Origin of the sequence: Agrobacterium sp. CCNWLW32 (genome assembly GCF_037083425.1) — a bacterium.
In the GTDB taxonomy this organism is placed as follows: domain Bacteria; phylum Pseudomonadota; class Alphaproteobacteria; order Rhizobiales; family Rhizobiaceae; genus Agrobacterium; species Agrobacterium radiobacter.
Window position 1 is genome coordinate 115,343 of record NZ_JBAOJM010000004.1, and the last position, 56,408, is coordinate 171,750.

The following is a 56,408-nucleotide window of genomic DNA, read 5'->3' on the forward strand; positions in this document are numbered from 1 at the left end:
AAACCGCGCACATTGGGCGAAACGGTTGGGAAACTACCATTGCCTTCGCCGGCATAAACGCCCGAAACCCGGTTGAAAACATCGCGCGTGTTGCGCACGCCGGCCGACTGGATCGCCTCACGGCCAACCACGCTGACGCTGGCAGGCGTTTCATAAACCCAGTCGGGCGTGCCCTGATAACCGGAGCCGGCAATGGAATTACGCCCGGTTTTGCCGGTCACGGTAATGGTTTCGAGAACCGTCGTCCCCTCCGTCCCCGAGAGATCGACGGTCGATTGCCCCGTGCCGATGATGACGGTTCTGCCGTTTCCGGTGATGCGGAAATTGACCCCCGTTCCCGCCAGCAACCGCGACAGCGCATCCCGTACCGTGAAACTGCCAGTGACGGCATTGGTGCGCACATTGCCGGCAGACGGGGTGGCAAGCGTGACCTGAAGGCCGGATTGACGCCCGAAAGCGCCCACGACGGAGGATAGTGACTGGGCGGGAATATTGAATGGCCGCGTTGCCCCCTGCTCACCACCGGGGCGCTGAGAATTTGCGGTGTCAGTCCCGGTCTGAGCAAAAATAGGCGCGGCGAATGAAACGGCGATCGCCGTTGTCGCCAGCAGCACGCCCCTGCGCGCCTGCTTTGCCGCTTTTTCCTCTGAACCGGTCTTGCATGTCTGGAGGCGCATATTGCTTTCGTCTTCCTGTCTTTCGCTCCGGATATATCTTGACCGGATTACTCAACAAAAAGACGATTGCCTCGTCGATTTTTTTCAGACTTTCGGGAGAAATTTTATAAATTACTGAAAATAAATATGATTTTTTGTTTCGAAGTGTTTCAGAAACGGGTGATGATGCGGGCGCTGCCGCCGATCGCATGCACCTTGCCCTTGTAGGGTTCCACGAGCGCCTCCAGCGCGCGATCCGGGTCGCGCAGATCGTAAAAACCCGTCACCCTCTGTTCGGCAAGCCGCTTGTCGGCCATCGTCAGCCATGCCGGATGGTAGCGCTGGATCTGCTCCACGACCGAGCCTATCGTCGCATCGACCACGTAGAGTTCACCGTTGCGCCAGCCGCCAATATCCTCGACGGAAACAGTCTCTTTGCGGATCGCGCCGGAAGCATCGATGATCAGCATCTCGCCCGGCACGAGCCGCGTTGACGGCGCATTGCGGAAGGACGCTTCCACGGAACCATGCGCCAGCGCCACTTGCGTCACTCCATCCGTCAGGTCGACGTCAAAAGCCGTGCCCAGCACCTGAACGGTCAGGCTTTTTGCCTTCACGACAAAGGGACGGGTTTTGTCCGGCACGACATCGAAAAAAGCTTCACCCTTCAGCACCGTCACATTGCGACGGCCATCCGTGAAATCCGTTGAAAGCGCGCTCGCCGCCGCAAGCTGCACCTTGCTGCCGTCTTCCAGCGTTATCGTGCGGTTTTCAGCGGTGGTGGTCTGATAATCAGCCTCCAGGCGAACGAAAAATGCTGGAACGAACAGCATCGCAAGACAGAGCGATGCTGCCGCTGCGGCCGCGCCGGCATAATGCCGCACGGACCAGCGCCGCCGCTGCGGCTTTGTCGCGGCCTCACCCGGCAGATGTGGCGCGTCTTCCCAGAGGCTCTTGAATTCCGGCTCTACCAGACCGAGGTTCCGCCACGTCTTGCATGTTCGTTCCCAGGCGAGACGGTTTGCGGGCGCAGCCGCCAGCCATTTTTCAAATTCCGCCTTCAGCCGCGGTTCGGCTGAGCCCGACTGCAAACGCAGCAGCCAGTCAGCCGCCTCTTCCGCCTTCCCGGCCGGCAGTTCAATTTTTTTCTCTGGATCAATGGTCATTGAACCGGGCCAGTTCCTTTTGGGGGGCGGAGGAGAAGCGTCGTCTTCTTCATTGCTATAAAGACGTTTGACGAAGAGTTTTTTTTCACAGGGCGGGACAATCAGGACAATTTACTTCATTTCTTTGGTAATCGCGGCAATGCTGCCCTTGATCAGACGGTGCGCGCTGGCCACGGACACGCCGAGGTGACGCGCAATCTCCTCCATATTGTAACCACCGAATCTGTGCATTTCCAATGCCACCCTTGCCTGAACCGGCAGGCCGGCCAAAATAGTCCGCATCTGCCGGACTTCGTCGCAGAAAAGCGCGTGCTCCTCCGGCGTACCACTGTCCTGCGGCATGCCCCAGAACGGCGTATCGTCCGGCCGTTCCCTCAGGTCCTGGCGGCTGCGCCTGATATTGTCGAGTGCAAGATTGCGAACGATGCGGAAAAGATAGGATTTGAGATTGGAAGGATTGCCGGAGGCCTCGGGAACGAATTTCAGGAATGCTTCCTGAACCACGTCCTCCGCATCCGCCCGCGACCCCAGAATGAGGGTGGCATATTTGATCAGGTCGACCCTATGCGCGACGTAAGCGTTATAACGCTTGTCATCTTCCCGTATGCCCATGTCTCAACCGAGAGAAATTTGAGGGATCGACCAAACCCGCCGTCCCCCGAATGGCCGCGCAGTTTTGCCGTTCAAAGCTCTAGCATCCAAACCGCGGCTCGAACAGATATTTCATGACTTTTATCATCAAGAATTTGTGCAGGCTGCGAATCCAAGCCCCCGTCGGCAAGCGGACCCGGCAACGGATGCGGCCGGGTCTTGACCTGTCAGATGGCCCCGTCGACGATGACCATGGGTCTGCCCTGCGAGCAGGGCTCGATACGGGCATCGATGCGATAGATATCGCGCAGCATTTCAGGGGTTATCACCGCTTCGGTACTGCCGCTCACCACCATTTCACCGCGCGCGATCACCATCGTATTTTCGCAATAACGAAGCGCATGGTTGAGGTCATGCAGGGCGATCAGCACGATCATGCCGGTCTTCTGCGCCAGATCGGTAACGAAGCCCAGAACTTCAATCTGCCGATGGAGATCGAGCGCGGAGGTAGGCTCATCCATCAACAGCACCTCCGGCTTGCGGGCCAGCGCCTGCGCCAGCGAAACAAGCTGCCGCTGGCCACCGGATAGCTCGCCGAGGCCGCGGAAAGCCAGATCGTGGATTTTCAGCGCCTTGAGAATGGCGTCGATCTCGAACAGCTCGTCATCGTGAACCCGCCAGCCGCCGCCCTGCTTGGCGGAAAGAAGCACGGATTCATAGACAGTCAGCACGGCGTTCGCACCGGTATCCTGCGGCATATAGCAGATGGCGCGGTTGCCACGCGCCGTGTCCGAGAGCTCGACCAGACCGGGACCAGAAATCAGGCTGGCGATGCGTTTGAAAAGCGTGGACTTGCCGGCGGCATTCGGGCCGATTACGGCCGTAACACTACCGCTTTCCAGCGTATCGATGCCGACCTTGGAGAGTACAGTGATGCGCCCATAGGCGGCGCCGACATCTCTCAGTGCGAGCGCTACCATGCGCGTCTCCTGTTGCCGAAAATAAGCGCGAAGAAGAAGGGTACGCCGACAAGCGCGGTGATGACACCGATCGGCAGGATGGCACCGGGAATGAGGATCTTGCTGATGACCGAGGTTGCCGACAGAAGCAGCGCGCCGCAGATCACCGAGCCGGGCAGGAAGAAACGCTGGTCTTCGCCAACAACCATGCGGGCGATGTGCGGACCGACCAGCCCGACGAAACCGATGGTGCCGACAAAAGAAACCGGAATGGCCGCCAGAAGGCTGACCGTCAGCATGGTCGTCAACCGCAGCCGCCGGACATTGATGCCCATGCTGGCCGCCTTGTCGTCACCCAGCCTCAGCGCCGTCAGCGCCCAGGCATTGCGCATGAACATCGGCACGGTGACGAGGAGGATGGCGGCCGTGATATAGACCTTGTCCCAGGTCGCCTTGGTCAGGCTGCCCATGGTCCAGAAAACCACGGCGGCAAGCGCCTGTTCAGACGCCAGATATTCAAGCAGCGACAGCGCCGCATTGAAAGTGAACACCAGCGCGATGCCGAGCAGCACGATGGTTTCAACCGTCACCCCGCGAAGCGTCGAGGCGAAATGGATGAAGAGGGCCGCGACCATGGCCATGATGAAAGCATTGATAGGCACCATGTAATGCACCGCGCCCGGAAAGATCGCCACGCCGCCAACCAGCGCCAGCGCCGCACCAAAACTTGCCGCGGCGGAAATGCCGAGCGTGAAGGGGCTGGCAAGCGGGTTAGACAGGATGGTCTGCATCTGTGCGCCCGCAACCGAAAGCGACGCGCCGACAGTGACTGCCATCAGTGCGATCGGCATGCGGATATCCCAGATCACCACCCGGAGCTGGTTTCCGACGGCAGCCGGATCGGCAATGGTCGCCAGAACCTCGGAGAGCGTGTAGCGCGCCGGGCCGAGCGCCATGTCGGCGGCCATGCTGAAACACAGGGCGATAAAAAGCCCGAAGAGGATGATGATCCTGCGCGCGGCAAGGGCGCGATATTGATCGCGCCCACTGATGCCAACCGCGCTTTCATTCAGCGAACTCATTGGTTCAAACCTTTTTCCAGCGAGGCGAAATAGCCCGGCTTGTAGGTGACGGGAAGGAATTTGCGGTGAAACTCCTCAAAATTCTTTTCGGGATCGAGATCGGCGAAGAGATCGGGATGGAACCACTTGGCGAATTGCTGGATCGGGAAGAACTCGTAAGGCGCGCCATAGAACTGATGCCAGACGGCGTGGACATTGCCTTCCTTCACGGCCTTCAGTTCAGGAAACGGCGTGCGCTTCATCAGGTTGGCGAGCCTATCGCGGGAAAGGGTCATATCCGCGCCGCGGCCGACAGGAACGAACTGGTTGATGTCGGATTCGGCCGCCCAGTTGGAGCCTGTGACGATGACATGGTCCGGATCGGCAACGACGAGCTGCTCTGGATTGAGATCGCCGAACGTCGTATTGATGATGCCGTCGGCAATATTGTGGCCGCCGGCAAGATCGACCATCGCACCGAAATTGACTGGCCCGAAAGTGCGGCAGCAATTGTTTTCGCCGGAAATGCCGGGCGCACGTTCGATGAAGACGTTCGGGCGCTTCAGGTCCTTGACGCTTGCTAGCCGATCGGTCACGCGGGCGATTTCAGCACGGCGGTAGGCAATGAATTCCCTCGCGCGCTCTTCGGCGCCAAACAGCTTGCCGAGAATCTCGACCGAGGCTTCGCTGTTCTTTTCAGGATCGATGCGGAAATCGAGATAGATGATCTTGATACCGGCGGCGGCGGCCTTTTCTTCGAAACCACTTTCCTTCGCGGACTTCTCCGCTTCCAGATTGAGGGTGATCACATCCGGCGAAAGGGTGATGGCGGTTTCCAGGCTGAAATCGCCCTGCGGCACATAACCGAAACGCAGCAGTTTCTCGATCTGCGGAAAACGCTCGACATAGGCGGCATAACTGTCGGGATCCTTCTTGAGAAGGTCGTCACGCCAGCCGACGATGGTATCAAAGGTCTGCTCGCCCTTGAGCGCCGCGATGACGTGCACCTGACGGGCTTCACCAACGATAACGCGCTTGGCTGGCAGGTCCAGCTCAACCTTGCGCCCGGTGACATCGGTGATTTCCCCGGCACGAGCCGTCACGGCGAGAAGGGAGAAGGCCAGCACCGCAAGATGCCTGAGAGCGTTGAGCCGCATGAGAAGTCCTCATTGAGTTCCAAAACAAAGCGATAAAGCCGCATGGCTGCGGCTTTATCCATCGGTCGGACGGCGCTCCCCTTCACCGTCCCTGTATTACTTGGCGTCCTTCAGCGAAACGAAGTAGCCGGGCTTGTAGTCGAGCGGCAGGAAGCGGGCATGCAGCTCCTTGAAGGTCGCCTCGGGGTCCAGATCCTTAAAGAGGTCGGGATGCAGCCACTTGGCGATTTCCTGAATGGCCACGAACTGGTAGGGATTGTTGTAGAACTGATGCCAGATGGCGTGGACATTGCCGTCCTTCACCGCCTGCACACCGGTGAAAGCCGGGCGCTTGGTCAGGTTTTCAAGCTTGCGATGCGCTTCCTTCAGATCCGCGCCATAACCGACGCCGACCCAGTTGCCGCCCGGCACATAACCGTTCCAGTTGCCGCCGGTGATGATGACCTGCTCCGGGTTGGAGGCGATGATCTGTTCCGGATTGACGTTGCCGAAGGTGCCGGGAATGATGTCCTTGGCCATGTTGATGCCGCCGGCAAGCTCCACCATCTTGCCGAAATTCTCGTTGCCGAAAGACATGCAGCAATCGTCGGAGTAACCGCCGGCGCGCTCCATGAACACGACAGGCTTCTTCGGATTGGCTTTTTCAAGCGTATCGGTGACCTTGGCGATGGAGTCGGCGCGGAACTTGATGAAGTCCTCGGCGATCTTTTCCTTGCCGGTCAGCTGGCCCATGAGGCGCATGCTCGGCTCGGTATTTTCCATCGGCTTTTCGCGGAAATCGACGTAAACCAGCGGAATGCCGACCTTGGCGAGCTTTTCGATATAGCCTGCTTCTTCGGTCGCCGTCTTGGCGTCGATATTCATCAGGATCACGTCAGGCTTCAGCGAAACGGCCTGCTCGATGTCGAAGGTGCCGTCCTTCATGCCGCCGAAAGTGGGCAGCTTGGCAACCTCGGGATATTTGGCGAGATAGGCGGCATAGGTTTCCGGATCAGCTTTCGCCAGATCGTCGCGCCAGCCAACGACGTGCTGGAAAGGGTTTTCCTTGTCGAGCGCAGCCAGGAAATAAATCTGGCGACCTTCGCCGAGGATGACGTGCGATACGGGCACATTGACCTCGACATCGCGGCCCGTCACATCCTTGACGGTGACCTTTTCGGCGAATGCCGGCCATGCGGCGGATACGAGAAGGCCAAGGGCAAGTGCCGCAGATTTGGCTGAGATGCGCATCGGATATTGCTCTCCAGTGTTGACTGGCGCGGCTGTATTATTTTCTGACTGTACTAGTCAACATTTATGTTTTAGAGCCATTCTTAACTGACCGGTACATGAGTTGAACACCGATGATCGATACCATCCAATACGGCAAAAACGACAGTCTGAGAGACGAAATCAAATCCTATTGGTCCGGCCGCGCCGCGACTTTCGACCTTTCGCCCGGGCATGAAATTTTCTCCGAAGACGAGCGTGCAGCCTGGCACGCGCTTATCCTGAAACATCTGGGCCGCGGAGAGGGCCGCAAGGCGCTTGATCTCGCCAGCGGCACCGGCGTCATCTCACACCTGATGGACGATCTCGGTTTTCAGGTTACCGGCATGGACTGGTCGGAAACGATGCTGGCCCTTGCCCGGGAAAAAGCGAAAAAACGTGGACGCAACATCCGCTTTTTCGTCGGCGATGCCGAAAACACCATGGAGCCGGATGAAAGCGCCGACGTCATCATCACCCGTCATCTGGTCTGGACGCTGGTGGACCCACAGGCGAGTTTTGCCGAATGGTTCCGTGTCTTGAAACCCGGCGGGCGGCTTCTGATCGTTGACGGCGATTTCGTGAATACCGGCTGGCGCGAAAAGCTGGTGAAGAAACTGGCGGCCAGCCTCGAAAACATCGGCCTCATTAAACCGGACCAGCCGCACAAGCCGGCGGACCCGGAAAATACCTTCAACAGCATCCTCTCGCGGGTCTATTTTTCGAAGGGCGCAAGGGCCGGCGATGTCGCGGCGCTGTTGCGCACGACCGGTTTCGAACCTGTCGCGATCGATCAGGAACTTCAGGCCATTCACCGCGCCCAGGCGAAAAACTTCAGCCTTCTAAAAGGCGTCCTGCGCGGGCTGCAGCATCGTTATGCGGTATGTGCGGTGAAGCCGGATGTTACTGGCAAAAGCTGAGGCGGCATCAACCGCCGCAGCTGGGCCTCCGACATCGCTTTATTTTTCCGCCTGCTCGAAAAGATCGTCGAACCGTGGTTTGGCGCGACCCGGCACGTCCACCGTCCTGTAGCTCTGCGGCAGGGTCGCATCGCCCACCTTGATCAGCATGACCATGCCCATGCCGTAATGCGGCGAGCATTTTATGCCGTAAAAGCCCGGCTTTTCGAACCCGGTCTCGAACTCGTCATTGATCCGGCTTTTGAACCCTTCGACACCTTCCGGAACCATGCCATCGATGGTCGCGGCATTGTGGCTCTTGTGAGTGGGCACAAAGCGTACGCGGTCGCCGGGCGCGATTTCGAGAAAATCGGGCTCGAATACCATCGGGCCCTTTTCGCCCCGGTTCAGCATTTTCACCTCGAAGGTCTCGGCTGAAGCCTGAAGCGGAAAGCCCGTGACCGTCACGGCAATTGCGGCAGCGGCGTAAAAGAGTCTGGTCTTTGCAGCGGCGTTTGCGAGCATCGTCAACATCATCATCGTGCCAATACTTTCCTTGGGTGCTCGGCCCGCCCATGGGCCGGCAGAAAACGAATATGGGAAAAGCCGCCCTCGTCCGTGGTGACGACACATTCGACTCCGAAAACCTCGGCTATTGTCGCCGGTGTCAGAACGTCCCGCGGCGGGCCGACCGCGATCATCTCACCCCGATGCATGATGGCGACGCGGTCGCAGAACATGGCGGCGTGATTGAGATCGTGCAGCGCCGCAACGACGGTCAGACCCTGCCGGCGCACCAGATCGAGCAGGCCGATCTGGTGGCCTATGTCAAGGTGATTGGTCGGTTCGTCCAGCAGCAGGATATGCGGCTCCTGCGTCAATGCGCGGGCAATGTGCAGGCGCTGGCGTTCGCCGCCGGAAAGATGATGCCAGTTGCGCTCCGCCTTGTCGGCCATGTCGACATTGGCAAGTGCCGCATCAACAATGGCGTCGTCATTCTGTGACCAAGCGGAAAGCGGCCCGAGATAGGGCGTGCGTCCAAGCTCCACGGCCTGCCGTGCGGTGATGCGCTCGGTGGTTTCAGCCTGTTGCTCCACGAAGGCAAGCCGGCGGGCAAGATCGCGGCGTCCCAGCGAGGCAAGCGGCTCCTCGCCAAGCGTAACGTGCCCCCGGCGTGGTTTGCGAATTCCCGCCAGCATGGAAAGCAGCGTGCTCTTGCCGGAACCATTCGGGCCGATGATGCCCAGAAACTCCCCGGAACCGACATTGAGCGAAACGCCGCGCACGATATCGATATTGCCGGCATGGAAATGCAGGCCGTGGGCGGATAACTTCATGACCGCGCCCTCTTTTGCCCCAGGATGAAGGCGAAGGCGGGCGCGCCGACCAGCGCGGTGATGACGCCGATGGGCAGCACCTGCCCCGGAATGACGATGCGCGAGAGAATATCCGCGACTATCATGAAAACCGCACCGGTCAGTGCCGTCACCGGCAGCAAGATGCCATGGCGAACGCCGACGAAGATGCGCGCGGCATGGGGAATGACGAGCCCGACGAAACCGATGGAGCCGACCAGCGACACCATCGCGGCCGTCATGATTGCCGAAACCGAGATCAGCACCGCATAGACCCACCGCACCGGGATACCGAGTGAAGCGGCGGCTTGACCGCCGAAGGCAAAGGCATCCAGCGCCCGGGCATACCAGAGACACACAGCAAGACCCGCAAGGCTGACCGGCAGCGCCAGCCAGACATCCGGCCAGCGCACGCCCGAGAGGTTGCCGAGCAGCCAGAACATAATGCCGCGCGCCTGTTCCGCATTGGCGGATTTGGTGACGATGAAAGAGGTCATGGCGTTGAACAGCTGCGACCCGGCCACCCCCGCCAGAATGATGGCGCTGTTGCCATGTCCCGCCCGCACCGCGAGAAGGCTGACCAGAGAAAAGGCCACAAAAGCACCGATGAGCGCGCCGGCCGGCATCGTCAGGAAACCCGCGCCAAAACCCAGAAGCGCGACAGCGACGGCACCGGTGGAGGCGCCGGCGGAAATGCCGAGAATATAGGGATCGGCAAGCGGGTTGCGCAGAAGCGATTGCAGCACCGCCCCGGCGAGCGCCAGCGAAGCCCCGCAGCAGGCGGCGACAACGGCGCGGCTGAGGCGATAACTCCAGACAATGCCCTCATCCAGCGGCTCCAACGGATAACCCGCATGGAAAACACGGTTGGCGATAGTTTTCGCCACGACGTCAAAGGGAATGGCGGTCTCGCCGATGGCCGCTCCGGCCATCAGCGCGACGAGCAGCAGGGCGAGCGCGGCGAAAGCCAGTCCCACCCTGCCGAAATGGACGGAAAGACTGTTCACTTGGCGAGGCCGGCAGCCGAAATCGCTTCAGCCAGCGTTTCGATGCCTTCAATGGTGCGAATGGTCGGGTTCATCGCCTGCGCATCCATTTCGAACACATGACCTTGCTTGACGGCGGGCATGATGCTGGCCACGGGATCGCTGGCGAGGAACTTCAGCTTGACGGCGACATCGTCAGCCGGGAAGCGACGGCGGTCCATCTTGCCGGCGACGATGACGGACGGATTTGCCTTGGCGATGGTTTCCCAGCCGACGGTCGGCCATTCCTCATCGCTTTCGATGACATTCTTTAAGCCCAGTGCGGACATGATGTAACCGGGCGCGCCGTTGCGGCCGGCCACATAGGGGTCGATATCCAGCTCGGCGCTGGAGAACCAGAAGACGGCGGAAAGCTTGCCATTTGCCGAGGCGATCTTGGTGCGGGCGGCTTCCTCACGCTTCTTCAGATCGGCAACGACTTCCTCGCCGCGATCCTGCACGTTGAAGATTTTGGCGAGATCGCGGATTTCCTGATAGATCAGATCCATGGTGAAGCCGGTGTTGCGCACGCCGTCGCCACCGCCGGAATTATCCTTGCCGATGCAATCGGCAGGCGAGGTATAGACGGGAATGCCGAGTTCGGCGAATTGCACCGGCGTTCCGACGACGCCTTCAGGGCCGATCTGCCACTGGAACTGCGTCGTCACGAGGTCAGGCCTCTTGCCGACAACCGCCTCAAAGCTCGGATCATTATCGGCCAGTCGCTCGACCTTGGCATTGGCCTCCTCGTAGCCCTTCAGAACCGGGCCGATCCACAGCGCCGTGCCGACCACCTTGTCAGCAACCCCGAGCAGATAAAGAACCTCGGTCGTGCTCTGGCCGACGGATACGGTGCGGGCGGGAGCCTGCTTGAAGGTGATCTCCTGACCGCAGCTGTTGATCGTCAGGGGGTAAGTGGTTTCGGCAGCGTTAGCGTTGGCAAGAGGCAAAACCGCAAACGCGGCGGCCAGAAAGCCGGCATGGACCGGCAGGCGTCTAGAACGAAACATGTGTTCTCCAGTCGAAAGTAAAACTTATTCCAGAGCAGCAGGCGTCAGAACGCGCAGCAACAGCGGGACGTCTTGTACGGAGAACGACGACGGGACGCAAACCAAATGTTATGAAATAACATTACAATCTCCTCCTCCGGGCTTCCCCGCCCGTAACGATGGTTCATATTTTGACGGCAGGTCTCCTGGCTCACGGATTTGCGTCACTCATCTGCCTTCCCGCATTCCAGAGAATACAGTGGCATGACGCCTTGAAGCGTCACTGGGATGAACGACAATCCGCTTACAGTTGCGGGGGCAGCCACGGCATTGGGCGAAAAAGATCGCCCGCACCATGTTCCCTATTAATCCCTTCGCCTTTCGGCTGCAGGAACCGTCGCTTTCTCACATAAGGGGCAACGGGCGGGGCGTCAATTGCGATAGTGCCGCACCTCAGCACAAAGACGGGCCAGCCAGGGCGAAAATCATTGCGGGACCAGAGCCGGCCGGTTGCGGCACGTTTTTCGACATGGTGGTCAGCGTTTCGATCACCACCAGGCCGGATTGCGTCAGAAAGTCGGTCAGAAGACCACTGTCACGCACGGCATCGAGACGGACGAGCTGATCGTCCAGATCGGAAAAATGCCGCCTGACCAGCGCAATGGCCTGCGTTTCCTCACCCGCAACGACCGGGCCGACAATATGGCCCCGTCCCGCTGCGCGCCGCAATGCAAAGGCCACGAGACGATCCGCCTCGAACAGGCCATAACCCTTATTTTCCCGCAGGAGACGCTGCAGGACGCGCTGGCGCGAGACACCGAAAGCCGCCTGATCCAGATCCGCAACAGCGGACAAATGGTCCTCCGAAAGCGGCTCGATCCTCTGTTTTCTTCCGAGCGTCGGCATCTCGGCAGGGCAGCGCGCCTTGCCGCGAAGGAGATGTACTTTTTCCGCATCTCCGGCAAAACCCAGCCGGGCAAAAAGCCGCCGCGACGCTTCCGTGGCGTTCAGCCGCAGTGCAGCGTCAGGGTAATCTGCCATGAGTTGCCCCACCAGCCACGGTGCAACGCCCTGCCCCTGCAAACGCGGGGAAACGATGACCATACCGACCGTCGCGAAACCTTCATCATAAGGAAACAGCATGGCGGTTGCGACAACGCGATCAATTTCGTCAAGCGCAGCAAGGCCGATGCCACATTGACGCAGGAAACACCATTCATTCGCGTGGTATCGCCATCCGACAGCCATGGAGAGGGCATGCAGATGATCGGCCTCCACATCGGCGATATCCACGGTTCGCAACTCGAAACTATCGACCTTGAGCAGCTCCATGACAAACGGCTCTCATTCCCTCCGGCGCGGAACCTTGATCCCGGCAGCCCAGCCCACGACATCCGAAGATAACCAGCCTTGCCGGCAGGAATTTTCCGAAAGCGCTGGAAAGACACAACAATCTACCGAAAACACCCCTATTTCAGCAGATAAACGCCGCCGGCCGCTCTAAGCTTTTCGACGTTGAAGCGGCGGAGACAGCCATGAACGCAATCGAAATTCTGGAGCGTCTTGTCGGCTTCCCATCGGTCGTCGGAACCGCCAATGGCGATATCGCCGGGTGGATCGCCGATTATCTGGATAGTCACGGCGCGAAAGTATCGCTGCTTGCCGGTCCCGAGGGCGACCGCGCCAATCTCTTCGCCAGCTTCGGGCCGACAGATACCAGCGGATACATCCTGTCCGGCCATATGGATGTGGTGCCTGCCGGTGAGCCGGAATGGTCCTCCGATCCCTTCACCCTGAGAGCGGAAGGCGAGCGTCTTTACGGACGCGGAACCACCGACATGAAGGGATTTCTGGCCACGGTTCTCGCCGCGGCACCGGCATTTTCGCGCATGGCGCTGAATCGCCCCATTCATATTGCCTTTTCCTATGACGAGGAGGCGGGCTGCCGCGGCGTCCCGCACCTCATTGCCCGATTGCCGGAACTATGCGCAAAACCGGCGGGCGCGATCATCGGCGAACCGAGCAATCTGCGTGCCGTGCGCGCCCACAAGGGCAAGGCCGCTGCACGCATCACCATTCGCGGCCGCTCCGGCCATTCCTCGCGGCCGGATCAGGGCGTGAACGCCATCCATTTGATCACCGGCATCATGGCGAAGGCTGTCGAGACCGCACAGGCCCTCACGCAGGGCCCCTTCGAGGCGACATTCGAGCCCCCCTATTCTTCCCTACAGATCGGCACGGTGAAAGGCGGACAGGCGATCAACATCATTCCCGATCTCTGCGCCATCGAACTGGAAGCACGAGCGATTGCCGGTGTGTCGCCGCTCGCCCTGCTCCAGCCGGTGCGTGACGGCGTCGAAGCGCTCGCCGCTGAGGGCATCGACATAGAATGGGCGCCGATGAGCGATTATCCGGCGCTGTCCCTCGCCGCCGATGCGCCGCTCGTGAAGCTTCTGGAAGAATTGACCGGCGCGCCCTGCATCGCCGCCGTCAGCTACGGCACGGAGGCCGGGCTCTTTCAGGCTGCCGGCATCGACGCCATCATCTGCGGCCCGGGCGATATCGGCCGCGCCCACAAGCCGGACGAATTCATAACGGCCGGCGAACTTTCGGCCTGCCAGTCAATGCTGGAAACACTGGCGAACCGCTGCACGGTTTAAACCTTCGGAACCACGGATATCAGATGACGTTTTTCTTCAATTCCGACGCGAAGCGCGGCGAGATTTTCCGGCAGGCCCTGGCCCGCGACCTGCCGGAGCTGCCCTTCTCGATGGATGCCGCCAGCGTTGATGCCGATACGGTTCGATATCTCATCACCTGGACCGTGCCTGATGATATCGGCCGCTACCGCAATCTCGAAATCCTGTTTTCCATCGGTGCGGGTGTCGATCAGTTCCACATCGATGCGGTCCCTGCGCATGTGAAGGTCGTGCGCATGGTGGATGAAGGCATCATCCGCATGATGCAGGAATATGTAAGCCTTGGCGTGCTGGCGCTTCACCGCAACCTGCCGGTCTATTTAAAACAGCAGCGCCAGCAACTCTGGAAGGCTTTGCCGCAACGTCAGGCGGAAGAGTGCCGCGTGGGCGTTCTCGGCCTCGGCATGCTGGGTGTTGCGGCGCTGGAGCGGCTGAAACCCTTCGGTTTTCCACTTTCCGGCTGGAGCCGTTCCCCGCGCGCGATCGACGGCGTCACCTGCCATCACGGCGAAGCCGGATTGGCCGCCATCCTCTCGACAAGCGATATTCTCGTCTGCCTGCTGCCGCTGACCGAAGAGACCGTGGGGCTTCTGAACGGCGAACGTCTGGCAATGCTTCCGGAAGGCGCTGGCCTCGTTCACGCCGGGCGCGGCAAACAACTCGACCACGACGCCCTCGTCGATGCGCTGGATAATGGCGGGCTCTCGGGCGCGGTGATCGACGTCACCGAACCCGAACCGCTGCCGGAAGAGCATCGTTTCTGGACCCATCCGAAAATTCTTCTGACGCCGCATATCGCCAGCGTCACCCAGCCGCATTCGGCAGCACGCACCGTTGTCGAAAACATCAAACGATACCAGTCCGGCCTCGAGCCGCTCGGCCTCGTCGACCGCAACCGCGGATATTGATCATACCGTTCCAGGAAAGGACACCCATGCCGCTTCTCAAGACCATCGACACCCATCCCGCCTTCGAACCGAAAGCTTCCAAGGCCCTGCCGGAACGCCTCATCTCCGGCGATCCGTCCTTCAAAACCTGGCCGCTGGACGAAGCCCGCAACGGCACCGTCCACACCGGCATCTGGGAAGCGACGCCGGGCGAAAGCCATTCGATCAAGGGCGAAACCTTCGAATTCTGCCATATCCTCGAAGGCGTCATCGAAATCACGCCGGAAGGCGGCGCACCGCTGCGTTATACGGCGGGCGACAGTTTCGTCATGAAGCCGGGCTTCGTCGGCGTATGGAAAACCATTGAAACCGTCCGCAAGATCTATGTTACGGTGAACGGATGAGCTGGGAACCGACCATTTTCGAAATTACCCGCGACGGCTACGTGATGAGCACCGATCCGACGCGTGTCGATTTCGATCTGGTCCATGGTTTTCTCGCCCGCGATTCCTACTGGGCGCAGGGAATGACCGCCGACCGGCTGAAGCGGGCGCTTTCGCATTCGCTGCCGGTTGGCGTCTACGCCCCCGATGGTTCCATGGCCGCCTTCGCCCGTCTGGTGACGGACTATGCCGTTTTCGGCTATCTGCGCGATGTCTTCACGGTGGAGGATCATCGCGGTCGCGGCCTTGCTTCCTGGATCGCCACCGAGATACGCAGGCATCCGGAGCTCTCAACGGTATCAAGCTGGATGCTCGCGACCCGCGACGCCCATGGCGTCTATGAAAAGGCCGGCTATCGCGCCGCACCGCATCCCGAATATTACATGACGGTGCCAAAACCCGGCGAAGGCTGATCAGCCTGACTTGCACGTCATGTCGGCCATCATCATAACCTGGAGCTATGACCCTTGCCCCATAAATGCTTGGCCCTTTTCCGGTCCCGATGACAGCATCATCAGGACTGGAAAAGGAGACGGAAGAGATGGGATATCGCATTGGCGTTGATGTGGGCGGGTCATTTACGGATTTTGCCGTGTTTGACGATGGGACCGGCTCGCTTTCCACCCTGAAGGTGTTTTCCCGCCCCGATGCGCCGGGAGAAGAAATCCTTCTCGCGCTCGATACGCTGAAAAAGCGCGACGGCATCGAAGCGAAGGACGTTTCCTATTTCACCCATGGAACCACCGTCGGTGTCAACACGGTGATCCAGCGCAACGGCCAGAACGTCGCCCTGTTCACCACGGAAAATTTCGAGGACGTGCTTGATGTTGCACGCCTGAAAATCCCGCAGATCCACAATCTCTATTCCGTGCGGCCGGAACCGCTCATCCCGCGTGAACGGGTTTTCGGCATAGCCGAACGCATGCTGGCGACCGGCGAGATAAAGCTCACGCCGAACGAAGAGAATGTGGCGAAGGCTGTCGCCGGAGCAATTGCAGCCGGTTGCGACGGCATCGTTCTCGCCTTCCTGCATTCCTACCGTAACCCCGAAAACGAACGGGCCGTGAAGGCGATGATCGAGCGCATCGCACCGCAATTGCCAGTGGTCTCCTCTGCCGAGACATGGCCGATCATCCGCGAATATGAGCGCACAGTCACCGCCGTCATCAGTGGTTATGTCCAGCCGCGCGTCGCACATTACCTCGATCGTTTTGAAACGGTGCTGCGCAGGCAAGGCATTGCCTGCCCGCTGCTCATCACCAAGACCAATGGCGGCGTCATGGGCATCGATCAGGCGCGGCGCGAATGTGTGCAGATGATCCTGTCGGGCACCGCCTCCGGCGTCATCGGCGCGGGTTATCTGGCGAAGGCCAGCGGCTTTGAGCGGGTGATGAGCCTGGACATTGGCGGCACCAGCGCCGATGTGGCCGTTATCCTTGATGGCGAGGCCCAATATGGGGTCGGTGAGCTGATCGGCGATTTCCAGATTCATGTTCCCTCCGTTTCCGTCAGTTCCGTTGGCCAGGGCGGCGGCTCGGTCGCGTGGGTGGATAGTCTCGGCCTGTTGCAGGTCGGACCGGAAAGTGCCGGTTCGACGCCGGGGCCTGCCTGTTACGGACGCGGCGGCGACCGCCCGACAATCACGGACGCCATGGCGGCCGCCAATCTCATCGGCCACATGCCGCTCGGTTATGGCGCAGTGACCGTCGATCACGCCGCAGCGCGCGCCGCCCTCTTGCCGCTTGCCGAAAAACTCGGCCTTTCCGTCGAGGCGCTCGCCGGCAACATCGTCGATATCGCCGTCTCGGGCATGTATGCGGAGGTGAACGCCCTGACCTCCCGCTTCGCCATCGACCCGCGCGAATTTCACCTCTTCGCTTTCGGCGGCGCGGGCGCGATGCTCGCCTGTTTCCTTGCCCGCGAACTGGATATGAAAGGTGTGGTGGTGCCGCCCACCCCCGGTGTCGTTTCCGCGCTCGGCGGCCTGATTGCCGATCTCAAGAATGATTTCATCCGCACCACCTATTGCGAGGTGGACGACAGGGCGGCCTCTGATCTCGCCCCCCTTCTCACCGAAATGCAGGAGACCGGCCGCAACTGGCTGAAGGAACAGGGTTTTAACGGTGATTGCGACATGCGGCTTTCCGCCGACATGCGCTATCGCGGCCAGTCCTACGAAATCGAAACCACGCTGCAGCCGGAATGGCTGGGCAGAGGTGACGCCGGCGCCATCAACAAGGCTTTCCACGAAGAACATGCCCGTCTTTATGGCCATTCCGATGAACGGGCGGCCGTACAGATGGTCAACCTCAGGCTCGTCGTTTCCGGCCGAACACCGAAGCCCCCTCTTCGGGAGACAGGCATGGCCACCGGTCCCGCTAAACCGCGCTTCCACGCGAAAGGCTGGTTTGGCGGCATGGAACACGACATGGCTATCTATCATCGTGCCGATCTGGCGGCCGGACACGATTTCGATGGTCCCGCCATCATCCTTCAGGACGACACCACCACCGTGGTGCCGCCCGACTTCTCCGTCCATGTGGACCATTTCGGCAATCTCGTCATTACCAAGAGGGAGTTTTGATCCATGGCCATCGATCGCCGCAACCTCAAGGTCCTTGCCAATTTCTGCTCTGCCGCCGCCGACGCCATGGCCTTCACGCTGATGCGCACCGCCCATTCCGCCTTCGTCAAGGAAACCGAGGATTTTTCCTGCCAGGTGGTGACGCGCGAGGGGCTTGCCTTCGCCAATCCCCGGCAATTCGGCGCGCCCTGGTATAGCGGCATCGATTACGCGCCGCTGATTTCCATGTTCGAGGAGTATGAAGACGGCGATATCTGCATCACCAACGATCCCTATAGCGGTTTCGTCGCCACCCACTCGCCGGATATCCACATCTGGAAACCGGTCTTCCACGAGGGCAAAATCGCCTGTTTCGCGGTCGGGCACATTCACAATACCGACGTCGGCGGCGCGGTTCCCGCCTCATTGTCCCGCTCGCTTTCCGAAATCGAGCAGGAAGGCCTGCGCATCCCGCCAGTCAAGCTCGTTCGCAAAGGCAGGCTCGATCCCTTCATCATCGACATGATGAAGGCCAATGTTCGCATGCCGGAACAGAATATCGGCGACCTCCACGCCCAGATCGCCTCCGTCAACATCGGCGAACGCAAGATGCAGGAGATCGTCGCCCGTTTCGGCTTTGACGATTTTCTGGACGGTGTGCGCCAGATTTTCGACTATGCGGAAGAGCAGACCCGGCAAATCCTCACCAGGGTTCCCGATGGCGATTACTTCTTTGCCGACTATGCCGACGAGGATTCCGTTGGCGGCCGGCCATGCCGCGTGGCGCTGACGCTGAAAATCCGCGGCGGCGAGGCGGTTCTCGACTATACCGGCAGCGATCCGCAGCTCGGCTCGTCGCTGAATATGCCGACCGGCGGTCGCGAGCGACATTCACTCGTCATGGTCGGCCTGACCTATGTGCTTTATACGCTCGATAACAGCCTGCTTCTGAACGCCGGGACCCTGCGCCCGGTACGGGCCGTGCTGCCGGAAGGCACGATCGTCAATTGTCAACGCCCGGCCGCTGTCGGCATGCGCTCACTCACCTGCGCCATGACCCAGATCGTCACCATCGGCGCTTTCGCAAAGGCCCTGCCCGAGCTTATTCCCGCTGCCTCCCCCGGCGGAAACGCCATCATGAACATCAAGACCAGCGACCGGAGCGGCCGCCCGGTCATGGCCTCCATCGGCCCGGTTGGCGGCGGTGGCGGCGGTACGCCCTTCTGCGACGGCAGCGACGGCGCCGGCGGCGCCACCGGCTTTCTGCGCAACACGCCGATCGAAATCAGCGAAGCGGAGGTGCCGATCCTCTTCCGTCGTTATGGGTTGCAACGCGATACCGGCGGGGCAGGCCATTTTCGCGGCGGGCTTTCGGCCATCATGGAGTTTGAAATATCCTCGCCGGAAACGGTGGTCACGGCACGCAACCGCAATCGCTCGCTGATGGCAAGCTGGGGCGTCAATGGTGCGGGCCCGGGGCTGATTTCCCGCTTTCTCCGCAATCCCGATACGGAGGGCGAAATCTCACTCGGCAATACCGATATCGTCCATTGCGGCCCGGGTGATGTCATTCGTGTCATCGGACCGGGAGCGGGCGGTTACGGCGACCCCTTCACCCGCCCGCAACAGGCCGTGCTTCGCGATGTGCGGCGTGGTGCGGTCTCGGCAGAAAATGCTGCAAGACACTACGGGGTCGCGCTCATCGGCGATGAGATCGATGAAGAAGCGACGGCCGCCCTGCGCTCCACACCGCGCCGAAAGACGTACGATATCATCAGTTATGGACCGGAGCGGCTCGCCTTCGAGGCGGTCTGGACCCGGGAACGTTATGACCTGTTGACTCAATTTCTGCAAAAATCGCCCGTGGGATGGCGTTTCTTCCTGAAACACCGGGTGTTTGAAGCAGTCGAAAACGAAGGCGACGATCCCCGGCCTCTTTGCGAGCGGATGGCCGGGATTTTCGACCGGATAAGTGCACGCTACGGCGTTTGACCGGCGGCCTGCCTTCGCCGCCGAAGATTGCGCTGTCTGCCGGTGGCAAAACAGGATTTTCATTCACCGCCCACGCCGCAGTCGGTCGATGCTGCTTGCCGTCAGGGATTAGCGTTGGGGCATATCCAGAAAGGATTCCACATGACGCTCAGCTTCGATCCAGACAGCTTGTCCCTGCCGATCGGCCACTTCATCGGCGACCGGCTGATTACGGCGGCAAACGGCATCGACATGCACCGCCCATCCGATGGCGTTGGATATGCCGGTTGTCCCAAGGCGGATGCAGCGCTGGTCGATGAAGCGGTGCAGACTGCCAAGGCTGCGTTGAAGAGCAGCAACTGGGGCGGCGTGCGCCCGCGTGAGCGTACAAAGGTCTTGCAGCGCTGGGCCGACCTGATCGAACAGGAAGCCGAGACGCTGGCAAAAATCGAGGCGCTCTCCTCGACGCGGCCCGTGGGCCAGCTGATCGCCGGCGATATCGCCGTCACCGCCGAGCAAATCCGTTTCTTTGCCGAATTCGCCGACAAAGAAGGCGGCGATCTGGTGCCGACCGACGATGCGAGCCTCGGCATGATCATGACCGAACCCTATGGTGTCGTCGGCGCCATCACGCCATGGAATTTCCCCGTCTCCATGGCGGGCTGGAAGCTCGGCCCGGCGCTTGCCGCCGGTAATGCCGTGGTGCTGAAACCCTCGGAAATGACGCCCTTCTCCAGCATTTTCATGGCACAGCTGGCGATCAAGGCCGGGCTCCCCGCCGGTCTCATAAATATCGTACTGGGTGACGGGCCTGTGACGGGCAATGCCATCACCGGGCACCCTGATATCTCCAAGGTCAGCTTCACCGGCTCCACAGCCGCGGGCGCCGCCATCATGGCCAATATCGCCCGCACCGGCATCAAGCCCATGACGCTGGAGCTCGGCGGCAAGAGCCCGCAACTGGTCTTTGCCGATGCCGATATCGAAAAAGCGGCGGCGGCCATTGCCGGCAATATTCTCTCCAATGCCGGGCAGGCCTGCGTGGCCGGTTCCCGCATCATCGTTGAAGAAAGTGCGGCAGATGCCCTTTCCGCCGCGATCATCGCCCGCATGAAGGCGGTGAAGCCCGGCCCGACATGGGACGAGACGACGCAATATTCGCCTATTATCTCCGAAGTGCAGCGAAAGCGCATCGACGGCATCGTTCAGGCCGCCGTCGCCCATGGCGGCGAATGCCTGACGGGCGGCGCGATCATGGATGGCCCCGGCTATTTCTATCAGCCGACGCTGATCGCCAATGTCGACCAGACCTCTCCTGCCGTCACCGAGGAAATCTTCGGCCCGGTGCTGACGCTGCAGTCCTTCCGGACGGAAGAAGAGGCTCTGGCGCTTTCCGATCATCCGACTTACGGTCTGGCGGCGGGTCTTTTCAGCCGTGATATCTCGCGTGTGATGCGCCTGTCACGCGCCATTCAGGCCGGAACGATCTGGGTCAACCGTTACGGCCGCTCCCGCGACCACATATTGCCGACAGGCGGTTACAAACGCTCCGGCATCGGCAAGGATCTCGGACGGGAGGCCTATCTCGCCAACCGCAAGAGCAAAAGCGTCCTGATTGGACTGTAACAGGGGAATTCTCTTGAAAACGCATCGCATCGCACTCATTCCCGGAGACGGCATCGGCAAAAGCGTAACTGATGCCGCCTGGCAAGTGCTCAACGCCGCCGCCCAAACCTCCGGTTTTGCACTTGAAGGCACGGAATTCCCCTGGTCCTGCGCCTTCTACAAGGAAACCGGCGCGATGATGCCGAAGGACGGTATCGAAACCCTGCGCGGCTTCGACGCCATTCTGCTCGGCGCAGTCGGCTGGCCGGCGGAAGTGCCGGACTCAGTCTCGCTGCACGGCCTGCTGCTGCCGATCCGCAAGGCCTTCGTGCAATATGCCAATATCCGCCCTCACCGGCTTCTGCCCGGCGTGCAGGGACCTTTGAAGGCCGATGGATTCGACATTCTCTGCATCCGCGAAAACACGGAAGGCGAATATTCCGGCGCGGGCGGCCGCGTGCATCAGGGCACCGATGATGAAGTTGCGGTCGAAACCTCGATCTTCACCCGCAAGGGCGTGGAACGTATCCTGCGTTTCGGCTTCGAGCAGGCGCAGAAGCGTCGCGGCAAGCTCGCTTCCATTACCAAGTCCAATGCCCAGAAATATTCGATGGTCTTCTGGGATGAGGTGACACACAAGCTCGCTGCCGAATATCCCGATGTCGAAGTTTCCAGCTATCACATCGACGCCATGGCGGCACGCATGGTGATGGCCCCGGAAAGCCTTGATGTCGTGGTCGCCTCCAACCTCTTCGGCGACATTTTGACCGATCTCGGCGCGGCCATTCAGGGCGGTCTTGGTTTTGCCGCTTCCGCCAATATCAACCCTGACCGCAGCGCGCCTTCCATGTTCGAGCCGGTGCATGGTTCGGCCCCCGATATCGCCCATCTCGGCATAGCCAACCCCATTGCCGCCATCTGGTCCGGCGCGATGATGCTCGAGCATCTCGGCGAAAAAGATGCAGCAGTGCGCATCATGACGGCGCTGGAAAAGGCGACCGGCCGGGGTATCGGCACGGTGCCGGGTAAGGACAAGACAGACGCCATCACCGCCGCGATTCTTGCGGCACTCGACTGATTTCGGAGAATTATGATGCAGGGCTTGAAGGACAAAGAACTCTTTCGCCAGACGGGCTTGATCGGCGGCGCATGGAAGACGGCAGCGTCGGGCAAGGCGGTCGATGTCATCGACCCCGCGACGCAGGCCGTGATCGGTACCGTTCCCGATATGGGGAGCGCGGAAACGCGCGCGGCCATCGAGGCCGCCAACGCCGCCTTCGGCCCGTGGAAGAAGAAGACCCATGCGGAGCGTGCGGCACTTCTCGAAAAATGGTTCGCGCTGATGATCGAGCATATAGACGATCTCGGCCTGATCCTGACCACGGAACAGGGCAAGCCGCTCGATGAGGCAAAGGGCGAAATCCGCTATGGCGCATCCTTCGTCAAATGGTTTGCGGAAGAGGCGCGGCGCATCGGCGGCGGCACCATTCCTTCGCCGACGCCGGACCGGCGCATCGTGGTGCTGAAGGAGGCTGTCGGCGTCTGCGGCATCATCACGCCATGGAACTTCCCGAACGCCATGATCACCCGCAAGGTCGCGCCCGCACTCGCAGCCGGCTGTACCGTGGTCATCAAGCCATCGGAATTCACACCCTATTCGGCTCTGGCGCTCGGCGTGCTCGCCGAACGGGCCGGCATTCCCGCAGGTGTCATCAACATCGTCACCGGCATGCCGACGGAAATCGGCAACGAAATCATGGCCAACGAGACGGTTCGCAAGATTTCCTTCACCGGCTCCACCCGCGTCGGTTCGCTTTTGATGCGTGGCGCCGCCGACAGCATAAAACGACTGTCGCTGGAACTGGGCGGCAATGCGCCCTTCATCGTTTTCGACGATGCCGATCTCGATCTCGCCATTGAAGGCGCCCTCATTTCGAAATTCCGCAATGGCGGCCAGACCTGCGTCTGCGCCAACCGCATTCTCGTCCAGTCTGGTGTTTACGACGCCTTCGCGAAAAAACTGGCGGATCGCGTCGATGCCATGCGGGTCGGCCCCGGCACGGAAGCGGGGGTCTCCATCGGCCCGATGATCAACGAGCCGGCCATCGCCAAGATCCGCGCCCATATCGACGACGCCGTTTCCAAGGGCGCGACGATCATCACCAAGCCGCGCAATCTGCCGGAAGGTCCGCAATATACGGCACCGGTGGTGCTGACGGACGCCACGACCGGCATGCTTCTGGCAAGCGAAGAGACCTTCGGGCCCGTCGCACCGCTCTTCCGCTTCGAGACGGAAGAAGAAGCACTCGCCATCGCCAATGGCACGCCCTTCGGCCTCGCCGCCTATTTCTATACCGAGAGCCTCAAGCGCGCCTGGCGTGTGGGCGAAGCGCTGGAATTCGGCATGGTCGGCCTCAATACCGGCCTCATCTCCACCGAAGTCGCCCCCTTCGGCGGCGTCAAGCAATCCGGCCTCGGCCGCGAGGGCGCGCAGGTCGGTATCGAGGAATATCTGGAGATCAAGACCTTCCATATCGGTGGGCTCGCTTGAGCCTTTTTCTCATCCCCGCCTAAAGGGCCGCTCTGCGGCCCTTCTTTTTTGAAGCGTGGGATTGAAAAAGCGGCAGCATTTACACGCCGTCACCCCGGACACAGTCCGGATTCAGTGCGATCAAGTCATTGATCGCAAGAAATTCTTTCACCGCGTTGTGGCTGGATGCCGGATCAAGTCCGGCATGACGGAAGAACTAACAGCCCTTCTACTGAATCTTATCCAGCATCTTATAATAGAATCCCACCAGCGGCAGGAACCAGGGCTTGCCGAAATGACCCGGCACCGCCGGCCAGTCCAGCCCCTTCAGCGGATTGTTGTCCGGCCGCCCGAGAATGGCGTCGGCCATGATCATGCCGAGATGGGTGGAAAGCTGCGCACCGTGGCCGGAATAGCCCATGGCGTACCAGACGCCGTCATGGAAACCTGCGCGCGGATAACGATCCTTGGTCATGTCAACCAGTCCGCCCCAGCAATAATCGATCGGCACATGGGCAAGCTGCGGGAAAATGCGATGCAGGCTTTCCGTCAGGATCGCACCGCTTTTGGAGTCCGAACGCTGATCCGAAGTTGCGGAAAAACGGGCGCGGCCACCAAAGATCAGCCGGTTGTCAGGCGAGAGCCGGAAATAATTGCCAATATTCATGGAGTTGACATAGGTGCGGTTGCCGGGAACCGAAGCCTTGATTTCGGCATCCGTCAGCGGCCGCGTGGCGATGATGAAACTGCCGACCGCGATGATGCGGCGGCGGAAATAACCGAAGCCGGAGGGTGTGTAAGCCCCGGTAGCAACAAGCACATTGTTGGCCGTGACCTTACCGCGGACGGTCTCCAGCTCATGGAGCTTGCCGTTCTGGATGTGTTTCGTCACCGCCGCTTTTTCGAAGATCACCGCGCCATGGCGGCTGGCGGCTTCGGCAAGGCCGGCCACATAGCGGCCCATATGCATCATCGCGCTCTTCTTCGAGAGCATGGCGCCATAAAAGGGCGAGCCGATTTCCGCCTCGAGATCAGCAGCCGACAAGAGAGCCGTATCGGGATCAACCTCGGCATGCAACGCCTCGAAATTCCTTGCCAGACCTTCGAAATGCTGCGGCTTGGAAGCGAGCTTCAGCTTGCCGGAACGGCGGAAATTGCAATCAATCCCCTCCTCCGCGATCAGTGCTTCCAGCGTGTCGACTGAATCGTCCAGCGCCTTGTAGAGGGCGATCGCGCGTTCCTTGCCCAGTTCCGCCTTGGCGGAGAGATAGGAATGGGCAAGGCCATTGTTGAGGTGCCCGCCATTGCGGCCAGAGGCGCCCCAACCGACCCGCTCCCCTTCGAGAACGACCACCCGCGCGCCCGCCTTGGCCAGCTGGCGCGCGGCCCCGAGACCGGTGAAGCCGCCGCCGATGACGGCGACATCATAATGACCTTCGACGGGACCTTGCGCGGCACCTGAAAATTGCGGCGCGGTATCGTGCCAATAGGAGACGAACTTCATGGTCCCGACCTTTCCTTACAATCCAACCACGCCTGCCAGGCCGGAAATATCTGATATCTCGACATAACCATAATAGGGATTGGCGGGCTCGTGGCCGCGATTGACCCAGACCTTGTTCTTGATGCCGAGATCGTGGGCCGACATCAGATCGTAACGGAACGAGGAGGAAACATGCAGCATATCTTCCGGACCGCAGCCGAGCATGTCAAACATATATTCGAAGGCCTTGAAACGCGGCTTGTAAGCCTGTGCCTGCTCGGCGGTATAGACCGCATGGAAGGGTGCGCCGAGCTTTTCGACATTCGACATGATCTGCGAATTCATGGCGTTGGACAGGATGACGAGGGGAATTTCCTTCGCAACCTTCGCGAGGCCGGCCGGAACATCGGCATGCGGCCCCCAGGTCGGAACGCGCTCGTAAACGAAGGTGGCATCTTCATCCTTGAAAGCGACACCATTGCGCTTGCAGCTGCGCGAAAGCGAATTGTGGACCACCTGAGCATAGGGCTTCCAGTCGCCCATGATCTCATCAAGACGGTAGGCCGCAAAATTCTTGATGAACTGCTGCATCTGCGCTTCATCCAGGCGATCGCCATAGAGATCACGGGCGGCCTCTGCCATCTGGAAATTGATCAGCGTGCCGTAGCAATCAAAGGAGATGTATTTCGGGCGGAAGATGGTCATATCGTCGTCATCCTTGCTTGGGGATCGGCCGTGCCGGAATGAATTGATCATAGAAAGCCTTTGCCCGGTCGGCGCACCGCAATTGCCATCAGCGGAAGCAGATTGTTGCGTATGCAGCCGCCAGTTTGGCAGAGAGTTGCGTTGAGCCCAACCGAAAGCCGCCGCCCGCCCTGGTTTTACGACCGGGTGCGGACAAGATGCGGCATAAGATGCGGCGGCGGATAAAAGCAACAGCGAAACATATCGAACCTTCCCATTTGTCGGGACAATCTTCTTCCGGCGTCAGTCTATCAATGAAGAGTAAGAAAAAACGGAGTTCCGGCATGCAGGCGAGCCTGATCGATATCCAAATGTTTCAACCGGACCACCTCGACGCGGCCGTTGAACTTTCCCGCCAGGCCGGCTGGCCGCACCGGAAGGAAGACTGGGCGCTGGTCCTTTCCCTGAGCAAGGGTTTTGTCGCCCTTGAGAACGGACGCGTCGTCGGCACCGCCATGGCGACGCTTCTCGGAGAAAGCTGCGCCACCGTCAATATGGTGATCGTGGATGAGAGCATGCGCGGCCGCGGCCTCGGGCGTCAACTGATGCAGGCGGCAATGGACGCAGCAGAAGACCGCGAATGCCGTCTGGTCGCCACGGCCGACGGCCTGCCGCTCTACGAAAAACTGGGCTTCGTCGCCTGCGGCGAGGTGCGTCAACATCAGGGAATTCCGGTGACGACCGACAGGCCAACCGGTGTCATCTGGGTCGAAACCATTGATCCGGCCGCGCTTGCGGCACTCGATGCGGAGGCTTTCGGCGCGGATCGCACGGCGCTCTTTGCAGCGCTTGCCGACAGGGCACGTTTCGCGATCGTTGAGAAACAGGGCGTCATCAAGGGTTTTGCCGCCCTTCGCACCTTCGGGCGCGGCGAGGTCATCGGCCCGGTCGTGGCGGAAAATGCTGAAATCGCTAGGGATTTGATCGCCTTTGGAGTTTCCGAGCGCCCCGGCGCATTCCTGCGCGTGGATACCACCGCCGATACCGGTCTTGGCCCCTGGCTTGCCGAACGTGGCCTTGCCCATGTCGGCGGCGGCATCGCCATGCGCCGGGCGAAGACGGAAACCTCTGCCGACAAAAAACTGAAAACATTCGCATTGACCAGCCAGGCACTGGGCTGAATCTGGAGAGACCCATGTTAAGCAATTCACTGATCGAACTGGACCGCGCCCATCTGGTGCACCCCGTCTCCTCCTTCCGCGGCCATGAGAAGCTTGGTGTGCGGGTGCTGAAATCGGCAAGCGGCGCCACGGTCACCGACATGACCGGTCACCAGCTCATCGACGGTTTTGCCGGCCTCTGGTGCGTCAATGCCGGTTACGGGCATGACAGCATCGTCGAAGCGGCAGCCAAACAGATGCGTGAGCTGCCCTATGCCACTGCCTATTTCGATATCGGCAGTGAACCGGCGATCCGGCTTGCTTCCGAACTCGCCGACCGCGCGCCGGGTGATCTCAACCATGTCTATTTCACGCTTGGCGGTTCCGATGCGGTGGACAGCACCATCCGCTTCATCCGCTATTACTGGCACGCGAAAGGCCAGCCGCAACGCGACCAGTTCATCTCCATCGAACAGGGTTATCACGGCTCCACTACCGCTGGGTCGGGTCTCACGGCGCTACCCGCTTTCCATGCGGGTTTCGGTGTGCCTTATGACTGGCAGCACAAAATTCCGTCGCACTACGCCTACCGCAATCCGGCCGGCAGCGATCCGGCCGCGATCGTTGCCTCCTCCCTGCAAATTCTCAAAGACAAGATCGAGGCCATCGGCCCGGACCGGGTCGCCGCATTTTATGCGGAACCCATTCAGGGCTCGGGCGGCGTTCTGGTGCCGCCGCCGGGCTGGATCAAGGCCATGCGCGACCTCTGCCGTTCCTACGGCATTCTCTTCGTCGCCGATGAGGTCATCACCGGCTTCGGCCGCACCGGACCGCTCTTTGCCTGCACCGACGAGGACATCGTGCCTGATTTCATCACGGCCGCAAAGGGTCTGACGTCAGGTTATGTGCCGATGGGCGCTGTCTTCATGGCGGATCACGTCTATGATACAATAGCTGACTTTGCCGGCGATGCCGCCGTGGGGCATGGATACACCTACTCCGCCCACCCTGTCAGCGCCGCCGTCGGTCTCGAAGTGCTGAAACTTTACGAGGGTGGACTGCTGGAAAACGGCCGCCGTGCCGGTCAAAGGCTGATGGCCGGCCTGGAAGGCCTGAAAAACCATCCGCTTGTTGGCGATGTGCGCGGCCGCGGCATGCTTGCCGCCATCGAACTTGTGACCGACAAGGACAAAAAGACGCCGCTGCCGGCTGCAGCGGCCCCTGCACGCAAGGTTTTCGACCGCGCCTGGGAAAACGGCCTGATCGTGCGCGCCTTTGCAAACGGCATTCTCGGTTACGCGCCGCCGCTCTGCTGCACCGATAGTGAGATCGACGCCATTATCGAGCGGACGCTGAAGACGCTCGACCAGACACTCGAAGACCCGGCCGTCAGGGCCGCCATGGCCTGAGCCGATAGAAGGGCAGCGTTGCGGCACCCTCTCGAAATGTCGCAACGCACCGCATATTCGCAATATTCTGCCGAAGAGCCGATCCATTTCGGCGTATCCGGCGTGCCGAAAGTGCCAAACTATTAATGCAAAAGGCACTAAACGCCATAAAAAAGGGCGTAATTACAAATGGGAACGGGGCAAGGATCCCGTCCGGGAACAGAATAATCTGCCGCAGCCTCCCCAAGAGGCCGAGGCGGCAAAGCGGAGACCGACATTGCCCAAAAAACTGAGCGACTTCAAATATATGAGCTTCGATGTGGTGGGAACTCTCATCGATTTCGAAGGTGGCCTGAAATCGACCCTGGCCGCAATCGGCGCGGAAAACGGCGTGGAGGTCGATGGTGAAAAGGCGCTCGCCCTTTATCGCGCAGCCCGTTACTCCGATGCGACCGACCTGTTTCCTGACGATCTCGTCCGCGTCTACCTGATCATCGCTCCGCAACTTGGACTGCCGGCGGAACGCGCTTTCGGCGAGCGCCTGCGCGACGCGGCAAAAAGCTGGAAAGGCTTTGAAGACAGCCGCGCCGCCATGGCCGAGCTTGCCAAGACGCATCGCCTCATCGCCATGACCAATGCCCAGCGCTGGGCCTTCGAATATTTCTCGAAGGAGCTCGGCAATCCCTTTCATGCGGCCTTCACGGCGGATGATACCGGCACGGAAAAACCCGATCCTGCCTTCTTCGAAAAGGTTTTCGCTTTTGTGGAGAGCGAAGGCGCATCGAAGGATGACATTCTCCATGTCGCGCAAAGCCAGTATCACGATATCGGCATTTCCCGGAAACTGGGCATGACCAATTGCTGGATCGAGCGGCGTCACGCCCAGAAGGGATATGGCGGCACCATCGAACCGGAAAACTTCACCGAGCCGGACTATCACTTTACCTCAATGGCCGGCCTTGCCGACGCCGCGAGGCAAGCGGGCGGTTAAGCCGCACCGCCAGTGGCGTGCCGCGAACTGGGATGCGGCATGCCTGAAATTTCTTCAGATGCATTTCAACAAATCATACAAAAGGGGAAGACCATGAGTGACAGGATTACAAACTGGACCCGCTCCGACGATGCCGCCGTTGAACAGGCGATCCGACGCGGCGCAACGCGGCGCGAGCTGCTTCACATGCTGCTGGCGGGTGGTGTCGCCCTTTCCGCCGGTTCGGCCATTCTCGGTCGCGCCTCAAATGCCGTGGCCGCAACGCCGGTCTCCGGCGGCACGCTAAAGGCCGCCGGCTGGTCCTCCTCCACCGCCGATACGCTCGATCCGGCGAAAGCCTCGCTTTCGACGGATTATGTTCGTTGCTGCGCGCTCTACAACCGTTTGAGCTTCCTCGATGTTTCCGGCACGCCGCAGCTGGAGCTGGCCGAAGCCATCGAAACGAAGGACGCCAAGACCTGGACGGTGAAGCTGCGTTCCGGCGTCACCTTCCATGACGGCAAGGCCCTGACCGCCGACGACGTGGTCTATTCGCTGAAGCGCCATCTCGATCCGGCCGTCGGCTCCAAGGTCGCCAAGATTGCCGCGCAGATGACCGGCTTCAAGGCTCTCGACAAGAGCACGGTCGAAATCACGCTGGCGAACGCGAATGCCGACCTGCCATCCATTCTGGCTCTGCACCATTTCATGATCGTTGCCGACGGCACCACGGATTTCTCCAAGGGCAACGGCACCGGCGCCTTCAAGCTCGAGAAATTCGAGCCAGGCGTCCGTTCGATCATGGCCAAGAACACCAATTACTGGAAGTCCGGCGGGCCGCACATCGACAGTTTCGAATTCATGGCGATTTCGGACGACAATGCCCGCGTCAACGCCCTTCTCTCGGGTGATATCCAGCTCGCGGCCTCCATCAACCCACGTGCGCTTCGCCTGCTCGACAAGCAGGAAGGTGTCGTTCTGTCCAAGACGACATCGGGGAACTACACCAACCTCAACATGCGTCTCGACCAGGCGCCCGGCAACAATGCCGATTTCATTGCCGGTATGAAGTCGATCGTCAATCGCGAGCAGATCGTCAAGGCGGCCCTGCGCGGCCTCGGTGAAGTCGGCAACGACCAGCCGGTTCCGCCGATGAACCCCTATCACAATCCGGATCTCAAGCCGAAAGCCTTCGATCCGGAGAAGGCGAAATTCCACTTCCAGAAGGCAGGCCTCATCGGCCAGTCCATTCCGGTCATCGCATCGGATGCAGCAAGCTCTTCGGTCGACATGGCGATGATCATCCAGGCTTCGGCCGCCGAAATCGGCGTGAAGCTGGATGTGCAGCGTGTTCCCTCCGACGGTTACTGGAGCAATTACTGGCTGAAGGCGCCGGTCCATTTCGGCAACATCAACCCGCGCCCGACGCCGGACATCCTGTTCTCGCTGCTCTATGCTTCAGACGCCCCGTGGAACGAAAGCCAGTACAAGTCGCCGAAATTCGACAAGCTGATGCTGGAAGCACGCGGCATGCTCGATATGGAGAAGCGCAAGCAGATCTACTTCGAACTGCAAACGATGATCGCCGACGAAGCCGGCACCATCATCCCCGCCTATATTTCGAATGTCGACGCCATCACCTCCAAGCTGAAGGGGCTGGAAGCCAATCCGCTCGGCGGCATGATGGGTTATTCCTTCGCGGAATACGTCTGGCTTGAAGCCTGATAGACCATGGGGCCGGGCGCGAAAATGCGCCCGGCACGTTTTCCGCAGGATGCGGGAAGCCTCCACAATCAGGCAGGTCGCAGGAGCATGTGAATGAACAGCCGGATATTGTCCCTTATCGCCAGGCGGCTGGTCGTCATGCTGACGACGCTGCTGATCGTGTCGTTTATCGTCTTTTCCGCCACCAGCCTGCTGCCCGGCGACACGGCGACGATCCTTCTCGGCCAGGCGGCAACGCCGGAGGCCGTGGCGGGCCTGCGGACCGCCATGCATCTCGATGATCCTGCCCTGCTGCGTTTCGTCCGATGGCTCTTCGGCCTGCTGCATGGCGAGCTCGGCACGTCCTATGCCAACAACATGGCGATTGCCGATCTTATCGGTCCACGCTTCGTCAACTCCATGAAGCTTGCCGGCATTACCACCATCATCGCCGTGCCGCTGGCGCTCACCCTCGGCATCAGCTCCGCCATGCTGCGCGGAACGCTTTATGACCGGGCCGTCACCGTGCTGACCATCGGTGTCATCTCGGTGCCGGAATTCATGATCGCCACACTCGCCGTGCTGCTTTTCGCCGTTTACCTGAAATGGCTGCCGGCGCTTTCGCTGGTCAGCGAGGTTCACACGCTTTTCGATGTACTGCGGGTCTATGCCATGCCGGTCATCACGCTGACCTTCGTCGTCTCAGCGCAGATGATCCGCATGAGCCGCGCCGCCGTCATCGAAACGCTGGATACGCCCTATGTCGAAATGGCGCTTTTGAAGGGCGCACCGCGCATGCGCATCGTGCTTCGCCATGCGCTTCCCAATGCGCTCGGCCCCATCGTCAATGCGGTGGCGCTGTCGCTTTCCTATCTCGTCGGCGGCGTCATCATCGTCGAGACGATCTTCAATTATCCTGGCATCGCCAAGCTGATGGTGGATGGCGTCGCGACGCGCGACCTGCCGCTGATCCAGAGCTGCGCGATGATCTTCTGCGTCGGTTATCTCCTCCTCATCACGACGGCTGACATTATCGCCATCATGTCCAATCCGAGGCTGCGCTGATGGCCGACAATATCAAAACAACTTCGGGGACTTCGCGTTTGGGTTACAAGATCAACGCAGTCGGCGTTTTCGGCTTTCTCATCATTTTTTCCTGGGCCATGGTCGCAATCTTGGCGCCCTATCTCATACCGCATCCAGTCGGTGAAATCGTCGATCTCGACTATTTCGGGCCGATGACATCAGATCTCTGGCTCGGTTCCGATTATCTCGGCCGTGACGTGTTTTCCCGCATTCTCATGGGCGCGCGTTTCACGGTCGGCATATCGCTCGCAGCCGTCACCATCGCCTGCACCTCCGGCGTCGTGCTCGGCATGTGCGCCGCCGTCATCGGCGGCTGGTTCGATGCGGCATTGAGCCGGTTTCTCGATGCGGTGAATTCCATTCCGAGCAAGCTTTTCGGCCTCGTCGTCGTCGCCGCCGTCGGCTCGTCCATTCCGGTGCTGATCATCACGCTCTCGGTCATCTATACGCCCGGCGCCTATCGTTTCGCCCGGGCGCTCGCCGTCAATGTCAACACCATGGATTTCGTCACCGTCGCCCGCGTGCGCGGCGAAAGCCTGCTTTATCTCATCGGTTCCGAAATCCTGCCGAACATCGTCCGTCCCGTGTTGGCCGATCTTGGCGTGCGCTTCGTCTTCATCGTGCTGCTGCTGTCGGGCCTCTCCTTCCTTGGCCTTGGCCTGCAGCCGCCGAATGCGGACTGGGGTGCGCTGGTGCGCGAAAACATCGGCGGCCTGCCGTTCGCGGCACCCGCCGTCATCTTCCCGTCCCTGGCGATTGCCAGCCTGACGATCAGCGTCAACCTGCTGATCGACAATCTGCCGCAGAAAATCCGCGACAGGAGTGAATAATGAGCAATCTCGTTGAAATCCGCGGACTGAAAGTCGAGGCCACCACCGATTCCGGCCGCCGCATCGACATCATCAAGGGTGTGGACATCGACATCGCCGATGGCGAGATCGTTGCGCTGATCGGCGAAAGCGGTTCCGGCAAGACCACCATTGCGCTGACGCTGATGGGCTATGCCCGCCCGGGCTGCCGCATTTCCAGCGGCAGCGTCAAGGTGGCGGGCCGCGACATGGTGCAGCTTTCCGAAGCCGAGCGAGCAACGATCCGCGGCACGAAGGTGACCTATGTGCCCCAAAGTGCGGCCGCCGCCTTTAACCCTGCGCAGAGGATCATCGACCAGGTGATCGAAGTCACCCGCATCCACCATCTGATGCCGCCGCAGGAGGCGCGGGTGCGGGCGGTAGAACTCTTCAAGGCCCTGTCGCTGCCCAACCCTGAGACCATCGGCGAGCGCTACCCGCATCAGGTGTCCGGCGGCCAGCTTCAGCGCCTGTCCGCCGCCATGGCGCTGATCGGCAACCCGAAGCTGGTGATCTTCGACGAGCCGACCACGGCGCTTGATGTCACGACCCAGATCGAGGTGCTGCGCGCCTTCAAATCGGCAATGCGCAAGGGCGGTATCGGCGGCGTTTATGTCTCGCATGATCTTGCCGTCGTCGCCCAGATAGCCGACCGGATCGTGGTGCTGAAAGGCGGCGAGGTGCAGGAAACCGGCACCACGGCGGATATCCTCGAAAATGCGCAGCATCCCTATACTAGGGAATTGCTGACGGCTTTTCACGACAAGGCACGCGTTGTCACACCCGTCAAACAGGAGCAGGCCACGCCCCTCCTGGATATAGAGGAGCTGATCGCCGGATATGGAACGAAGGGCGGAGACAAGATGCCGCTAGTGCGTGCGGTGGATTCCGTCAGTCTTTCAGTCTATCCCGGCCGCAATCTCGGCATTATCGGCGAATCCGGCTGCGGAAAATCGACACTTGCGCGCGCCATTGCCGGCATTCTGCCGGCGGCAAGCGGCCATGTGATCTTCGAAGGCAAGGAACTGGATGCCGATGCACGCCGACGGGCCGGCGATCAGCTTCGCCGCATGCAGATCGTGTTCCAATATGCGGACACGGCACTCAACCCGTCCAAACCCATCGAGGACATCCTCGGCCGGCCGCTGACCTTTTATCACGGTATGAAGGGCAAGGCGCGCGATGCTCGGATCGACCAGCTTCTCGATATGGTGAAGCTGCCGCGCTCGGTTCGCCATCGCCATCCTTCCGGCCTTTCCGGGGGGCAGAAGCAGCGTGTCAATTTCGCCCGGGCGCTTGCGGCCGAACCATCGCTCATCATCTGCGATGAAATCACCTCGGCGCTCGATACCGTGGTCGCGGCCGCGATCATCGATCTTCTCGGGGAACTGCAGCGGGAGCTGAACCTCTCCTACATCTTCATCAGCCATGATCTTTCGGTGGTGGAGACCATTTGTGACGAAATCGTCGTGATGTATGGCGGGCAGAAGGTAGAGCATCTGGAGACGGAAGCGCTCAAGTCGCCGACCCACCCCTATTCGAAACTGCTGTTCTCCTCGGTGCCGAAACTCGACCCGAAATGGCTCGACAATCTGCAGCAGGATGCGGAGCTGGTGCGGGCGTTTTCGAAGCGGTGAGAACGAGATAGTACGGCCCTGCAAAGGGCCGTTTCCCACACCTCAAAGCGGAAACAGGCTGGTCAGCGGCATATGCGACTTGATGATCGGTGATTTCAGCACCACGAAGCTGAAATATTTATCGATGCCGACATCCATATCGGTCAGTCGCTCCATGATCGACTGGTATTCGACGATGCCAGAGGTGACGAATTTCAGCAGGTAGTCGTAACCCCCGGAAACGAGGTGGCACTCCACCACCTGGTCGATCTTTTCGACAACGCCGAGGAAGCGGGCGAAATCGATCTGGCGGTGGTTCTTCAGCGTAATCTCGGTGAAAACAGTCAGCGTCTGGCCGAGCTTGTTGATGTTGATCTGCGCCGAATAACCCTCGATATAACCTTCCGCCTGCAGTTTCTTTACCCGCATCAGGCAAGGGCTGGGCGACAGATTGACAAGCTCCGCCAGCTCGACATTGGTGATGCGACCGTTTTTCTGCAGTTCATAGAGGATCTTGATATCGATCCGGTCAAGTTTCATCACGTGCGGAACCCCTTTTTTGTTTTTTGAACACGCGGCATAAAATTCTGGCGCGGTATCGGAAATCTTACCACATGGGTGCGCCCTGTCGACGTGGAGATGTTTTTTTGGTGCAGCATAAAGAGTTGCAGACGTGGCCACCAACAGCATGAGATTCCGGCAAGACGCCCAGTCTGGCAGCGTTTACACGCCAGCTGAGGTAAATTAGGACGAATATAAGGAGTCCGACCATGCCCGCCCCGCTGCAACAGATCACGACATCGCCGGAACTGCCGACATCTGCGGACGCCGTCATTATCGGCGGCGGCATCGTCGGTGTCTTCGCCGCCTATTACCTCGCCCGGCGCGGTCTGAAGGTGGCGCTGGTCGAAAAGGGCCTGATCGGGGCGGAGCAATCCAGCCGTAACTGGGGCTGGTGCCGCCAGCAGAACCGCGACGCCCGCGAATTGCCGATTTCCACCAAGAGCCTGGCATTATGGGAAGAGTTTGGTGCAGAGAGCGGCGAGGACACGGGCTTTCGGCGCTGCGGGCTGTTTTATCTGAGCGACAATGAAGCCGAGCTTGCCGGCTGGGCGCGCTGGCGCGATTTTGCCATTACCGCAGGCGTGACGACCCATATGCTGAGCGCCGATGAGGCGAGCGAACGCGGCCGATCTACGGGCAAACGCTGGAAGGGCGGTGTGTTTTCACCGACAGACGGTACGGCCGATCCTTCCATGGCGGCACCCGCCGTGGCGCGCGCCATCATCAAACTGGGCGGCACGGTGCATCAGAATTGCGCCGCGCGCGGCCTTGAGACGGAAGGCGGCCGTGTCAGCGCCGTTGTCACCGAAAAAGGCACGATCCGCACCAAAACCGCCATCATGTCCGGCGGGGCCTGGGCGTCGTCCTTTTGCCGCCAGCTCGGCATTCGTTTCCCGCAGGCCTCCGTCCGCTCCTCCATTCTATCCGTCACGCCCGGTGCGGAGGGGCTGCCGGATGCGCTGCACACCGCCGCCGTCTCGGCCACGAAGCGAAAAGACGGCGGTTATACTCTCGCCATCAGCGGGCTGGGCCGAATCGACCCGACGGCGCAGCAGATGCGGTTTGCCCGTGAATTTGTTCCGATGTTTCTCAAGCGCTGGCGAAGCCTGCGGCCAGGCGGGCTGGAAGGTCTTCGCGGCGGCCACGAGACGCTGAAACGCTGGCGGCTCGATGCGCCGACGCCGATGGAACGGGTTCGTATTCTCGATCCGAAACCCAATGCCGCCGCCATCCGCGAGACCCATGAAAGGGCACTGAAGCTTCTGCCGGCCCTCGGCAAAACCCGGATTTCCGCCGCCTGGGCGGGCTTCATCGACAGCACGCCTGATGGCGTGCCTGCCATTGGCGAAACCAGCGAATTGCCCGGCTTCATCCTCGCCGCCGGCTTCAGCGGCCACGGTTTCGGCATCGGACCGGGTGCCGGCCATCTGATCGCCGATATCGTGACGGGCTCGAACCCGATCGTCGATGCCGCCCCCTATCACCCCAGCCGCTTCCTCGATTCGTCCTGGGGCAAGGTCGCGGATTTCTGACCCTCCCTTAATGGGATGCGACAGACTCACCGCGATGGAACCGGCCGATGTGAAAATCCGCAATCGGCGTCGTAGTCTTCCCGGTTGCTATCAGCTCCGCCATCACGTCGCCAACACCCGGCCCGATCTGGAAACCGTGGCCGCTGAAGCCGAAGGCATAATAAAGGCCGGAGGTCGCAGCACTTCCCCCCATGACCGGCAGATCGTCGGCCATATAGCCTTCCACACCGGACCAGGTGCGGATCAGCCGGGCATGGCGCAAAGCGGGAGCCAGCCGCAGCAACTGGCGCAGCTGAGCATCAAGCCCGGCGGGATCATATTTCGCCCGGCGTTCGTCCAGCGCGGCGGCGCATCGTTTCACCCCGCCGAAAATGACGTTTCCGCGCGGGATTTGCCGCATATAAATGACCTCGCCGGGAATTTTGGTGGAGACGCCGACGACGGGGTGAATGAACCATGGCAAAGGTTCCGTCACGCCCATTTGCGGGCCGGCCACTTCCAGCGGCACCGCCTCTCCCAGGGCGCCGGCAAACCCGCCGCCCCATGCACCGTTGGCAACCAGCACCGAGGGCGCGCGATATTCCCCTTCCTCCGTCGTCACCTGAAAATCCTCGCCCGCCTTTTCGATGGCCAGAACTTCGCAATTTTCCACGATGGTTGCACCATCCCGCCGCGCCGCGCGGGCAAAGGCGGGCGCGACAAGGCGCGGATTGGCGTGACCATCATGCGGCGACCATGATCCCGCAACCGCCTCCGGTCCGATGAAGGGGAATTTCTGCCTGACAGCCTCGCGCGAGAGTATCTGCAATTCCAGACCATATTGCGTGGCATCGTCGCGGTATTTCTCGACCACGGCGATCTGTTCTTCCGCCCAGAGAAACCGGATATGGCCGACGGGCATGAATTCCACATCCGCACCGGTCAGTTGCGGGATCCGGCTCCAGATATCCCGCGATCTGTTGGCGAGCGGAAGCTGCCCGAGATAACGGCCCTGACGGCGGACATTGCCGAAATTGGTGCCGCTCGCCTGCTGGCCGACGAGGAAACGCTCCAGCAGAATGACGCTGACACCCCGATGCCGCAGGAAAAACGCCGTCGCGGTTCCAACAATGCCGCCGCCGACGATAATGACATCGGCCTCTGCAAGCGTGTTACGCATCATCGCCTCCCTTCACAATCGCCAGCGGCAGCGGTTTCACCGGCGCCTGCCCGCGCAGCCGTCCGGCCAATTCCACCGATATACCAGAGGCGGCGGCGACAATCTCCTGACCCGCCTGCCCGCAGAACCGGCCCTGACACCGGCCCATGCCAGCCCGCGAGAAAGCTTTCGAGCGGTTGACCTCCGTCGCACCCTTTTCGGTCACGCTTGCGCGCAACTCGCCCGCCGTCACCACCTCGCAGCGGCAGATAATCGTCTCGTCGGCAAGTGACCGCACCAACAGGTGCGGCCAAGGGAAGGCCCGGGCCATTCCCTGCGCAAAGCGGCTCGCGGCTTTCAGCGATTTCCGGCAGCGGCCGATCTCCGCACGGGATGGCTTCAAACCTTGATCCTCAAGAAGCGCGAGCGCGGCGAGCCGGCCGGAGGCTTCCGCACCATCTGCACCGAGAATACGCACGCCATCGCCTGCCAGATAGACATCAGGCACGGAACTGCGTCCCATATTGTCCACATCCGGAAGCCATTGCCGGATCAGCGGATCAAAGGAGAAGCGGCAACCGGCAAGGTCGGCAAGCTGGCTTTCCGCCCGCAGATGATAGCCCATGCCAATGGCATCGCAGGCGAGGCGTGTTTCCTCACCGGACGCATCCCGATAGCGAATGCCGGTCACGCCACTCTCAGCGTCGCCGATAATCTCTATCGGCATGATGCCCCGTTCGATCCTCACGCCGCCCGCAAGCAGCGCCGCGACAAGCCGCATGCCCTTGAGGAGCTGCATTGGTCGTGCCACCATCCCCGGCAGGCCCTTGATCTGCGTGAAGAATGATGTGGTATCCAGCACCGCCACAGGCGCCGCCCCTGCCTTCATATATTGATATGCCACAAGATAAAGCAGAGGCCCCGTGCCCATAAAAACCACCCGTCGCCCTATCGCGCAGGCCTGCGCCTTCAGGGATATCTGCGCCGCGCCAAGCGAAAAACAACCCGGCCTCGTCCAGCCCGGCAAGGGCATGATGCGGTCGGTCGCACCCGATGCGATGATGAGGGCATCGAAATCCAGAGCTTCGGATGTCTCTGCGCGCTGAATATGAATGCGATTGTCGCGAATTGCCCACGCCAGGGTCTGCGGGCGGTAATCGATATGGTCTGAAAGCCCGTCGAATGTGTCGTGCAGAGCCTTCGCCTTATCCGCTTCCGTGCCGTAAAGAGCGGTATATGAGCGCTTGAAATTCTGCGGCTGACGGCGATAGATCTGGCCGCCGCTGCGATCTCCCTCATCAATGACGACGGGGCGAAGCCCAGCCCGCACCAGCGTCTCGGCGGCACGCGTACCGGCGGGGCCGGCGCCCACGATCACGACGCGCAAATCTGCCATAACCCCTCCGGAACCTCGGTTCTGATATCCATGCCCGGGCGAACGGCGGTGGAACAGGCGCGCAGCCGCTCCCCTTCCCCGGTCCAGACCCAGCAATCCTGACAGGCGCCCATCAGACAGAACCCCGCGCGCTTGCCATCGGCGAATTCCGAAAGGCGGGCAAACCCGCGCGACAGCATCAGCGCCGTCAGCACCGTGTCTCCCTCCAGCGCCTCGACCGGCATGCCGTCGATCAGGACAGAGCAAACCGCGCGTCGCTCTTCGGCGATGCGCCTGAATCTGGCAAGCATCCGCGTTTCCTTTCCCAAAACCTTCGCAGGCACCTCTCCTGCACCGTCACAGATTTCCACGGCAGAAGGTTTCTCACCAATCGCAAATGGTCGCTTGAACAGAACCTTGGGTTATGGAAGAGATGACGCCGGAGGTTTCCATGAACGCCCGACAGCTTGAAATTTTCCGCGCCATCATGCGCGACGGCTCCGTGACAGCGGCTGCCAATTCGCTTGCCGTTTCCCAGCCCGGCGTCAGCAAGGTGTTGCACCATCTGGAAAGCCAGCTGGGTTACAAGCTGTTCGAGCGCATCGGCGGGCGGCTGGTGCCGACGATGGAAGCGCATCTGATCTACGAGGATGCCGACCGGGTTTTCCGTGAACTGGAAGTGCTGAAAAAACTGACGCGCACCATCGGCGAGCGCAAGCTTGGCCTTCTGCGCATCGGGGCCAGCCTGCCGGTCACCTATTCCGTGCTGCCTGAAGCATTGCTCGCTTTCCGGCAGACGCATCCGACCGTCAAAATCCACCTCAACGCCCTGCCCAAAAAGGAAATTGCCGAGCAGCTGCTGCTGGGAGACATCGATTTTGCGGTAACGCTGTCCACCATTCAGGCACCAACAGTGCGCAGTGAAATTCTTGCCTCCGTGCCTGTTGTGGCGGTGATGCGGCATGATGATGCCCTGGCCGAGATGATGACGGTGACGCCGCGCGACCTCGCCGGCAGACCGCTGATTTCCTACGGCAACCAGGCGGACGAGATCGGCCCGCAGCTGAACGAGGTCTTCGAACGCGACGGGCTTATGCGTGATGTCTCGGTGCAGGTCACCTCATCGGTCGGCGCTGTGCCGCTGGTGCGTGGCGGCATCGGCATCGCCCTTGTCGACGGCCTGGTGCGGTGGAACAGTTTCGAGGGAGTGACGGTGCGCCCGTTCATGCCTGAAGTGACGATGAATGTCGCCGTTTCCACCAACACGGCGCGGCCGCTCTCACGTTTCTTCAAACCCTTTGTTGGCGAATTGCGACAACTCTTTCGCGCCCTTCCCGCCCAGGGCTGACGGACAAAACAATACCCGCAAGGCCTGAGCCTGCGGGTATTGTCGTCCGCCGCATTTATTCGACCGGTCAGCTTTTTGGCAGGCCGGGTGGGTTGGTGCGCGATTCCGGCAGGGCTTCTTCCGATAGCTGCCAGCGATCCAGGATCTTCGCGTAAGCGCCGCTCTTGATCAGGTCGTTGGTGGCAAGCGTCAGTGCATCGGCCAGTCCCGAGCCCTTGCGGGTGGTGATGGCGACATCGGACCGTTCCGGCCAGCCGGCGGAGAGGGTTCCGACGCGCTTGATCGTCTTGTCGCGTGCGGCGATGAAAACCAGCTGCGCATGCGGCTGGACGATCACATCCGCCCTCCCCGCAGAAAGCGCCACAAACCGTGTGGCTTCATCATCGTAATATTGCAACTCGATCGGCTTCAACCCGGCGGCAACATTCTCGTCGCTCCATTTCAGCAGAATGCGCTCCTGATTGGTGCCAGCGCCGACGATGATCCTCAGGCCGGCCGCGTCCTTCGGCTCGCGGATGGCGGTTATACCGCTATCCGACTTGACGAAAAATCCGTGCAGGCCCTGACGATAGGTGGAGAAATCGAACTTTTCCTTGCGCTGTTCGGTCACACCGACATTCGAGATCACCGCATCGTATTTGCCGGAAGCAAGCCCCAGCGGCCAGTCCGCCCAGGCCACCGCCACCAATTCCAGATCGAGGCCGAGGCTGTCGGCCACCGCAAGCGCGTAATCAGGGTCTGCGCCGACCACAGTTTTTGCATCCGTCGCATAGGTCGCAAGCGGTGGCCCACCGGGTGCGACCGCGACGGTGAGTTTGCCCGGTGTGACGAATTTGAAATCCTTGGGAATAGCGGCAATAGCACCGGGGTCTTTTTCAACCCTGACGCGGCCTGGCTGGTCCGGCGACAGATCGAAGACATCCGTTGCAAAAGCCGGTGCGAAACCGGCAACGGACAGAAAAGCACCGAGCGTGGCCGTGGCGAGACGAGAGGTGAAAGTCATTGTGGTTTCCCGATAGAATGATTGCGGGACGGAGGTAGCGCGGGCGGGAGGATGCCCGCGCTACCGGCTGAGTGATGTCCCACCTTCAACTCAGCTTTTTGGCAAGCAAACCAGAACTCAGCTCTTCGGAAGGCCGGGCGGATTGGTGCGGGATTCGGTGATGGCTTCCGATCCAAGATTCCAGCGGGCGAGAACCTTGCCGTAATTGCCGTTCTTGATCTGGGCGTTCAGCGCGGCGGTGATGGCCTCGGCGATGCCCGCGTCCTTTTTCGAAGCGACGGCGATTTCCGCCGCCTCTGGCCAGCCGCCGGAGAAGGTGCCGACGAGCTTCGTCTTCTTCTGGCTTGCCGCCTGAAAGGCAGAGGTCGCGTTAGGGCCGAGATAGGCATCCGCGCGACCGGATTGCAGGGCAACGTCAAGCACGGCCTGATCGTCGTAATATTGCACCTCGGTATCGGCCAAACCCTTGGCCTTGTTGTCCTTGATCCATTTCAGCAGGATCTGCTCCTGATTGGTTGCCGCGCCGACGATCACCTTCAGCCCGGCGACATCCTCGGGCTTGCCGATTGACGTGACCTTGCTGTTATTGCCCACGTAAAAGCCGAGCAGATCGTTGCGATAGCTGGAAAAATCGAATTTTTCCTTGCGGGCTTCCGTAACCGTGATGTTGGAGGTGACGGCGTCGTATTTGCCGGAGGTGAGACCGAGCGGCCAGTCGGCCCAGGCGATGGGAACAAGTTGCAGCTCAAGGCCAAGGCTGTCGGCCACCAGCTGGGCGATATCCGGCTCCACGCCGATCGGCGTTTTGGTGTCGCTCGCATAATCCACCAGCGGCAGACGGAAGGGCACGGTCGCGACCGTCAGCTTTCCGTCGGCGATGAACTTGTGGCTGGCGGGCAGAAGCTTGATCGCCTCTTCCACCTTTTCGGCGCGCACCCGGCCTTTCTGTTCGGGCGACAGGTCCACTTCCTGCGCATGCGCAGCCGGAATGAGTGCGGCGGTGGCGGTGAAAAGACCGCCGGCGAGCAGGGACAATAATTTCGATGAAAATACCATGCGAGTGTTTCCTTTGTTGTTGATTAGAGAACTTTTGCGAGGAATTCGGCCGTGCGCGGGTGGTCCGGGTTGTTGAACACCTTTTCCGGCGTGCCCGTTTCCAGGATGCGGCCCTGCTCCATAAAGACGACCCTGTCGGAGACTTCGCGGGCAAAACCGATTTCATGGGTGACGATGATGAGGGTGACGCCGGAGCGGGAAAGCTCCTTGATGACGTCAAGCACCTCGTTGACGAGTTCAGGATCGAGAGCGGATGTCGGCTCGTCGAAGAGCAGCACCTTCGGCCGCAAGGCCAGCGCCCGGGCAATCGCCACGCGCTGCTGCTGCCCACCGGAAAGCTGGCGCGGATAGGCGCCGGCTTTTTCGGCAAGGCCGACACGGGCCAGAAGATCGCGTGCTTCGGCCTCGGCCTGCTCTTTCGATATGCCGCGAACCACGACCGGCGCTTCGGCGATGTTTTCAAGTGCGGTCAGATGCGGGAACAGGTTGAAGCTCTGGAACACCATGCCCACTTCGACGCGGCGTTTCAGGATTTCCCGTTCCTTCAGTTCGTAAAGCGTATCGCCCTTCTGACGATAACCGACCAGCTCGCCGTCTATGGCGATAAAGCCGTCATCGACACGCTCCAGATGGTTGATGGAACGAAGCAATGTGGACTTGCCGGAGCCGGACTGGCCAAGAATGGTGGTGACGCTGCCTGCCGGGATGGAAAGGCTGACGTCGTCCAGCACCTTCAGCGTTCCGAAGGATTTCGAGACACCGTGAATATTGACCGAACCGCCGCGATTTCCGAGCTGGAAACTTCCCGTCCTGACTGTGGCGGGGCGTTGGGACACGGCAACCGCAGGCGTCGCCGTCTCCACCGCTTCAGGCAAGGGCTTGCGCGGCAGGAAGGTGCGGTAGAGCGTGGCGAACAGCGAGGGCGGCGGATTGCGCAGCGCGCCGCGCGAGAAGTGCCGTTCGATATGGTGCTGCACGATGGAAAGCGCCGTCAGGATCACCAGATACCAGACGGTGGCGACCATCAGCAGCGGGATCACTTCCAGATTGCGGCGATAGATGATCTGGATCGTATAAAAAAGCTCCGGCAGGGCGAGGATATAGACCTGCGAGGTGCCCTTTGCGAGCAGAATGATCTCGTTGAAACCATTCGGCAGAATGGTGCGCATCGCCTGCGGCAGCACGATGCGTGAAAACTGTCTGCGCCGCGGCAGGCCGAGTGAGGCCGCAGCCTCAAGCTGGCCCTGTTCCACCGAAAGAATACCGCCGCGCACGATTTCCGATGAAAAGGCTGCGGCATGTAATGTCAGCCCCAGCACCGCAGCCGCAAAGGGCGTCATCAGCTGCGTGGTATTCCAGCTGAAGAAATTGATGCCGGTATAGGGCACGCCGATCGTCACGGTCTCGTAGAGATAACCGAGATTGTTGAGGATCAGCAAAAGCACGATCAGCGGAATGGAACGGAATATCCAGATATAGGTCCAGGAGATCGCGACAAGCAAAGGCGAACCTGAAACGCGCGCAAGCGCCAGAACCGTGCCGAGCACGAAACCGAGAAAAGCCCCGAGCACCGTCAGCAACAGCGTCCGGCCGAGCCCCACAAGCACCGGTTCGGCAAAGAACCATTCCGCAAACACGTTCCAGCCCCAGCGGGGATTGCCGAATACGGAGTGCAAAATGGCCGCGATGATGAGGACCGAGAGAACGGTGCCCGCCGTGCGCAGCGGATAACGGGCGGGAACGACGCGAAAATGCGCGTAACCGTCCTTGACCGGCTCACCCTTCTGTTCGTTCACCGCAACATGCGGAAAATCGGAGGCTATTGTCATCGGAGAAAGCCTTTCACGGATGAACCGGAGAGAGTTGCGGCCGGGCGGCCTGTACTGGCGCGCCATCCGGGATGGAGGCGGCAGTGTCGGAAAGCCATTTTTCGAAGGGCAGCGACCGGATCGTCTCGGGATCGGCCGCCGTGTCGAACAGGGCGCGATAGCCATTGGTGAGATAAAGGCCGACCGCTTCCGGCTGGCGGAAACCCGTGGTCAGATAAACGCGGGCGTAACCCTGCCGGATCGCCTGCTGCTCCAGTTCCTGAAGCACGATTTTCGCAAGCCCCTGCCGGCGGTGGGCCGAGTGGGTCCAGACGCGCTTGAATTCGGCCGTCTCGTGGTCGTAGCGCATGAAGGCGCCGCCGGCGATCGCCTTACCGTCACGCAAAAGCAGCAGGAAATTGCCCGATGGCGGGCTGAAGGCCTCCGGCGGATATTTGTTCAGCTCGGCCTTCGCCCCTTCCGCGTTGAAAAATGTGCCGTAACGGCTGTCATATTCAAACAGCAACTCCTCCAGAAGCGGCGTTGCGAGCGGATTCTTGACCGATGTGTAGAGAAAACTGTCGCTCATGTCCTTGTCCTAAATTTCGCGTCAGGAGAGGTATGCTTCCGCCAGACGCACCCAGAAGCGCGCTGCCGGTGCGATGATCGCGTCGTTGAAATCATAGTGGGGGCTGTGCAGCGGCGCGCTGTCGCCATTGCCGACGAAGAGATAGGAGCCGGGCCGCTCCTGCAGCATGAAGGCAAAATCCTCGCTCGCCGTGCGCGGCTGGAACGCTTCGGCAATCTGCGCGGACGGGAAATGCTTTTTGGCAACCTCACGGGCGAAGACCGTCTGCGGGGCGTGATTGATGACCGGCGGGAAACCACCGGAATAGGAGACATCGGCCCTTGCGCCGAAACTTTCCGCCTGCGCTCTGGCCAGCGCCGGAAGCCGCTCCTCCAGCCTGTCACGCACGGCGGGCGAAAAAGCCCGGGCGGTGATCTGCAGCTCGACGCTCTCGGGAATGACGTTGGAGGCGGTTCCGCCATGGATGGAGCCGACCGTCAGCACCGCCATCTCGCGCGGATCGACATTGCGCGAAACGATGCTTTGCAGGGCGGTGATGAAGCTTGCCGAGGCGAGAACCGGATCGACCGTCTCATGCGGCGCCGCCCCATGCCCGCCCCTGCCGATGATCTGCACCTTCGCCTTGTCGACGGAGGCCATGGCAGGACCTTCGACGAAGCCGAACTGCCCGGTTTCGACACCCGGCCAATTGTGCAGGCCGAAGACCGCATCGACCGGAAACCGCTCGAACAGCCCGTCCTTTATCATCGCCCTTGCACCCGCACCGATCTCCTCGGCCGGTTGGAAGATCAGTGTCAGCGTGCCGGAAAAATTCGATGTTTCGGCAAGATAACGGGCGGCTGAAAGCAGGATGGTGGTATGGCCATCATGACCGCAGGCATGCATGACGCCCGACGTCTGGCTGGCATAGGCAAGGCCGGTTTCCTCGATAATGGGCAGGGCGTCGATATCGGCGCGGATTCCGAGACGTTTTTCACCATGACCGCGCTTCAACGTGGCGACGACACCGTGACCACCGACACCCTCCGTCACCTCGTATCCGAAAGACAGGAGATAACGGGCAATGAGCGCCGCCGTACGCGTCTCCTTGAGCGAAAGCTCTGGATGCCGGTGGAGATCATGCCGGATGGCGATGCTCTCTTCGATGAAGGCAAGGATTCCCCGTTCGGCGTCGTCCTGCGGACGCGCGCCGTCAATGCGGATATTCATGGTTCTGTCTCCTGCGCGGGGCCTTTGCGCGCCGCGTCTTGAAATATGCGCCGGGCAGCGATTAACGCCGCCCGGCTGCAAGCTCAGGCGATGGCCTTGTCAGACGCGTTTTCGCCGCCGGCATAGACGCTTTCCCGGAAAGGCAGACCGAGATGATCACGCAATGTCGCGCCTTCCAGATGCGGATCGAAATAACCGCGCCGCTGCAGCACCGGAATGACGAGGCGGATGAAATCATCCAGTCCCTCGGCAATCACCGGAAAGCCCAGAATGAAGCCATCGGCCGCATCGTGTTCCACCCAGCGTATGATCTCGTCGGCCACCTTGTCCGGTGTGCCGATGAAGCCTTCACGCGGGGTCGCAGCCTCCAGCGCCGCCTCGCGCAGCGTCTGGTTCTTTTCCTTGGCCCGCCGCTTGATGCGGTCGGTCGTCGAGCGGAAACTGTTCTTGCCGATCTCGCCGAGTTCGGGGAAAGGCTCATCCAGCGGATAGGCGCTGAAATCATGATGATCGAAGAAGCGACCGAGATAGGCGAGCGCATCCTCGATAGTGATGAGGTTGCGGATGACGTCGTATTTCGCCTCCGCTTCCTCCTGCGTTTCGCCAACGATCGGGCCGATGCCGGGGAAAATCTTCACATCGGCAGCGGACCGGCCCTGCGCAACGGCGCTCTGCTTCACACGCTTGAGGAAGGTCTGGTTTTCCTCCAGCGAAGCGGAATTGGTGAAGACCGCATCCGCGTGTTTGCCAGCAAGACCGATGCCGGCATCGGACGAGCCTGCCTGGAACACCACCGGCTGACCCTGTGGAGAACGCTGGATGTTCAGCGGGCCTTCCACCTGGAAGAAGCGGCCCTTGTGGCCGAGCGTGTGGAGTTTGGCGCGGTCGAAAAACTGTCCCGTCTCGCGGTTACGCAGGAAAGCGTCATCGTCCCAGCTGTCCCACAGGCCCTTGATAACCTCGAGGTATTCGTCGGCGATCTCGTAACGCAGCGCATGTTCGGGGTGATTACGGCTGTAATTTTTCGCCGTGCCTTCGAGCGGTGTCGTCACGGCATTCCACCCGGCACGGCCGCCGCTCAAAAGATCGAGCGAGGCAAACTGGCGGGCAATGGTGAAGGGGTCGCTATAGGAGGTCGAAACGGTTCCCGCCAAACCGATCTTGGAGGTGACGGCGGCGAGCGCCGAAAGGATCGTCAGCGGCTCGAACCGGTTGAGGAAATGCGGAATGGACTTGTCGTTGATGTAAAGCCCATCCGCCACGAAGGCGAAGGCGATGCCGGCTGCTTCCGCCTTCAGCGCGTTCTTTCTGAAAAAGTCGAAATTGACGCTGGCATCAACAGGGCTTTTGGGGTGCCGCCAGGCATTCATGTGCCCGCCGGGACCTTGAAGCATGATGCCGAAACGGATTTTCTTTCTCGTCATGTCATTCCTCCTGAGAGAAAATTATGCCGCCCGGGAAAGGCGATGTGGGGCCAAGAGTTCGACCGAGGCAAGCCGCTGATCGGCCCCGACATGGGGCGGTTCGATGATGAATTCCTCGATGCCGTGCTCTTCGGAAAGCGCACGAAGCGCCTTGTGAATATCCTCCGGCCCGCCATGCAGGACGTTGGGCTTGCGCTCTTCGATGCGATAGTCGGCATCGCCGGACTGGCGGGCGAATTCCTCCGCCTGTTCGCGGCGGCCGAGGTTGAACGCCCTGCCGTCGCTGAGGAATACCCGGTAGATGCGTTGACCTTCGACCTGTCTCGCGGCATGGGCGGGATCGCTGGCTGCAAAAGCCGACAGTGCAAGGATCGGGGCAGCTCCACCGCTTTCCTCCCGGAAAGCCGAGAGGCTACGGCGAAGAACCTCCGCATCACCATTGAGGTGGCCGGCAAAGACGAAATTCCATCCCCTTGAAGCCGCAAGCCTTGCGCTTTCCGGGCTGGCGCCGAGCAGAAATCTCTCTGCCGCGACCGGCGGCGCAGGTGTTGCCTGTAGCCCTGCCTGTGCATGATCCTGCGGCGCAGCGCCCGATAAAAATGTGGTGAGTTCACCGAAGGCCGCTTCGAAATCCGGCTTGCGGCCGAGATCATGGGCCTGCTGCAAGGCCGACGTCGCAAGCGGCAACCCGCCCGGTGTCTTGCCGATGCCGAGATCGACCCGGCCGGGTGCAAGCGACGACAGGACGTTGAAAACCTCGGCAACCTTGTAAGGGCTATAGTGCTGCAGCATGACGCCGCCCGAGCCAACACGGATGCGGGAAGTCTTCGCCAGTATCCATGCAACCAGCGCCTCCGGCGCGGAACCGGCAAGCTCCGGCGAATTGTGATGTTCGGCCACCCAGAAACGGCGATAACCCAACTCTTCGGCGCGTTTGGCAAGATTGATCGTGTCGCGGAACGCGCTCGCGGCGTCCTCCCCCGTTGAAACCGGGCTCTTGTCCAGCAAACTGAGCGTATACATCATCACCTCGCGTCTTTGATGCATACTTTGTCTACCGATTTTATATTCTAATAAAGGATGATCGTTCCACGTTGCAGCACGATCAGAGAAAATATTGTTTTCAGTGATGTTTTCGAAAGCCCGTGCCGGCAAAACGGGGGACCTGGTCTCAAAAAGGCTGCAACAGGCCGCTTTCAGCACCAAACCCGGACGAAACGGGCTTGCGCCGGAATTCGCTAAAAACTACTTAGTAAGTAAGGAATAATACGGCCCGGCACTGTAAACTGTGCCGACTCTCTTTTCGGATCGTGCGATGTTGACCAAAAAAGGCAAATACGGATTAAAGGCTCTTGTCGATCTGGCGCGGTTGCCCCAGGGCGAGACCGCCTTCGTGACGGAGATTGCGACCCGCAACAACATCCCGAAAAAATTCCTGGACACTATTCTTCTGGAACTACGCAATAGCGGCATTCTGCGCTCCAAGAAGGGCCCGAATGGCGGTTATTCACTGTCGAAAATGCCATCCGAAATCATGATCGGGCAGGTTATCCGTACGCTGGATGGACCCTTGGCTCCCATCCGCTGCGCAAGTCGCACGGCCTTTGAAGCCTGTGACGACTGTGATGATCCCGAGACCTGTCAGGTCAGGGTTTCGATGACGGACGTGCGTGACGCCATCGCAACCATTCTGGACAATATGACGCTTGCGCAGTTCGTGGCAAAGGACGGGCAGGATGCCCGTTCTATTCCGGCCGGCGAATAGGATTTCGCACGGCCCTTCGTTCGGGTTCCACGACAGAGCGTCGCTTATTGCCTGCGCAGATCACTGTCCAGCGACGCGATCAGCCCGGCTTCGCTGACGCCTTCGACAAGACCGAGGCGCGCCATCAGGATTTCAAGCGTGATGGCATTGTTGCGGACCGAACGAAAGGTGACGTTCTCCGCCCCCACCTGCGCCGCATCGATATTGGCCGCAAGGCTTGTTATCTGCGCCTTCAGGAGTTCGATGGCGAGAAATATTTCACCTATCACGGGCCGCGCTGCGCCCTCGTCCGCCAGTCTGTCGATCAGCAGAACGGAAAGCTCACGCTGCTTCTGCCCCAGCGCCACCGCGGCTTTCAAAAGGGCGGAAACGGAAGCGGCCAGGTTTCCTACGCCCTGGGCAAGGAACACCACCTGATCGGCGCGCAAGAGACCCTCCCATGACGTATTGGGGCGATTGCGCAGGACGACAAGCAGGGGCTGTCCGGCCGTGTTGACAGCCGGCACAACGATCCAGTCCGCATCGACCTTGACCGACCCCGCAACTTCATCGGGCAGCCGCAGGGCGTAGTCGTCTTCCGTCACCACAACCGCCTGATCCAGATCAGCGGCAGATATTGCCAGCGCGAAGGTCTCGCCAAGATCAAGACGGGCGAAGAGCGCCTTGCGCTGGTCTTCGCTACCCGCGTTCCTGATGAATTCCAGGGCGGTGAAATGTTCAACGAGATCATGCGCCGCCCCCGCATCGGCTGCGGAAATGATGGCTAACGCCTGTGACAGAACGTCATTTGTGATATCCGCCCCGCCGAGTTCCGTTGGAACGGAAAGAGCAAGAAGACCGGAACGGGCGATCCGCGCATGAATTTGCCCGGGACTTTCAACGGCGCAGTTTTCGGCGATCGTCCGGGCAACGGTCAGCACATCGATATCCGCGCCGAGGCGTGGAGGAACGAAACGAAGTCTTTCGCCGAGAGGCGTGACGGATCCCATGCTCAACTCCCTCAAAGAATGACAAAGTGAAAGCGCCGAATGGCCGGCGCTCAGTCCAGAGAATGATAACGCCCGTTTTGATAGAGCAGCGAATGACCGGAGCCGATGCGGATCGCCTCCACCTTGCCGATGACGATGACATGACTGTGCCGTTCGATCGTTTCTTCGATGGTGCAATCGATCGCGGCAACCGCGTCTTCGAGGATGGGCGCGCCGCTCGACAGCCGTGTCCATTCAGCGCCGCGATACCGATCCGGGCCCTTCAGGCCACCGATGCCGGCAAACTGATTGGCAATGAACTGATGGTTCGCTCCGATGATGTTGACGGCAAGATGACCGAAACGCTGCACCACCGGCCACGTTGACGAGGAACGGTTGAGCGCTACCAGAATGCGCGGCGGATCGACCGACAAAGCGGTGGCCGAAGTCACGGTCGCTCCCGTTCGCTCGTCACCCTCACCCGCCGTAATCACGCTGACACCGCCGCCCAGCGTTCTCAACGCCGCCTTGAGGCTGTCGGCATCCGCCGACTTGCCGCCAACCGGGTCGCGGAGATTGATGAAGTGTTGATCCTTGGCCGCATATTGCAATGTCATCGGGTTGCTCCTGAAAACAGCTGAATTGTTCAATAGCTAGCAGCGATGGCGGGGGGTGAAATAGACATCGTTTTCCATATTGATAATATTCTATAGAAATAATGTCTTATATGCCGTTGCCTGATTTCATTGCGCCGCAAGGATGTCTGCCGAAACGGAAGAAGGCATAAGCCGCCTCCCGCCGATGAATCAGGATCCGGACACCAGCTTGACGTTACCGCCATGACCGCCGCCGCCGAAAACCTGTTTCGCGCCGAAAGAGGACCGTATCTGGTTACGGGGCCCACCGAGCCCGATTTCCGGAAACAGCAGTTCGGATAGCCGATAGGCTTCTTCCAGATGCGGATAACCCGAGGCGATGACGGTATCGATGCCCAGCGCCTGATATTCCCTGAGCCGCGCCGCCACCGTCTTCGGCGAACCGACCAGCGCCGTGCCTGCACCCGAACGGACAAGACCGATGCCCGCCCACAAATTCGGGGAGACTTCCAGCCGGTCGCGCCGGCCATTGTGCAGCGCCTGCATTCTCGCCTGCCCAACGGAATCCGAAGCCTTGGAGAAGACCTCCTGAGCGGATGCGATGGTTTCGTCGGAAAGCTTCGAGATCAGCCGGTCGGCATCGGCCCACGCTTCCTCGTCTGTTTCTCGAACGATGAAATGCAGCCGGATACCGAAGGTAACCTCTCGCCCTTTTTTGGCGGCGGCGGCGCGCACCTTGGCGATTTTTTCAGCTACCTGCGCCGGCGGTTCACCCCAGGTCAGGTATTTGTCGGTGATACCGGCCGAAAATTCGATGCCGGCATCGGAGGAGCCGCCGAAATAAATAGGCGGTCGCGGTTCCTGCACCGGCGGCAGGCCGAGTTTTGCGTCCACCGCCTTGATATATTTGCCGTCGAGGTTTCCCTTGCCGGTTTCAATCAGCGAATTGAACACCTGGAAGAACTCCCCGGCGTGATCGTAACGCTCGTCATGGGGCAGAAAAATGCCATCGCCGGCAAGTTCCTGGGCGCTGCCGCCGACCACGATGTTGAGCAGCAGCCGGCCATGGGAAACGCGATCCAGCGTGGAGGCGAGCCGCGCATAATAAGCGGGCGATGCGACGCCCGGACGGATGGCGACCAGGAATTTCAACTTTTCGGTATAGGCGGCAAGATTGGCCGCAAGGATGAAGGATTCCTCACAGGCAACGCCGGTGGGAATGAGCACGCCTGAATAACCGAGCCGATCAGCGGCCTGGGCTATTTCCCGGAAATAGCCGGGATCGGCAGGACGCGTAAGATCGTCTGAGCCGAGATAGCTGCCATCGCCTGAGGTGGGTATGAACCACAGAAAATCGAGTGGCTTATCGGGTGTGCTCATCGGCAGGTCCTTTGCAATCTGCCCTCGGGCAATGCGGCTTGATGATAAAAGGGTAGCCAATTCCCCGGCGCGTTTAAGAAATTTTGTTCCAATTTCCACCCGGCGAAGAGAGTTTCTCTCCCCGATAAACCGCGCTCCGAAAGGAAAAGGAGCCTTCGTTAATGGTCGTCAGAAGACCGGATAAAGGCCGAGCATCGCAAAGTTCATTTCGCAGATCTCTTCCCTTTCGAGTTCGAGATCGCTTTTCTCCTGCCTGATGCGTCCGGAATGATCCAGAGGATGAAGACTAACCTGTTCCTCGCTACGCGGCTGGCGCCGGGTCAAACCGAACAGATCGAAAGTAAACGCATGAAGTCCCTGCGGCATGTGCGCCTCCTTTGCTCAATTCCCTTATCCTCGGGCGACGGCCCGAAATCGTCAATATTTTCCATAAAATTACTATTCTATAATTGGAGGATCACCGGCAAATGTGGACTAAGGTTGCGGCGACGGGAAAAAATCCGTTTCCGGCCGCCGAGAATGGGCCATCGCCGCCTCATCTAACGATGGTGGTAAATTTCAAGCGTCCGGCCTCATGGCAAGGCAAACCGGCGCTTGAGAAAAAGGCCGGCAAATGCACCTAAACCGCAAAAAACGAGAAATACCCAGCCGGAAAGCGCGCCCGCGTGGATGCCTGACAAAAGCACGCCAATGGTGCAGCCAAGCGCGGTCATGCCACCCCAGCCCATCAGCACGCCACCGGCAAACCGTGTCGCCAACCCACCGGCGGAAGGCCATGCGGGCTGAAATTTCCCCGCTGAAAGCGCGGACGCCAGACTCGCAAACATCAGTCCCAGGACGAAAACACCGTTCGGCGACAGGATCGTTGTTTTAACGGCGCTGATGCATCCCCGCACCGTGTCTAGTCCCGCAAGCGTTTCCGGCACCCAGCCCGCCGCAGCCCCCGTCGTTCTGACGATGCTGCCGAGTTCGGCCGTCACTCCGAGCGGTGCGACACGGAAATAGGAAAAGGCGCTGATGGCCGCGACAAGAACGCCGGTTATGACGGGCGGCCAGCGTTCGACGAAAATGCTTCGGAGCGCCTGCTGCAGCCGGCTTGCCGTGGCGGCAGTCGATGAAGCGGGCTCGGTTTTATCGAAAAACAGAACGAGTAGGATCAGAATGACCAACACAGTGCAGGCAATCAGCAGCGCCGGGCCGTATCCAAGATGATGCGGCAACCAGATGGGCAGATCGTCAAAAATGCTGACCGTATAGAGAAAATTCCAGCTGAGAAATGCCAGCAGGAAACCAAGCCCCGCTCCGGCTATGGCAAGCACGGAACCGAAAGCCCCCTCGCCCAGCCGGTAAAAATGCCCGGACAGGCAGGAGCCGGAAAGCGCTGCGCCCAAACCGAAGACGCTCGCAGCCAACGCCAGAATCCAGCCGACGGGGCCGATATGCGCATTGGGCGGCAGGCGGCCGGGTTGCGGCACCGGCATCCACGCCGCGGTGACGACCTGGTAAAACACCACGCCCGCCAGCAATGCCACAAGAATGGCCACAACACCGTCCGAACGCCTGTCGTCGATGAAATCGCGAAAGTTGCAGAGAAAGCAGAACCGTCCGCGCTGCATCACGATGCCGAAAGCGGCGCCGGCCAGAAGGGAAAAGGCAAGCGGCCTGCCATTCTCAAGCAGCCCCAATTGATAAACAGCGACCGTCAGGGCGCATAAAATGGCAAGCGCCGCGAGGCGGGAAAGGGTCGAATGCATGGAATACCGGCGATGTCGGAAGAATAAATGCCGGTGCGCCATCCGACGCACCGGCCCTATGGTGAAGGCAGTGGAGGCTTATTTGCCCGTCCAGACCGTTCCCGTCGGATTGCTGATGGGAACACCGACCGCATTTCCGTACTCGGTCCAGGAACCGTCATAATTGCGGACGTCGTAACCGAGTATCTTCTTCAGCGCGAACCAGGTGTGGCTGGAGCGCTCGCCGATGCGGCAATAGGTGATGATGGGCGCCGAGCCGTCGATGCCCTTCTCGGCATAGATCGCCTTGATCTCTTCTGCCGATTTGAAGGTTCCATCCTTGTTGACGATTGTGCCCCACGGAACATTGACGGCGCCGGGAATGTGGCCAGCACGGACGGACAGCTCCTTGACGCCATCCGGCGCGAAAATCTTGCCGGAATATTCATCCGCCGAACGGATATCCACCAGCTTGATGTTGTGCTTGCCCTCGGCCACCGCAACGACGTCGACAAAGCGCGCCCGGACCGAGGTGTCGGGCTCGGCGAGTTTCAGTTTCGTTTCGGCCGTTGCCGGTGCGGATGTGTCGAAAGGCAGGCCCTGCGCCTCCCAAAGCTTGCGGCCACCATCCAGCAGCTTTACGCGGTCGCCAAGACCGTAGGTTTCGAAAATCCACGCACCCCAGGCGGCAAACCAGTTGTTGTTGTCGCCATATAAAACGATCGTCGTATCGTCACCCACGCCGGCTTTCTGCAGCAGGGACTGGAAATTCTCACGCGCGGCAATGTCGCGTTTTTCCTTGTCAACGAGATCCGTATGACAGTTGAGGTTCACTGCGCCCGGAATATGCCCGCGCTCATAGACGCCCGTATCGACGCTGACTTCAAAGACCCGCACTTTCGGATTGTCGAGATTCTCCTTCAGCCAGTCGGCCGTGACAAGCGCTTCCGATGCTCCAGCCGTGGCCAACGATATCGCCGACAAAAACAATCCGCCGAGAGCCGACGTTACAAGCTTGATTCTGGACATTTCCTTACCCCTTTCCCTGATTTGATGACCAATGAAAGGTGACGACAAAACCGTCCGGAGCGAAGAAACGCTTTTCTATATTTTCTGTAGAAAATAAATGCGGCCACTCAAAAACAATCTTCAGGCGAAATTCAAAATTCCATCAATAAAAATTACCAATAAAACCCCCAAAGGTTGTAAATGATGTCAAAACCGAAAAGAGCGATAAACCGACCGCTATCCATCCCGTTTAGCAAGGAAGGCTGGAAAAACCCGATCTTTCTCTAAAAATGCGCGTCGCCCAGGGCAGTCAGTCTGCGCAGTCTCGATCCCGCCACCGCCTTTGAAGGTGCGCCATCTGCCTTCAACCGCTCGAAAAGAGCATAACCCTCAGGCCATCGTCCGTAACCGCTGGCAATATTGATATGTCCGACGGGACCGAGATTGATGAGGCCACTGCCCCACAGGCTCGCACTGCGCGAGAGCTCTTCGGAATCCATATAGGGATCGTTCATGCTGCCCACGACGAGGCTGGGGAAAGCAAGCGGTTGCTGCGGAAAGGCACCGAACCTGACGATGCAGGGATGCATCGCCTCTACGCGGTCGAGATGGGCGGGTGCGACAAGAAGCGCGCCCTTGATTTTGGCGGCAGAGGGTCGAGCCCCCATATTCGCCACCAGCAGGCAACCGAGGCTGTGGGCCACGATATAAGCGCTGTCGACTGTCGCCAGCGCTGCCTCGAGACGGTCGAGCCAGTCCTCGAGAACCGGGCATTGCCAATTGTCCTGATCGACCAGTTGCGCTTCGGGATCATCCAGCAACCAGTGCCGTTGCCAATGTCCTTCATCCGAACCATTCAGGCCAGGGACAATCAAGGTGGTACACATGCCGGCTCCGTGAGTTGTGGGCGGTGTGTGGCAAGCATGGTGAATTTCGCGATTCCAGTCGACTATTGCCTTGCTCACCTTTCGGACGCACGAGAAAAATCAATCCAGACAATTTCGGTAGCGCAGAAAATGCTTTCCCACCGACGGAGATAATGTCGATCGCAGGGAATCATTTCCTCAAATTTTTTATATAGAAAATATGTGCAATATAGTCTTTCCAGACGGAAAGCTTTTCCTCTGTCGGATGACAAAAGAAACGTCGCTGCTTCGCCGGGCCGCCGC

General features: G+C 60.2%; 52 protein-coding genes and 1 riboswitch (1 of these 53 cut by a window edge). Of the genes, 20 read left to right on the forward strand and 32 right to left on the reverse strand.

Going from position 1 to position 56,408, the window contains the following annotated elements; genetic code table 11:
• The 7 genes from V6R85_RS10960 to V6R85_RS10990 form a co-directional block, all read right to left on the reverse strand.
• Positions 1-677, reverse strand: partial view of a TonB-dependent receptor gene (locus tag V6R85_RS10960; protein ID WP_112958583.1) — the 5' portion only. The gene continues 2,116 nt to the left of window position 1, outside the view; 677 of the gene's 2,793 nt are visible here — the first part of the coding sequence; the start codon lies at positions 675-677; its stop codon lies beyond the left edge, outside the window.
• Between the two features lie 149 nt (positions 678-826).
• Positions 827-1,822, reverse strand: a complete 996-nt coding sequence (locus V6R85_RS10965) for a FecR family protein (RefSeq protein ID WP_111833845.1) — start codon at positions 1,820-1,822, stop codon at positions 827-829.
• A 111-nt stretch (positions 1,823-1,933) separates the two neighbouring features.
• Entirely contained in the window at positions 1,934-2,434 is a 501-nt protein-coding gene (locus V6R85_RS10970) for an RNA polymerase sigma factor (RefSeq protein WP_003506803.1), read from the reverse strand.
• A 206-nt stretch (positions 2,435-2,640) separates the two neighbouring features.
• Positions 2,641-3,393: an ABC transporter ATP-binding protein gene (locus V6R85_RS10975; protein WP_003506804.1), complete on the reverse strand. Its 753-nt coding sequence runs from the start codon at positions 3,391-3,393 to the stop codon at positions 2,641-2,643.
• Entirely contained in the window at positions 3,387-4,454 is a 1,068-nt protein-coding gene (locus V6R85_RS10980) for a FecCD family ABC transporter permease (protein WP_003506805.1), read from the reverse strand. The genes V6R85_RS10975 and V6R85_RS10980 overlap by 7 nt, the downstream gene beginning before the upstream one ends.
• Positions 4,451-5,590, reverse strand: a complete 1,140-nt coding sequence (locus tag V6R85_RS10985; protein WP_111817661.1) for an ABC transporter substrate-binding protein — start codon at positions 5,588-5,590, stop codon at positions 4,451-4,453. Before V6R85_RS10985 ends, V6R85_RS10980 begins: the two co-directional genes overlap by 4 nt.
• A gap of 96 nt (positions 5,591-5,686) precedes the next feature.
• Positions 5,687-6,820, reverse strand: coding sequence for an ABC transporter substrate-binding protein (locus tag V6R85_RS10990; protein ID WP_003506807.1), 1,134 nt, complete (start codon positions 6,818-6,820; stop codon positions 5,687-5,689).
• A gap of 113 nt (positions 6,821-6,933) precedes the next feature.
• On the opposite strand from V6R85_RS10990, the gene V6R85_RS10995 reads away from it, so the two are divergent.
• On the forward strand, positions 6,934-7,758 hold the full coding sequence (locus V6R85_RS10995) for a class I SAM-dependent methyltransferase (protein ID WP_060726925.1): 825 nt from the start codon (positions 6,934-6,936) through the stop codon (positions 7,756-7,758).
• Between the two features lie 39 nt (positions 7,759-7,797).
• Here the strand turns inward: V6R85_RS10995 and V6R85_RS11000 are convergent, their stop codons facing one another.
• The 5 genes from V6R85_RS11000 to V6R85_RS11020 form a co-directional block, all read right to left on the reverse strand.
• Positions 7,798-8,277 carry a pseudoazurin gene (locus V6R85_RS11000; protein WP_111833846.1) on the reverse strand — a complete coding sequence of 160 codons (480 nt, stop codon included), beginning with the start codon at positions 8,275-8,277 and terminating at the stop codon, positions 7,798-7,800.
• The gene (locus tag V6R85_RS11005; RefSeq protein ID WP_099087199.1) at positions 8,274-9,074 is read right to left on the reverse strand and encodes an ABC transporter ATP-binding protein; all 801 of its coding nucleotides are present in this window, start codon (positions 9,072-9,074) and stop codon (positions 8,274-8,276) included. The genes V6R85_RS11000 and V6R85_RS11005 overlap by 4 nt, the downstream gene beginning before the upstream one ends.
• Complete coding sequence (locus V6R85_RS11010) at positions 9,071-10,099, reverse strand: FecCD family ABC transporter permease (protein ID WP_111793851.1); 1,029 nt, start codon at positions 10,097-10,099, stop codon at positions 9,071-9,073. Before V6R85_RS11010 ends, V6R85_RS11005 begins: the two co-directional genes overlap by 4 nt.
• On the reverse strand, positions 10,096-11,127 hold the full coding sequence (locus tag V6R85_RS11015) for an ABC transporter substrate-binding protein (protein WP_111793850.1): 1,032 nt from the start codon (positions 11,125-11,127) through the stop codon (positions 10,096-10,098). Before V6R85_RS11015 ends, V6R85_RS11010 begins: the two co-directional genes overlap by 4 nt.
• 158 nt (positions 11,128-11,285) lie before the next feature.
• Positions 11,286-11,520: riboswitch (cobalamin riboswitch) on the reverse strand.
• A 39-nt stretch (positions 11,521-11,559) separates the two neighbouring features.
• Positions 11,560-12,438, reverse strand: a complete 879-nt coding sequence (locus V6R85_RS11020; protein ID WP_111833847.1) for a GNAT family N-acetyltransferase — start codon at positions 12,436-12,438, stop codon at positions 11,560-11,562.
• Positions 12,439-12,641: 203 nt separating this feature from the next.
• Here V6R85_RS11020 and argE point away from each other — a divergent pair, with 203 nt between their 5' ends.
• From argE to V6R85_RS11065, 9 genes are all read left to right on the forward strand, one after another.
• The gene (argE, locus tag V6R85_RS11025; RefSeq protein WP_003506822.1) at positions 12,642-13,766 is read left to right on the forward strand and encodes an acetylornithine deacetylase; all 1,125 of its coding nucleotides are present in this window, start codon (positions 12,642-12,644) and stop codon (positions 13,764-13,766) included.
• Positions 13,767-13,789: 23 nt separating this feature from the next.
• Complete coding sequence (locus V6R85_RS11030) at positions 13,790-14,713, forward strand: 2-hydroxyacid dehydrogenase (protein WP_003506824.1); 924 nt, start codon at positions 13,790-13,792, stop codon at positions 14,711-14,713.
• A gap of 26 nt (positions 14,714-14,739) precedes the next feature.
• On the forward strand, positions 14,740-15,096 hold the full coding sequence (locus tag V6R85_RS11035; RefSeq protein WP_111833848.1) for a cupin domain-containing protein: 357 nt from the start codon (positions 14,740-14,742) through the stop codon (positions 15,094-15,096).
• On the forward strand, positions 15,093-15,548 hold the full coding sequence (locus V6R85_RS11040) for a GNAT family N-acetyltransferase (RefSeq protein WP_111833849.1): 456 nt from the start codon (positions 15,093-15,095) through the stop codon (positions 15,546-15,548). The genes V6R85_RS11035 and V6R85_RS11040 overlap by 4 nt, the downstream gene beginning before the upstream one ends.
• A gap of 128 nt (positions 15,549-15,676) precedes the next feature.
• Complete coding sequence (locus tag V6R85_RS11045) at positions 15,677-17,719, forward strand: hydantoinase/oxoprolinase family protein (protein ID WP_111833850.1); 2,043 nt, start codon at positions 15,677-15,679, stop codon at positions 17,717-17,719.
• A 3-nt stretch (positions 17,720-17,722) separates the two neighbouring features.
• Positions 17,723-19,690, forward strand: coding sequence for a hydantoinase B/oxoprolinase family protein (locus V6R85_RS11050; protein ID WP_111833851.1), 1,968 nt, complete (start codon positions 17,723-17,725; stop codon positions 19,688-19,690).
• Between the two features lie 141 nt (positions 19,691-19,831).
• Positions 19,832-21,295 carry an aldehyde dehydrogenase family protein gene (locus V6R85_RS11055; protein ID WP_111833852.1) on the forward strand — a complete coding sequence of 488 codons (1,464 nt, stop codon included), beginning with the start codon at positions 19,832-19,834 and terminating at the stop codon, positions 21,293-21,295.
• A gap of 13 nt (positions 21,296-21,308) precedes the next feature.
• Positions 21,309-22,352: a tartrate dehydrogenase gene (locus tag V6R85_RS11060; protein WP_111797135.1), complete on the forward strand. Its 1,044-nt coding sequence runs from the start codon at positions 21,309-21,311 to the stop codon at positions 22,350-22,352.
• A gap of 15 nt (positions 22,353-22,367) precedes the next feature.
• A complete protein-coding gene (locus V6R85_RS11065; RefSeq protein ID WP_111833928.1) occupies positions 22,368-23,825 on the forward strand; it encodes an NAD-dependent succinate-semialdehyde dehydrogenase in 1,458 nt (485 codons plus the stop codon).
• Between the two features lie 208 nt (positions 23,826-24,033).
• Here V6R85_RS11065 and V6R85_RS11070 read toward each other — a convergent pair whose 3' ends face one another.
• Positions 24,034-25,308: an NAD(P)/FAD-dependent oxidoreductase gene (locus V6R85_RS11070; protein ID WP_080864838.1), complete on the reverse strand. Its 1,275-nt coding sequence runs from the start codon at positions 25,306-25,308 to the stop codon at positions 24,034-24,036.
• 15 nt (positions 25,309-25,323) lie between these two features.
• Positions 25,324-25,992 (reverse strand): haloacid dehalogenase type II, encoded by a 669-nt coding sequence (locus V6R85_RS11075; protein WP_003506842.1) that lies wholly within the window; start codon positions 25,990-25,992, stop codon positions 25,324-25,326.
• Between the two features lie 323 nt (positions 25,993-26,315).
• Here V6R85_RS11075 and V6R85_RS11080 point away from each other — a divergent pair, with 323 nt between their 5' ends.
• From V6R85_RS11080 to V6R85_RS11110, 7 genes are all read left to right on the forward strand, one after another.
• Positions 26,316-27,152, forward strand: coding sequence for a GNAT family N-acetyltransferase (locus V6R85_RS11080; RefSeq protein ID WP_087745708.1), 837 nt, complete (start codon positions 26,316-26,318; stop codon positions 27,150-27,152).
• Positions 27,153-27,166: 14 nt separating this feature from the next.
• Positions 27,167-28,540 carry an aspartate aminotransferase family protein gene (locus tag V6R85_RS11085; RefSeq protein WP_087745710.1) on the forward strand — a complete coding sequence of 458 codons (1,374 nt, stop codon included), beginning with the start codon at positions 27,167-27,169 and terminating at the stop codon, positions 28,538-28,540.
• A 256-nt stretch (positions 28,541-28,796) separates the two neighbouring features.
• Positions 28,797-29,510 (forward strand): HAD-IA family hydrolase, encoded by a 714-nt coding sequence (locus V6R85_RS11090; protein WP_099087207.1) that lies wholly within the window; start codon positions 28,797-28,799, stop codon positions 29,508-29,510.
• Positions 29,511-29,603: 93 nt separating this feature from the next.
• The gene (locus V6R85_RS11095) at positions 29,604-31,214 is read left to right on the forward strand and encodes an ABC transporter substrate-binding protein (protein WP_003506850.1); all 1,611 of its coding nucleotides are present in this window, start codon (positions 29,604-29,606) and stop codon (positions 31,212-31,214) included.
• A 93-nt stretch (positions 31,215-31,307) separates the two neighbouring features.
• On the forward strand, positions 31,308-32,258 hold the full coding sequence (locus V6R85_RS11100; protein WP_020812187.1) for an ABC transporter permease: 951 nt from the start codon (positions 31,308-31,310) through the stop codon (positions 32,256-32,258).
• A complete protein-coding gene (locus V6R85_RS11105) occupies positions 32,258-33,109 on the forward strand; it encodes an ABC transporter permease (protein WP_111833853.1) in 852 nt (283 codons plus the stop codon). Before V6R85_RS11100 ends, V6R85_RS11105 begins: the two co-directional genes overlap by 1 nt.
• Positions 33,109-34,764 (forward strand): ABC transporter ATP-binding protein, encoded by a 1,656-nt coding sequence (locus V6R85_RS11110; protein WP_111833854.1) that lies wholly within the window; start codon positions 33,109-33,111, stop codon positions 34,762-34,764. Before V6R85_RS11105 ends, V6R85_RS11110 begins: the two co-directional genes overlap by 1 nt.
• 42 nt (positions 34,765-34,806) lie before the next feature.
• Here V6R85_RS11110 and V6R85_RS11115 read toward each other — a convergent pair whose 3' ends face one another.
• Positions 34,807-35,283 carry an Lrp/AsnC family transcriptional regulator gene (locus tag V6R85_RS11115; RefSeq protein ID WP_003506856.1) on the reverse strand — a complete coding sequence of 159 codons (477 nt, stop codon included), beginning with the start codon at positions 35,281-35,283 and terminating at the stop codon, positions 34,807-34,809.
• A 230-nt stretch (positions 35,284-35,513) separates the two neighbouring features.
• Between V6R85_RS11115 and V6R85_RS11120 the strand changes: the two genes are divergently transcribed.
• A complete protein-coding gene (locus V6R85_RS11120) occupies positions 35,514-36,839 on the forward strand; it encodes an NAD(P)/FAD-dependent oxidoreductase (protein ID WP_020812190.1) in 1,326 nt (441 codons plus the stop codon).
• Between the two features lie 7 nt (positions 36,840-36,846).
• Here V6R85_RS11120 and V6R85_RS11125 read toward each other — a convergent pair whose 3' ends face one another.
• Genes V6R85_RS11125 through V6R85_RS11135 form a run of 3 tightly spaced genes read right to left on the reverse strand, consistent with a single transcriptional unit; the run spans position 36,847 to position 39,663 of the window.
• On the reverse strand, positions 36,847-37,998 hold the full coding sequence (locus V6R85_RS11125) for an NAD(P)/FAD-dependent oxidoreductase (protein WP_111817682.1): 1,152 nt from the start codon (positions 37,996-37,998) through the stop codon (positions 36,847-36,849).
• Entirely contained in the window at positions 37,991-39,373 is a 1,383-nt protein-coding gene (locus V6R85_RS11130) for an FAD/NAD(P)-dependent oxidoreductase (RefSeq protein ID WP_111817650.1), read from the reverse strand. The genes V6R85_RS11125 and V6R85_RS11130 overlap by 8 nt, the downstream gene beginning before the upstream one ends.
• On the reverse strand, positions 39,352-39,663 hold the full coding sequence (locus tag V6R85_RS11135) for a (2Fe-2S)-binding protein (RefSeq protein WP_003506864.1): 312 nt from the start codon (positions 39,661-39,663) through the stop codon (positions 39,352-39,354). Before V6R85_RS11135 ends, V6R85_RS11130 begins: the two co-directional genes overlap by 22 nt.
• A 113-nt stretch (positions 39,664-39,776) precedes the next feature.
• On the opposite strand from V6R85_RS11135, the gene V6R85_RS11140 reads away from it, so the two are divergent.
• Positions 39,777-40,700, forward strand: coding sequence for a LysR family transcriptional regulator (locus tag V6R85_RS11140; RefSeq protein WP_003506866.1), 924 nt, complete (start codon positions 39,777-39,779; stop codon positions 40,698-40,700).
• Between the two features lie 67 nt (positions 40,701-40,767).
• Here V6R85_RS11140 and V6R85_RS11145 read toward each other — a convergent pair whose 3' ends face one another.
• The 7 genes from V6R85_RS11145 to V6R85_RS11175 form a co-directional block, all read right to left on the reverse strand.
• Positions 40,768-41,703 (reverse strand): ABC transporter substrate-binding protein, encoded by a 936-nt coding sequence (locus V6R85_RS11145; RefSeq protein ID WP_111780399.1) that lies wholly within the window; start codon positions 41,701-41,703, stop codon positions 40,768-40,770.
• A gap of 117 nt (positions 41,704-41,820) precedes the next feature.
• Positions 41,821-42,759 carry an ABC transporter substrate-binding protein gene (locus V6R85_RS11150; RefSeq protein WP_111833855.1) on the reverse strand — a complete coding sequence of 313 codons (939 nt, stop codon included), beginning with the start codon at positions 42,757-42,759 and terminating at the stop codon, positions 41,821-41,823.
• Positions 42,760-42,782: 23 nt separating this feature from the next.
• Positions 42,783-44,588, reverse strand: a complete 1,806-nt coding sequence (locus tag V6R85_RS11155; RefSeq protein WP_080868597.1) for an amino acid ABC transporter permease/ATP-binding protein — start codon at positions 44,586-44,588, stop codon at positions 42,783-42,785.
• Between the two features lie 13 nt (positions 44,589-44,601).
• On the reverse strand, positions 44,602-45,156 hold the full coding sequence (locus tag V6R85_RS11160; RefSeq protein WP_111833856.1) for a GNAT family N-acetyltransferase: 555 nt from the start codon (positions 45,154-45,156) through the stop codon (positions 44,602-44,604).
• A gap of 21 nt (positions 45,157-45,177) precedes the next feature.
• Positions 45,178-46,365, reverse strand: coding sequence for a M20 aminoacylase family protein (locus tag V6R85_RS11165; RefSeq protein WP_336377051.1), 1,188 nt, complete (start codon positions 46,363-46,365; stop codon positions 45,178-45,180).
• Positions 46,366-46,448: 83 nt separating this feature from the next.
• Positions 46,449-47,789, reverse strand: a complete 1,341-nt coding sequence (locus tag V6R85_RS11170) for an LLM class flavin-dependent oxidoreductase (protein ID WP_107677294.1) — start codon at positions 47,787-47,789, stop codon at positions 46,449-46,451.
• Positions 47,790-47,810: 21 nt separating this feature from the next.
• The gene (locus V6R85_RS11175; protein ID WP_174054545.1) at positions 47,811-48,815 is read right to left on the reverse strand and encodes an LLM class flavin-dependent oxidoreductase; all 1,005 of its coding nucleotides are present in this window, start codon (positions 48,813-48,815) and stop codon (positions 47,811-47,813) included.
• Between the two features lie 289 nt (positions 48,816-49,104).
• On the opposite strand from V6R85_RS11175, the gene V6R85_RS11180 reads away from it, so the two are divergent.
• Positions 49,105-49,554 (forward strand): RrF2 family transcriptional regulator, encoded by a 450-nt coding sequence (locus V6R85_RS11180; RefSeq protein ID WP_003506886.1) that lies wholly within the window; start codon positions 49,105-49,107, stop codon positions 49,552-49,554.
• Positions 49,555-49,598: 44 nt separating this feature from the next.
• Here V6R85_RS11180 and V6R85_RS11185 read toward each other — a convergent pair whose 3' ends face one another.
• The 7 genes from V6R85_RS11185 to V6R85_RS11215 form a co-directional block, all read right to left on the reverse strand.
• The gene (locus V6R85_RS11185; protein WP_060724854.1) at positions 49,599-50,543 is read right to left on the reverse strand and encodes an acyl-CoA dehydrogenase family protein; all 945 of its coding nucleotides are present in this window, start codon (positions 50,541-50,543) and stop codon (positions 49,599-49,601) included.
• 50 nt (positions 50,544-50,593) lie between these two features.
• A complete protein-coding gene (locus tag V6R85_RS11190) occupies positions 50,594-51,139 on the reverse strand; it encodes a flavin reductase family protein (protein WP_003506889.1) in 546 nt (181 codons plus the stop codon).
• Positions 51,140-51,328: 189 nt separating this feature from the next.
• Positions 51,329-52,498, reverse strand: coding sequence for an FMNH2-dependent alkanesulfonate monooxygenase (gene ssuD, locus V6R85_RS11195; protein WP_336377052.1), 1,170 nt, complete (start codon positions 52,496-52,498; stop codon positions 51,329-51,331).
• A gap of 168 nt (positions 52,499-52,666) precedes the next feature.
• Positions 52,667-52,864: a hypothetical protein gene (locus V6R85_RS11200; protein ID WP_003506893.1), complete on the reverse strand. Its 198-nt coding sequence runs from the start codon at positions 52,862-52,864 to the stop codon at positions 52,667-52,669.
• A 206-nt stretch (positions 52,865-53,070) separates the two neighbouring features.
• Entirely contained in the window at positions 53,071-54,252 is a 1,182-nt protein-coding gene (locus V6R85_RS11205; RefSeq protein ID WP_111833859.1) for a YeeE/YedE family protein, read from the reverse strand.
• Between the two features lie 78 nt (positions 54,253-54,330).
• Positions 54,331-55,260, reverse strand: coding sequence for a sulfurtransferase (locus V6R85_RS11210; RefSeq protein ID WP_336377053.1), 930 nt, complete (start codon positions 55,258-55,260; stop codon positions 54,331-54,333).
• A 263-nt stretch (positions 55,261-55,523) separates the two neighbouring features.
• The gene (locus V6R85_RS11215; RefSeq protein WP_020808989.1) at positions 55,524-56,126 is read right to left on the reverse strand and encodes an alpha/beta hydrolase; all 603 of its coding nucleotides are present in this window, start codon (positions 56,124-56,126) and stop codon (positions 55,524-55,526) included.
• Positions 56,127-56,408: the final 282 nt, after the last annotated feature.

What these genes read in the sequence shown, in the direction of transcription:
- V6R85_RS10965 (WP_111833845.1), bottom strand. Translation starts at nt 1,822, where the DNA reads ATGACCATTGATCCAGAGAAAAAAATTGAACTGCCGGCCGGGAAGGCG.
- V6R85_RS10970 (WP_003506803.1), bottom strand. Translation starts at nt 2,434, where the DNA reads ATGGGCATACGGGAAGATGACAAGCGTTATAACGCTTACGTCGCGCAT.
- V6R85_RS10975 (WP_003506804.1), bottom strand. Translation starts at nt 3,393, where the DNA reads ATGGTAGCGCTCGCACTGAGAGATGTCGGCGCCGCCTATGGGCGCATC.
- V6R85_RS10980 (WP_003506805.1), bottom strand. Translation starts at nt 4,454, where the DNA reads ATGAGTTCGCTGAATGAAAGCGCGGTTGGCATCAGTGGGCGCGATCAA.
- V6R85_RS10985 (WP_111817661.1), bottom strand. Translation starts at nt 5,590, where the DNA reads ATGCGGCTCAACGCTCTCAGGCATCTTGCGGTGCTGGCCTTCTCCCTT.
- V6R85_RS10990 (WP_003506807.1), bottom strand. Translation starts at nt 6,820, where the DNA reads ATGCGCATCTCAGCCAAATCTGCGGCACTTGCCCTTGGCCTTCTCGTA.
- V6R85_RS10995 (WP_060726925.1), top strand. Translation starts at nt 6,934, where the DNA reads ATGATCGATACCATCCAATACGGCAAAAACGACAGTCTGAGAGACGAA.
- V6R85_RS11000 (WP_111833846.1), bottom strand. Translation starts at nt 8,277, where the DNA reads ATGATGATGTTGACGATGCTCGCAAACGCCGCTGCAAAGACCAGACTC.
- V6R85_RS11005 (WP_099087199.1), bottom strand. Translation starts at nt 9,074, where the DNA reads ATGAAGTTATCCGCCCACGGCCTGCATTTCCATGCCGGCAATATCGAT.
- V6R85_RS11015 (WP_111793850.1), bottom strand. Translation starts at nt 11,127, where the DNA reads ATGTTTCGTTCTAGACGCCTGCCGGTCCATGCCGGCTTTCTGGCCGCC.
- V6R85_RS11020 (WP_111833847.1), bottom strand. Translation starts at nt 12,438, where the DNA reads ATGGAGCTGCTCAAGGTCGATAGTTTCGAGTTGCGAACCGTGGATATC.
- argE (WP_003506822.1), top strand. Translation starts at nt 12,642, where the DNA reads ATGAACGCAATCGAAATTCTGGAGCGTCTTGTCGGCTTCCCATCGGTC.
- V6R85_RS11030 (WP_003506824.1), top strand. Translation starts at nt 13,790, where the DNA reads ATGACGTTTTTCTTCAATTCCGACGCGAAGCGCGGCGAGATTTTCCGG.
- V6R85_RS11035 (WP_111833848.1), top strand. Translation starts at nt 14,740, where the DNA reads ATGCCGCTTCTCAAGACCATCGACACCCATCCCGCCTTCGAACCGAAA.
- V6R85_RS11040 (WP_111833849.1), top strand. Translation starts at nt 15,093, where the DNA reads ATGAGCTGGGAACCGACCATTTTCGAAATTACCCGCGACGGCTACGTG.
- V6R85_RS11045 (WP_111833850.1), top strand. Translation starts at nt 15,677, where the DNA reads ATGGGATATCGCATTGGCGTTGATGTGGGCGGGTCATTTACGGATTTT.
- V6R85_RS11050 (WP_111833851.1), top strand. Translation starts at nt 17,723, where the DNA reads ATGGCCATCGATCGCCGCAACCTCAAGGTCCTTGCCAATTTCTGCTCT.
- V6R85_RS11055 (WP_111833852.1), top strand. Translation starts at nt 19,832, where the DNA reads ATGACGCTCAGCTTCGATCCAGACAGCTTGTCCCTGCCGATCGGCCAC.
- V6R85_RS11065 (WP_111833928.1), top strand. Translation starts at nt 22,368, where the DNA reads ATGCAGGGCTTGAAGGACAAAGAACTCTTTCGCCAGACGGGCTTGATC.
- V6R85_RS11070 (WP_080864838.1), bottom strand. Translation starts at nt 25,308, where the DNA reads ATGAAGTTCGTCTCCTATTGGCACGATACCGCGCCGCAATTTTCAGGT.
- V6R85_RS11075 (WP_003506842.1), bottom strand. Translation starts at nt 25,992, where the DNA reads ATGACCATCTTCCGCCCGAAATACATCTCCTTTGATTGCTACGGCACG.
- V6R85_RS11080 (WP_087745708.1), top strand. Translation starts at nt 26,316, where the DNA reads ATGCAGGCGAGCCTGATCGATATCCAAATGTTTCAACCGGACCACCTC.
- V6R85_RS11085 (WP_087745710.1), top strand. Translation starts at nt 27,167, where the DNA reads ATGTTAAGCAATTCACTGATCGAACTGGACCGCGCCCATCTGGTGCAC.
- V6R85_RS11095 (WP_003506850.1), top strand. Translation starts at nt 29,604, where the DNA reads ATGAGTGACAGGATTACAAACTGGACCCGCTCCGACGATGCCGCCGTT.
- V6R85_RS11100 (WP_020812187.1), top strand. Translation starts at nt 31,308, where the DNA reads ATGAACAGCCGGATATTGTCCCTTATCGCCAGGCGGCTGGTCGTCATG.
- V6R85_RS11105 (WP_111833853.1), top strand. Translation starts at nt 32,258, where the DNA reads ATGGCCGACAATATCAAAACAACTTCGGGGACTTCGCGTTTGGGTTAC.
- V6R85_RS11110 (WP_111833854.1), top strand. Translation starts at nt 33,109, where the DNA reads ATGAGCAATCTCGTTGAAATCCGCGGACTGAAAGTCGAGGCCACCACC.
- V6R85_RS11115 (WP_003506856.1), bottom strand. Translation starts at nt 35,283, where the DNA reads ATGAAACTTGACCGGATCGATATCAAGATCCTCTATGAACTGCAGAAA.
- V6R85_RS11120 (WP_020812190.1), top strand. Translation starts at nt 35,514, where the DNA reads ATGCCCGCCCCGCTGCAACAGATCACGACATCGCCGGAACTGCCGACA.
- V6R85_RS11125 (WP_111817682.1), bottom strand. Translation starts at nt 37,998, where the DNA reads ATGCGTAACACGCTTGCAGAGGCCGATGTCATTATCGTCGGCGGCGGC.
- V6R85_RS11130 (WP_111817650.1), bottom strand. Translation starts at nt 39,373, where the DNA reads ATGGCAGATTTGCGCGTCGTGATCGTGGGCGCCGGCCCCGCCGGTACG.
- V6R85_RS11135 (WP_003506864.1), bottom strand. Translation starts at nt 39,663, where the DNA reads ATGCTTGCCAGATTCAGGCGCATCGCCGAAGAGCGACGCGCGGTTTGC.
- V6R85_RS11140 (WP_003506866.1), top strand. Translation starts at nt 39,777, where the DNA reads ATGGAAGAGATGACGCCGGAGGTTTCCATGAACGCCCGACAGCTTGAA.
- V6R85_RS11145 (WP_111780399.1), bottom strand. Translation starts at nt 41,703, where the DNA reads ATGACTTTCACCTCTCGTCTCGCCACGGCCACGCTCGGTGCTTTTCTG.
- V6R85_RS11150 (WP_111833855.1), bottom strand. Translation starts at nt 42,759, where the DNA reads ATGGTATTTTCATCGAAATTATTGTCCCTGCTCGCCGGCGGTCTTTTC.
- V6R85_RS11155 (WP_080868597.1), bottom strand. Translation starts at nt 44,588, where the DNA reads ATGACAATAGCCTCCGATTTTCCGCATGTTGCGGTGAACGAACAGAAG.
- V6R85_RS11160 (WP_111833856.1), bottom strand. Translation starts at nt 45,156, where the DNA reads ATGAGCGACAGTTTTCTCTACACATCGGTCAAGAATCCGCTCGCAACG.
- V6R85_RS11165 (WP_336377051.1), bottom strand. Translation starts at nt 46,365, where the DNA reads ATGAATATCCGCATTGACGGCGCGCGTCCGCAGGACGACGCCGAACGG.
- V6R85_RS11170 (WP_107677294.1), bottom strand. Translation starts at nt 47,789, where the DNA reads ATGACGAGAAAGAAAATCCGTTTCGGCATCATGCTTCAAGGTCCCGGC.
- V6R85_RS11175 (WP_174054545.1), bottom strand. Translation starts at nt 48,815, where the DNA reads ATGATGTATACGCTCAGTTTGCTGGACAAGAGCCCGGTTTCAACGGGG.
- V6R85_RS11180 (WP_003506886.1), top strand. Translation starts at nt 49,105, where the DNA reads ATGTTGACCAAAAAAGGCAAATACGGATTAAAGGCTCTTGTCGATCTG.
- V6R85_RS11185 (WP_060724854.1), bottom strand. Translation starts at nt 50,543, where the DNA reads ATGGGATCCGTCACGCCTCTCGGCGAAAGACTTCGTTTCGTTCCTCCA.
- V6R85_RS11190 (WP_003506889.1), bottom strand. Translation starts at nt 51,139, where the DNA reads ATGACATTGCAATATGCGGCCAAGGATCAACACTTCATCAATCTCCGC.
- ssuD (WP_336377052.1), bottom strand. Translation starts at nt 52,498, where the DNA reads ATGAGCACACCCGATAAGCCACTCGATTTTCTGTGGTTCATACCCACC.
- V6R85_RS11200 (WP_003506893.1), bottom strand. Translation starts at nt 52,864, where the DNA reads ATGCCGCAGGGACTTCATGCGTTTACTTTCGATCTGTTCGGTTTGACC.
- V6R85_RS11205 (WP_111833859.1), bottom strand. Translation starts at nt 54,252, where the DNA reads ATGCATTCGACCCTTTCCCGCCTCGCGGCGCTTGCCATTTTATGCGCC.
- V6R85_RS11210 (WP_336377053.1), bottom strand. Translation starts at nt 55,260, where the DNA reads ATGTCCAGAATCAAGCTTGTAACGTCGGCTCTCGGCGGATTGTTTTTG.
- V6R85_RS11215 (WP_020808989.1), bottom strand. Translation starts at nt 56,126, where the DNA reads ATGTGTACCACCTTGATTGTCCCTGGCCTGAATGGTTCGGATGAAGGA.